Origin of the sequence: Candidatus Kapaibacterium sp., assembly GCA_023957315.1 — a bacterium.
GTDB lineage: Bacteria > Bacteroidota > Ignavibacteria > Kapaibacteriales > UBA2268 > PGYU01.
Genome location: JAMLHE010000001.1, coordinates 1 through 57,671 on the forward strand (window position 1 = coordinate 1; position 57,671 = coordinate 57,671).

At 38.2% G+C, this 57,671-nt stretch carries 50 protein-coding genes (1 of these 50 running past the window's edge); 20 read left to right on the forward strand and 30 right to left on the reverse strand.

The window, feature by feature from the left end:
• The first annotated feature begins 154 nt into the window (after window positions 1–154).
• The 9 genes from ssb to M9949_00045 all read left to right on the forward strand — a co-directional run bounded on the left by ssb (window position 155) and on the right by M9949_00045 (window position 7,328).
• The gene (gene ssb, locus M9949_00005) at window positions 155–634 is read left to right on the forward strand and encodes a single-stranded DNA-binding protein (GenBank protein MCO5249787.1); all 480 of its coding nucleotides are present in this window, start codon (window positions 155–157) and stop codon (window positions 632–634) included.
• A 32-nt stretch (window positions 635–666) separates the two neighbouring features.
• Window positions 667–1,614, forward strand: coding sequence for an MlaD family protein (locus tag M9949_00010; GenBank protein MCO5249788.1), 948 nt, complete (start codon window positions 667–669; stop codon window positions 1,612–1,614).
• A 31-nt stretch (window positions 1,615–1,645) separates the two neighbouring features.
• Window positions 1,646–2,308, forward strand: coding sequence for an O-methyltransferase (locus tag M9949_00015; protein MCO5249789.1), 663 nt, complete (start codon window positions 1,646–1,648; stop codon window positions 2,306–2,308).
• On the forward strand, window positions 2,308–3,762 hold the full coding sequence (locus M9949_00020; protein ID MCO5249790.1) for an OmpA family protein: 1,455 nt from the start codon (window positions 2,308–2,310) through the stop codon (window positions 3,760–3,762). The genes M9949_00015 and M9949_00020 overlap by 1 nt, the downstream gene beginning before the upstream one ends.
• Window positions 3,763–3,767: 5 nt before the next feature.
• Window positions 3,768–5,153, forward strand: a complete 1,386-nt coding sequence (locus M9949_00025) for a M20/M25/M40 family metallo-hydrolase (GenBank protein ID MCO5249791.1) — start codon at window positions 3,768–3,770, stop codon at window positions 5,151–5,153.
• 11 nt (window positions 5,154–5,164) lie between these two features.
• On the forward strand, window positions 5,165–5,689 hold the full coding sequence (gene pyrE, locus M9949_00030) for an orotate phosphoribosyltransferase (GenBank protein ID MCO5249792.1): 525 nt from the start codon (window positions 5,165–5,167) through the stop codon (window positions 5,687–5,689).
• A gap of 106 nt (window positions 5,690–5,795) precedes the next feature.
• A complete protein-coding gene (locus tag M9949_00035; protein ID MCO5249793.1) occupies window positions 5,796–6,200 on the forward strand; it encodes a hypothetical protein in 405 nt (134 codons plus the stop codon).
• 105 nt (window positions 6,201–6,305) lie between these two features.
• On the forward strand, window positions 6,306–6,542 hold the full coding sequence (locus tag M9949_00040; GenBank protein ID MCO5249794.1) for a hypothetical protein: 237 nt from the start codon (window positions 6,306–6,308) through the stop codon (window positions 6,540–6,542).
• 81 nt (window positions 6,543–6,623) lie between these two features.
• Window positions 6,624–7,328, forward strand: a complete 705-nt coding sequence (locus tag M9949_00045; protein ID MCO5249795.1) for a hypothetical protein — start codon at window positions 6,624–6,626, stop codon at window positions 7,326–7,328.
• A gap of 431 nt (window positions 7,329–7,759) precedes the next feature.
• Here M9949_00045 and M9949_00050 read toward each other — a convergent pair whose 3' ends face one another.
• The 7 genes from M9949_00050 to M9949_00080 all read right to left on the reverse strand — a co-directional run bounded on the left by M9949_00050 (window position 7,760) and on the right by M9949_00080 (window position 20,070).
• Window positions 7,760–9,106, reverse strand: coding sequence for an OmpA family protein (locus M9949_00050; protein ID MCO5249796.1), 1,347 nt, complete (start codon window positions 9,104–9,106; stop codon window positions 7,760–7,762).
• 98 nt (window positions 9,107–9,204) lie between these two features.
• A complete protein-coding gene (locus tag M9949_00055; GenBank protein MCO5249797.1) occupies window positions 9,205–10,656 on the reverse strand; it encodes a hypothetical protein in 1,452 nt (483 codons plus the stop codon).
• A gap of 32 nt (window positions 10,657–10,688) precedes the next feature.
• On the reverse strand, window positions 10,689–10,904 hold the full coding sequence (locus M9949_00060) for a hypothetical protein (protein ID MCO5249798.1): 216 nt from the start codon (window positions 10,902–10,904) through the stop codon (window positions 10,689–10,691).
• Window positions 10,905–11,014: 110 nt separating this feature from the next.
• Window positions 11,015–12,415 carry a hypothetical protein gene (locus M9949_00065; GenBank protein MCO5249799.1) on the reverse strand — a complete coding sequence of 467 codons (1,401 nt, stop codon included), beginning with the start codon at window positions 12,413–12,415 and terminating at the stop codon, window positions 11,015–11,017.
• Window positions 12,416–12,499: 84 nt separating this feature from the next.
• Window positions 12,500–14,797 carry a hypothetical protein gene (locus M9949_00070; GenBank protein ID MCO5249800.1) on the reverse strand — a complete coding sequence of 766 codons (2,298 nt, stop codon included), beginning with the start codon at window positions 14,795–14,797 and terminating at the stop codon, window positions 12,500–12,502.
• 733 nt (window positions 14,798–15,530) lie between these two features.
• Window positions 15,531–18,518 (reverse strand): ChaN family lipoprotein, encoded by a 2,988-nt coding sequence (locus M9949_00075; protein MCO5249801.1) that lies wholly within the window; start codon window positions 18,516–18,518, stop codon window positions 15,531–15,533.
• A 25-nt stretch (window positions 18,519–18,543) separates the two neighbouring features.
• Window positions 18,544–20,070 carry an AbgT family transporter gene (locus M9949_00080; GenBank protein MCO5249802.1) on the reverse strand — a complete coding sequence of 509 codons (1,527 nt, stop codon included), beginning with the start codon at window positions 20,068–20,070 and terminating at the stop codon, window positions 18,544–18,546.
• 222 nt (window positions 20,071–20,292) lie between these two features.
• On the opposite strand from M9949_00080, the gene paaZ reads away from it, so the two are divergent.
• Window positions 20,293–22,335, forward strand: coding sequence for a phenylacetic acid degradation bifunctional protein PaaZ (gene paaZ, locus M9949_00085; protein ID MCO5249803.1), 2,043 nt, complete (start codon window positions 20,293–20,295; stop codon window positions 22,333–22,335).
• On the opposite strand, the gene M9949_00090 is transcribed toward paaZ, so the two are convergent.
• The 4 genes from M9949_00090 to M9949_00105 all read right to left on the reverse strand — a co-directional run bounded on the left by M9949_00090 (window position 22,336) and on the right by M9949_00105 (window position 29,534).
• The gene (locus M9949_00090) at window positions 22,336–25,212 is read right to left on the reverse strand and encodes a PKD domain-containing protein (GenBank protein MCO5249804.1); all 2,877 of its coding nucleotides are present in this window, start codon (window positions 25,210–25,212) and stop codon (window positions 22,336–22,338) included.
• Window positions 25,213–25,315: 103 nt separating this feature from the next.
• Window positions 25,316–26,005, reverse strand: coding sequence for a T9SS type A sorting domain-containing protein (locus M9949_00095; GenBank protein MCO5249805.1), 690 nt, complete (start codon window positions 26,003–26,005; stop codon window positions 25,316–25,318).
• Between the two features lie 46 nt (window positions 26,006–26,051).
• On the reverse strand, window positions 26,052–28,178 hold the full coding sequence (locus M9949_00100) for a PKD domain-containing protein (GenBank protein ID MCO5249806.1): 2,127 nt from the start codon (window positions 28,176–28,178) through the stop codon (window positions 26,052–26,054).
• Window positions 28,179–28,289: 111 nt separating this feature from the next.
• On the reverse strand, window positions 28,290–29,534 hold the full coding sequence (locus M9949_00105) for a DUF2130 domain-containing protein (GenBank protein ID MCO5249807.1): 1,245 nt from the start codon (window positions 29,532–29,534) through the stop codon (window positions 28,290–28,292).
• Window positions 29,535–29,752: 218 nt separating this feature from the next.
• Between M9949_00105 and M9949_00110 the strand changes: the two genes are divergently transcribed.
• From M9949_00110 to M9949_00125, 4 genes are all read left to right on the forward strand, one after another.
• On the forward strand, window positions 29,753–32,392 hold the full coding sequence (locus M9949_00110; protein MCO5249808.1) for a T9SS type A sorting domain-containing protein: 2,640 nt from the start codon (window positions 29,753–29,755) through the stop codon (window positions 32,390–32,392).
• Window positions 32,393–32,590: 198 nt separating this feature from the next.
• Window positions 32,591–33,841: a T9SS type A sorting domain-containing protein gene (locus M9949_00115; GenBank protein MCO5249809.1), complete on the forward strand. Its 1,251-nt coding sequence runs from the start codon at window positions 32,591–32,593 to the stop codon at window positions 33,839–33,841.
• Window positions 33,842–34,036: 195 nt separating this feature from the next.
• The gene (locus tag M9949_00120) at window positions 34,037–34,486 is read left to right on the forward strand and encodes a septal ring lytic transglycosylase RlpA family protein (protein ID MCO5249810.1); all 450 of its coding nucleotides are present in this window, start codon (window positions 34,037–34,039) and stop codon (window positions 34,484–34,486) included.
• Between the two features lie 3 nt (window positions 34,487–34,489).
• The gene (locus M9949_00125; GenBank protein MCO5249811.1) at window positions 34,490–34,846 is read left to right on the forward strand and encodes an MmcQ/YjbR family DNA-binding protein; all 357 of its coding nucleotides are present in this window, start codon (window positions 34,490–34,492) and stop codon (window positions 34,844–34,846) included.
• On the opposite strand, the gene M9949_00130 is transcribed toward M9949_00125, so the two are convergent.
• Genes M9949_00130 through M9949_00145 form a run of 4 tightly spaced genes read right to left on the reverse strand, consistent with a single transcriptional unit; the run spans window position 34,843 to window position 38,299 of the window.
• A complete protein-coding gene (locus M9949_00130; GenBank protein MCO5249812.1) occupies window positions 34,843–35,436 on the reverse strand; it encodes a M15 family metallopeptidase in 594 nt (197 codons plus the stop codon). The genes M9949_00125 and M9949_00130 overlap by 4 nt on opposite strands.
• Window positions 35,433–36,404 carry an MlaD family protein gene (locus M9949_00135; protein ID MCO5249813.1) on the reverse strand — a complete coding sequence of 324 codons (972 nt, stop codon included), beginning with the start codon at window positions 36,402–36,404 and terminating at the stop codon, window positions 35,433–35,435. Before M9949_00135 ends, M9949_00130 begins: the two co-directional genes overlap by 4 nt.
• A gap of 4 nt (window positions 36,405–36,408) precedes the next feature.
• Window positions 36,409–37,167 carry an ATP-binding cassette domain-containing protein gene (locus M9949_00140; GenBank protein MCO5249814.1) on the reverse strand — a complete coding sequence of 253 codons (759 nt, stop codon included), beginning with the start codon at window positions 37,165–37,167 and terminating at the stop codon, window positions 36,409–36,411.
• A 1-nt stretch (window position 37,168) separates the two neighbouring features.
• Window positions 37,169–38,299, reverse strand: a complete 1,131-nt coding sequence (locus tag M9949_00145; protein MCO5249815.1) for an ABC transporter permease — start codon at window positions 38,297–38,299, stop codon at window positions 37,169–37,171.
• Window positions 38,300–38,481: 182 nt separating this feature from the next.
• Between M9949_00145 and nusB the strand changes: the two genes are divergently transcribed.
• On the forward strand, window positions 38,482–39,078 hold the full coding sequence (gene nusB, locus M9949_00150; GenBank protein ID MCO5249816.1) for a transcription antitermination factor NusB: 597 nt from the start codon (window positions 38,482–38,484) through the stop codon (window positions 39,076–39,078).
• Between the two features lie 5 nt (window positions 39,079–39,083).
• Here nusB and metG read toward each other — a convergent pair whose 3' ends face one another.
• Window positions 39,084–41,243: a methionine--tRNA ligase gene (gene metG, locus M9949_00155; protein ID MCO5249817.1), complete on the reverse strand. Its 2,160-nt coding sequence runs from the start codon at window positions 41,241–41,243 to the stop codon at window positions 39,084–39,086.
• A gap of 169 nt (window positions 41,244–41,412) precedes the next feature.
• Between metG and M9949_00160 the strand changes: the two genes are divergently transcribed.
• Entirely contained in the window at window positions 41,413–41,889 is a 477-nt protein-coding gene (locus tag M9949_00160; GenBank protein MCO5249818.1) for a DNA starvation/stationary phase protection protein, read from the forward strand.
• 888 nt (window positions 41,890–42,777) lie between these two features.
• Here M9949_00160 and M9949_00165 read toward each other — a convergent pair.
• Window positions 42,778–43,071 (reverse strand): 4a-hydroxytetrahydrobiopterin dehydratase, encoded by a 294-nt coding sequence (locus M9949_00165; protein ID MCO5249819.1) that lies wholly within the window; start codon window positions 43,069–43,071, stop codon window positions 42,778–42,780.
• A 12-nt stretch (window positions 43,072–43,083) separates the two neighbouring features.
• Complete coding sequence (gene trxA, locus M9949_00170) at window positions 43,084–43,407, reverse strand: thioredoxin (protein MCO5249820.1); 324 nt, start codon at window positions 43,405–43,407, stop codon at window positions 43,084–43,086.
• A gap of 144 nt (window positions 43,408–43,551) precedes the next feature.
• Between trxA and M9949_00175 the strand changes: the two genes are divergently transcribed.
• Window positions 43,552–44,226 (forward strand): metal-dependent hydrolase, encoded by a 675-nt coding sequence (locus M9949_00175; protein MCO5249821.1) that lies wholly within the window; start codon window positions 43,552–43,554, stop codon window positions 44,224–44,226.
• On the opposite strand, the gene M9949_00180 is transcribed toward M9949_00175, so the two are convergent.
• From M9949_00180 to M9949_00205, 6 genes are all read right to left on the reverse strand, one after another.
• Window positions 44,223–44,810, reverse strand: a complete 588-nt coding sequence (locus M9949_00180; GenBank protein ID MCO5249822.1) for a hypothetical protein — start codon at window positions 44,808–44,810, stop codon at window positions 44,223–44,225. The two genes, M9949_00175 and M9949_00180, sit on opposite strands and share 4 nt — an antisense overlap.
• Complete coding sequence (locus M9949_00185; GenBank protein MCO5249823.1) at window positions 44,807–45,274, reverse strand: hypothetical protein; 468 nt, start codon at window positions 45,272–45,274, stop codon at window positions 44,807–44,809. Before M9949_00185 ends, M9949_00180 begins: the two co-directional genes overlap by 4 nt.
• Window positions 45,271–46,353, reverse strand: a complete 1,083-nt coding sequence (gene murG, locus M9949_00190) for an undecaprenyldiphospho-muramoylpentapeptide beta-N-acetylglucosaminyltransferase (GenBank protein MCO5249824.1) — start codon at window positions 46,351–46,353, stop codon at window positions 45,271–45,273. Before murG ends, M9949_00185 begins: the two co-directional genes overlap by 4 nt.
• Before the next feature lie 12 nt (window positions 46,354–46,365).
• Window positions 46,366–48,435, reverse strand: a complete 2,070-nt coding sequence (locus M9949_00195; protein ID MCO5249825.1) for a thioredoxin domain-containing protein — start codon at window positions 48,433–48,435, stop codon at window positions 46,366–46,368.
• An 83-nt stretch (window positions 48,436–48,518) separates the two neighbouring features.
• Window positions 48,519–49,013: a 5-(carboxyamino)imidazole ribonucleotide mutase gene (gene purE / locus M9949_00200; GenBank protein MCO5249826.1), complete on the reverse strand. Its 495-nt coding sequence runs from the start codon at window positions 49,011–49,013 to the stop codon at window positions 48,519–48,521.
• A 10-nt stretch (window positions 49,014–49,023) separates the two neighbouring features.
• Window positions 49,024–50,391, reverse strand: coding sequence for a PAS domain-containing protein (locus M9949_00205; GenBank protein MCO5249827.1), 1,368 nt, complete (start codon window positions 50,389–50,391; stop codon window positions 49,024–49,026).
• 130 nt (window positions 50,392–50,521) lie between these two features.
• Between M9949_00205 and M9949_00210 the strand changes: the two genes are divergently transcribed.
• Window positions 50,522–50,944, forward strand: coding sequence for an OsmC family protein (locus M9949_00210; protein ID MCO5249828.1), 423 nt, complete (start codon window positions 50,522–50,524; stop codon window positions 50,942–50,944).
• Window positions 50,945–51,019: 75 nt separating this feature from the next.
• Here the strand turns inward: M9949_00210 and M9949_00215 are convergent, their stop codons facing one another.
• Both M9949_00215 and deoC read right to left on the reverse strand, forming a co-directional pair.
• Entirely contained in the window at window positions 51,020–52,393 is a 1,374-nt protein-coding gene (locus tag M9949_00215) for a tryptophanase (GenBank protein ID MCO5249829.1), read from the reverse strand.
• 102 nt (window positions 52,394–52,495) lie between these two features.
• On the reverse strand, window positions 52,496–53,173 hold the full coding sequence (gene deoC, locus M9949_00220) for a deoxyribose-phosphate aldolase (GenBank protein MCO5249830.1): 678 nt from the start codon (window positions 53,171–53,173) through the stop codon (window positions 52,496–52,498).
• Between the two features lie 84 nt (window positions 53,174–53,257).
• Here deoC and M9949_00225 point away from each other — a divergent pair, with 84 nt between their 5' ends.
• Together M9949_00225 and M9949_00230 are read left to right on the forward strand one after the other, a co-directional pair.
• Window positions 53,258–53,755, forward strand: coding sequence for a helix-hairpin-helix domain-containing protein (locus tag M9949_00225; protein MCO5249831.1), 498 nt, complete (start codon window positions 53,258–53,260; stop codon window positions 53,753–53,755).
• Window positions 53,752–54,708, forward strand: coding sequence for a hypothetical protein (locus M9949_00230; GenBank protein MCO5249832.1), 957 nt, complete (start codon window positions 53,752–53,754; stop codon window positions 54,706–54,708). Before M9949_00225 ends, M9949_00230 begins: the two co-directional genes overlap by 4 nt.
• Window positions 54,709–54,713: 5 nt before the next feature.
• On the opposite strand, the gene M9949_00235 is transcribed toward M9949_00230, so the two are convergent.
• The 4 genes from M9949_00235 to M9949_00250 form a co-directional block, all read right to left on the reverse strand.
• Window positions 54,714–56,390, reverse strand: coding sequence for a lamin tail domain-containing protein (locus M9949_00235; protein MCO5249833.1), 1,677 nt, complete (start codon window positions 56,388–56,390; stop codon window positions 54,714–54,716).
• Window positions 56,383–56,871, reverse strand: a complete 489-nt coding sequence (locus M9949_00240; protein ID MCO5249834.1) for a GAF domain-containing protein — start codon at window positions 56,869–56,871, stop codon at window positions 56,383–56,385. The genes M9949_00235 and M9949_00240 overlap by 8 nt, the downstream gene beginning before the upstream one ends.
• A gap of 99 nt (window positions 56,872–56,970) precedes the next feature.
• Window positions 56,971–57,531, reverse strand: coding sequence for an elongation factor P (gene efp, locus M9949_00245; GenBank protein MCO5249835.1), 561 nt, complete (start codon window positions 57,529–57,531; stop codon window positions 56,971–56,973).
• Window positions 57,532–57,657: 126 nt separating this feature from the next.
• Window positions 57,658–57,671 carry the end of a hypothetical protein gene (locus tag M9949_00250; protein ID MCO5249836.1) on the reverse strand. 280 nt of this gene lie beyond the right edge of the window, so only the last 14 of its 294 coding nucleotides appear in the window; the start codon falls outside the window, past its right edge; its stop codon occupies window positions 57,658–57,660.

The following is a 57,671-nucleotide window of genomic DNA, read 5'->3' on the forward strand; positions in this document are numbered from 1 at the left end:
ATAATTGATAAAATTTTCGCAAAATGATAATTTTCCGATGTAATGTTGGAAAATTATTTTTTTTGTATTGGCTGTAATTTTTATATTTGGAATTGGAAAAAACGGCAATTGACAAAAGACATTGAAAATTGTAATAAAAGCGAAGGAGTAAAATATGTCGAGAACACTTAATAAAGTAATGATAATCGGGAATGTGGGCAGAGACCCCGAATTGAAGCACACCCCGAGCGGCATTCCGGTGACATCATTCAGAATAGCAACTTCTGAAACTTGGAAAGACCGAGAAGGCACGATGAAAGAACATACCGATTGGCATACTGTTGTGGCATGGAGAGGGCTTGCAGAGGTAATTAACAGACTAGTAAAAAAGGGGTCAAGAATATATATTGAGGGCAGATTGCAAACTCGGACAATCGACGACAAAGGTTTGCAAAAAAAGCATGTTGTGGAAATTCTTGCCGAAAGCATGTTGCTTTTGGATACCAAGCGGGACAAATACGACGGTCGAGACTATACGAACAATGACGGATTTAATGGAGAAGAATCAGGCACTTCATTTGATGACAGCGATTATTCAGATTCATTTGAAGACGACAACTTTTTTTCGGGTAAAAGCCAAGATATACCCTTTTAATTCAAATTCCGCTTTATGAGCGCTCACAAAAAATGAAAAACAATCGTTCAAAAGAAATACAAGTTGGTGCAGTAACGATACTTGCAGTAATTCTCTTAGTTTTGGGTTTTACATTCGGCAAAAATTTATCAATTACACCCAAATCCCAACTGATTAAAATTCGATTCCCAAATTCTGCGGGTATTCAAATAGCCGAACCTGTAGTAGTAAACGGTGTCAAACGCGGCACAGTTCGCGAAGTACGCAATGACGAAGGCTCCGTGTTGATTTCGGTTGAACTCGGCAATTCAAAAGATATAATGAGTGACGCTACGGCAAAAATCACTCTGCTCGAAATCACAGGCGGTAAGAAAATTGAAATAAGCCCGGGAAGTTCGGGAACTGCATTCAATATTGCAAATGAAATGCCCGGCAGAACGCCGCCAGACCTATCCGAACTCGTTTCGATTATTGGCGAAGTAAGTAGCGATGCAATCAATTTGATTCGGAATTTGGACACAATTTCATCGAATATTTCAACGATTACTTCCGATGAAAAATTCATCTCCGGCGTCAAGAAAACCATTAGCAATGCTGAGGAATTAAGCACCAATCTGAATGATTTTTTCGCTGATAATCGTGCATCACTCCAAAAATCTTTGAATGATATAAATTATCTGACATCGGAATTGAAAAGAGCAGTCGAAACAAATAGCCCCAAAATCAACAATATAGTTGACGATTTGCAAAGAACAATCACCGATGCGCGCGGCTTCATAGGCTCCGCAGACTCGGTAATGACTGATGCAAGAGGTTTGATTGACAATTTGAATATGGTGGTGACAGAAATCAAAAGTGGCGATGGATTTGTGAATAAGATTATTTACGACAAGGAACTTGCCATGCAGTTGGATTCCACAGTCAAAAACCTTGGAATCTTTTTGGAAATGGTCAAAGACCACGGTGTCAATGTGAATTTGCGATTAGGCACGAGACCATAATTTTGAAAAATTACAGGAATAGTTAAAATTTATGTCAAACAGAGCAACAATAGTTGACGACAGACTTTTCGCGTATCTGAAGAAAAATTTTTCGTCGGAAGACGAATTTTTGGCAGAATTACAAATTAAAGCACAAGAAGCCGGACTGCCCCCTATCTCGATTTCTCCGGAGCAGGGGAAATTCATGCAGTTTTTGCTACATTCGATTAATGCAAAGCATGTTCTGGAAATCGGTACTCTGGGAGCTTATTCAGCGATTACTATGGCAAGGGCTTTGCCTGATGATGGCAAAATTATCACAGTAGAAAATGAGCCCAAGCATTATGAATTTGCCTGCAAAATGGTGTCTGAATCAGGTTTGGCAAACAAAATCGATGTAGTTTTGGCAGACGGCAAAACTTTTGTTAAAGAATTTCGTACCCAAAATCAATTTGATTTCGTCTTTGTTGATGCAGATAAGCCGTCATATTTATATTATTTGAATAATATAACACCAAAAATTAAAATAGGTGGCATCTTTGCGGCTGATAATGCTTTTGCATTTGGATTTATTTTGGATACGAAGCCTGAACGAAACCCAGACGATGTGAAATCACTCAGAAGTTTCAACGAATATTTCAGGACTCGAGATAATTATTTCACTTGTATTGTACCCGTAGGCGACGGAATAATCATGGGATATAAAAAATATTGATGAACCATAAAATAACAATAAACACACCGTTTTTGCTGATAGCAGTTTTTGTGCTTATTGCACTATCTGTGTATTCTTGCTCGACACCCCGAAAAACCGGATTTGCCTTGCAACAGGAAATTTGGGAAATGGATGTGGAGTACGGGCTAATTGACACCACAAAAAAAGAAATCTACCTGAAAGGCACATTGCCAATTGATTCTGCCGACCCGAACAAATTAATTTATGACATTTACCGTGTCGAACCTGAAGATTACCCTAAGGAAATTAGGCTAATCGCGCGAGTGTTCGATTCGTCGGGTTATTTTATTACAAATATGGGCGACCCATACCGAAAAGACCCGAATATAACGTACTTTACTTCGCTACGTGAAGAATTGGGTAAGCATTACAACATTCGCCAGGAAACAATTCCCGAATTCACAGTTCGTGAATATGGGGCAGGTGACTCAATAGCTTATAATTTAGTTTTATCGGTTGATTATAGCGGCTCGATGGATGCAATTCTCGATGCGATTTTTACCGCAACAGAGCTATTTGTATCAATGAAATTTGACGTTGACAATATTGCCTTGGCAACTTTCAACAAGGACCTTGACATAAAAGTACCTTTGATGAAGGATACTGCCGAAATTTTGAAACGCTATCGCTCGACTTATCGCCGCGGAATTGGGCTATTTAGTGCAATGCGTGACGCTGTTTGGTCGAGTTATGATATTTTGGATGGCACTCCGATTGAAGACCCGCGTGTGGTTGTGGTGCTTTCTGATGGCGATGATAACTACTCCAAAGCAAGTATAGATTCGCTAATCAAAAGAGCAAATCGTGAGAAAATCCACGTTTTCTGTGTTGCTTTCGGTTATTCGAAAGATGAAAGCATGAAGCAATTAGCCCAATATACAGGTGGCAAATATTACAAAGCTTACTCCAAAGAGCAATTGATTGACATTTTCCGTGACATTTATTTGAGTTTGCGCTATCATTATCGCATTACATACACTCCGCCGGTTTACTGGGGATATCATCATGTGTATTCGGGTTTGAATGTGCCCGGAAGAGCGGATTCACTTATTGCTGATGGATTCTATGATACCTCCGGCTGGCTATCGCTATCTGATACAATCATCCGACCTGTGCTTTTTGATTTCGATAGTGCCGTGATTAAACCCGAATCTTATCCGACTTTGGATGAATTAGTTGACTTGATGTACACATGGCCCAAACTCCGATTCGATATTCACGGGCATACAGACAACGTTGGCACTCAAGAATATAACCAAGATTTGTCCGAGCGTCGTGCCCAAGCGGTTTACGATGCCTTGATATTTAGAGGAATCGAAGAACGCAGATTACGCTATCGTGGATTCGGAATGTCAAAGCCGGTAATTTCCAATGATACACCCGAAGGACGAGCCAAAAATCGAAGAACAGAATTTATAATCATAGCTAAATAAAATATATGATAAATTTTTACAGATTTGCCTTTCTCACTGTCTTCATTTCAATCATAGCGCATTCCAAAGTTTATACCCAAACTTCGGATTATAATCCTGTGGAAAAATACGCTGCGGTTGTCGATAAAATCATAAGTGCAGCCCTGAAAGACAGCTCATCTTGGGATAGATTAGCATATTTTTGCGATGTATTCGGACCTCGATTGAGCGGCTCGAAAAATCTCGAACTCGCAATTGATTGGTTTGAAAATGAATTTAAAAAAGATGGATTCGTAGATGTCCGCAAAGATGAAGTTATGGTGCCACATTGGGTGCGTGGGTATGAATATTGCACATTGCTGCACCCCCGCGAGGCAAACATACCAATATTTGGGCTTGGTGGCAGTATCGGAACTCCAAAAGAGGGAATTACTGCTGAAGTCATCGTGCTGAGCGACTTTGACGATTTGGAAAAACGCAAAGATGAAATTAGCGGAAAAATTGTAGTTTTCAACCAAGCATTCAATAGCTACGGACAATCAGTCCAATATCGCTTTTATGGTGCCATACGTGCCGCTCAATACGGTGCATTAGCTTCACTCATCCGTTCAGTCAGCCCGGCAACGACACGCAACCTACACACAGGAATGATGGGTTATGTAGATTCGGTCAAAAAAATCCCCCACGCTGCGATAAGTCCCGAAGATGCAGAATTGCTTATGCGTTTGCAAAATCGGGATATAAAACCGCGTATCAAGCTATATATGGAAGCTGAAACTTTGCCCGATATAATGTCCTACAATGTGATGGGCGAAGTCAAAGGAAGCGAATTTCCTGACCAAATTTTGGCAATTGGCGGTCACTCGGACTCGTGGGATGCAGGCACCGGAGCACATGACAATGCAAGCGGTTGCATCGCCACTTGGGAAGCCGTAAAATTGCTCAAAGAGCTGAATTTGATTCCAAAACGGACTTTACGCGTTGTGATGTGGACTAATGAAGAAAACGGTGTCAAAGGTGGCAATGCTTATCGTGATGCACGCAAACATGAAAATCACGTCTTAATGTTCGAGATGGACGGCGGTGCTTTCAGACCTTCTGCAATTAGGCTTACAGCACCGGACAAAATTTTCAATGAATTCAAGAAAATTGAGCCATTGCTCAAAAAAGTAGATGATACAGCCGTTTTGCCTTCAGGTGGTGGTGTGGATATTCGCCCGATGATGGAAACAGGAGTCCCGGGAATGAGCCTCTCCACTGACGATGCGGGCAAATATTTCTGGTATCACCATGCCCATAGCGACACTGTGGACAAAATCGATAAGCGGGTTTTCAATCAATGTGTGGCTGCAATAGCAATCGCAATTTACATCTATGCTGATATGCCCACGGAAATTTTAAATGATAAATAAAGATGCAAAAAATGAATAAAGCAGAATTAGCAAAAGCAGTATATAACAGCGCCTATATTAGAGGTGAATTCCTCCTGCGTTCGGGCAAAATCAGCAACGAATATTTCGATAAATATCAATTTGAAGCTGACCCGACTTTGTTGAACGAAATCGCAGAGCAAATGGCAGCAATCGTTGGCGATGATTTTGATTATTTGGGTGCATTGGAGATGGGTGGAATTCCCATAGCGACAGCATTAGCTATGAAGTTGAATAAGAAAATCGTGTTTGTCCGAAAACATGCGAAAGAATACGGTACGAGTAAATTAGCCGAAGGTCCGGATATTCAGGGAAAGAAAATCCTAATAATCGAGGATGTCGTCACAAGTGGCGGGCAAATCATTCTTAGTGTGGATGAACTCCGCACACGTGGAGCTGTCATTGATACAGCGTTGTGCGTTATTGACCGAGAATCCGGCGGAACTGAAGCACTTAGCGCAAATGGGATTCAACTCAAGCCATTGTTTACGATGTCTTATATCAAGTCGCAGATTTAAAAGATTAGTCAAATTTTATTGATGATTCCGATAAACATTTGGAATTCGCTTTTGTTTTATTATATTTGTTATTCTAAGAATAGTTTAACATTAAAAGGTGTGGATTATGGAACAAAAGGAAATTAACCTTCAAAAAATCATCAAGGTCTTGTTTTTCATCATCATGACATTCAGTTGTGCATTTGGCATTTTGTCAACAATTTATTTTGAGGTATATTTTTCATTACTCTTTTTTCTACCGCCGCTCATATCTGCCGCTTATTTGTTCTATGCATACAAAAAATATGATTTGACATATATTTCATATGGTGAAAAAATTGTTTTCAAAAAATATTTCAGCTTAATCTTAATATTTGAATTCATATTAGGTTTTTCAATTTTGCCTATTAGCAATTGGTTATTTGGCGACCCAATAACTGCCAAAACATTGTATTTATCGGTAATCTTAGGTTTGATATTTATAACAATACCATTCATAGTAAAAAGGAAACCAGAAGAAGCTAAAAGCTGAGTTTAAGAGCCGAGAAAATGAAGCATATGAAAAGCATTTGAAATTTGCTTTTGTTTTATTATTTTTGTTATTTAAGAATAGTTTTACATTTAAAAGGTGTGGATTATGGAACAAAAGGGTTTAAAGCTTCAAAAAATCATCGGATGGGTTGAAAGTAGAAAGACTTTAGTTTTAGACTATGTTAAAACGTTCATATTCAGTTTTGCATGTTTTTTCATTGTTACTTTGTTGTTTAGCGAACCAATAACTACAAAAACATTTTTTTTATCGACTATCATGGGAATTGTAAGTATGCTCATGCCAACTTCCGGTAAAAGGAAAGTTGCAAAAGTCAAAAGCTGATTTTAAGAGCATAGCTAAGAAGCATATGAATAGCATTTGAAATTTGGTGTTGAATAGTTTAACATTTAAAAGGTGTGGATTATGGAACAAAAGGGTTTAAAGCTTCAAAAAAACGTCATTGGTTTGTTTTTCATCGTGACATTCAGCTGTGTACTAATCTCTTCTTGCCAGAGTCTTGTTTATAGCCCCTCAATTAATTTACCCGATGAAATAAAAAAAGACAATACTAACCTTATCGCAGCTTATGAAAGATTGCCCCTGACAAGCAGCGATGAGGAAAAAAATGATATGAATAATGGATTTATGGCGGCTTTACAACATTCTTTTACAAATAGTTTTATGCTTCAGGCAAAGTATTGGGCTGATGTTAATTCGATGAATGATGGTCTAAAATTCAAGCATGGCTTATCCCTTAATGCATTTATACGGCTGAATGATTCCAATTCTCCCTATAAATTTTACTTATCTCCTTTGGTGGCGGCAGCATTCGAAGAAAATGTAACATTGATGGGTGTATTTGGTGCTTCGGCATCAGTACAAACTCCTAAATTTTATGTTTTCGAACCATTTCTTTCAGTTGGAATGTTCTACGGCAGCTCATATAATAAATATTATCATGGTAATTATGATGGAATAGCAATAATTCCAAATGCAGGCGCCTATATTCCGCTTTATGGAAATTTAAAACTCTACTTGGAATTGTCCTTCCCTGCGGTTTATTATTCAGACTTTGCAACATGGGAAACTTTTCTTGTTCCCACAATTGGTTTCAAATATGGTTTTTGATAGGACGATAACTTGAGGGGAGGATATCATTTCCCACGGTTTTAACCGTGGGAAATAGGAATGATAAGGAATTTAAAACCATTTTAATGGTTACTCGCTCATGGTTAGAAATGAAAATAAAATTCCTCACCCACGAATGAATTCGTGGGCTATGTTGTCATTTGGACAGAACTGTCAAGCTAGAACAAAACTCGAATGAGGATAACATAGCCCACGGTTTTAACCGTGGGAAATAGGAATGATAAGGAATTTATAACCATTTTAATGGTTGCAAAAGAATGAAAGCACTCACGGTTAAAATGAAAATGAAATTCCTCACCCACGAATGAATTCGTGGGCTATGTTGTCATTTGGACTGAACTGTTTTGTACTAAAAAACAGGCTGCTCTAATGAACAGCCTTGAGTTTCAACTTATATATTCTGCATTTGCCTACGTAGAAATTATCACAATCTCAACTCTACGATTGAGTCTTCTGCCGAATTCGGTATCATTGGTGGCAAGTGGTCTGCGTTTTCCGAGCCCTTTTATTTCAATTCGTTTGGGAGAGATACCCTTTTGAATCAAATAATTTCGGACACTATTGGCTCTTGCTTCGGACAATTTGTCGTTCAAATGATGAGAACCAATGTCGTCGGTATGCCCTTCTACTAAGATATTGATATTCTTCTTATTTTCCATGAACTCGGCTAAAATGTCAAGTTCGCGAACGATTTCAGGCAAATCGGCACGATTAGTCTGGAAAAGCAAATTTTCTATGATTAATTTTCTACCAAGTTCGACAATAGGGATTGTTTTTCTAATCAATTGTTTACTGTCACTGCTGAACAAGGCAATTTCGATAGAATCGGGTATCGTTTCTTCGGTTGATTCAAACGTCAAATAGTAAAGATTTGTCAACTGGCTTGAGAAGTTATCCAAAATAGTCGAAAAGGGATAATCAATATCATAAAAGGTTCCGCGTGTTTTACTCGAAATCACCTTGTAATTTGTGAGTTTTGGAGGAACAATCGTAAAGACACGAATATCATTTTTTTGCATCATTTCTATTATACTTGAAGTAGTTTGGTCTGTCACGCCATGCCCATCTTCGCCCTTTTGGTGATATGGAGCATCGGTAATCATAACACAAACACGATTTGATTCCTCTCTCCAATCTATCATCTTAGCTGCCGCTTCTAATGCTTCGAGAGCATTTTCTTTTTCATCACCGCCACCACGTGCTTTCACGGGATTTAACCATTTCAAGAAGTCTGATACATTTGAAGTCGGGTTATAAACTTTCTCAATATCATCGCTAAACAAAATTAAACCCAATCTATAATCAATACCACGTTTGACAAGAGTTTGGGTGAAAAAGGAAATATTTGATTTGATTGAGTTGATGATTGGTTGCATTGAGCCTGTTATATCAACGGCAAAAACGAAATCAACAGGCACATTTTCAGCGACCGGAATTTTCTCTACCTTAAGAATATCACGTCTTCTCCCCTTTTCAAAGACGAATAAGTTTTCGGCAGTAAGTGTATCAAGTGGCTCACCAAGTCGATTATAGGCTTCAATCATGATTTTAATCATAGGGAACGTTGTGATGTCAACACTACGGACGGTAATTTCTATTTCTTGGCGGGCAGATTGAACTCTGGCGTCTTCGAGTATTTCCCGAGCCTTGTCATCAGATTCCTGATTTTCAGACTGCGAGAATATATCCGTTGCCATTAATATGAACAAAATCAGAATCGCATGAACAATTTTTATATGCAACAAATTGGTTAACATTTTAAGCTTTTAGGTACTTTTTAAAATAAATCGGTTTAGTCAAAATACAAAACCCCGCAACCAATATAAAAATATCATTACGGGGTTTCATAACGAAATTATATAGTCAATCTTATAACGGGCGATATCATGAAGAAATTCTGTATTTCAAAAGGTCTTGCATCTCTCATAGTTGTTGAGTATTTGCCTTCAAGATAGAACCAATCACCAAATAATGGCATAAAGACTCTGGCAAGAAATACTTGGTTTGAAATTTGAACACTTGCTCCGAATGGGAAAGCTGCTTGGCTTCTGTAGGATACTTTGAAAAACATCCAATCAGCAACTTCATTTGGCTTGTATGTCTTCAAACCGTCAACGTTTTCATCAGTAATTCTATGTATAGGACCAAAACCTTCAATCGGTTCTTCGTATAATGCCGCTTCGCTTACTTCGGTATAATTGATACCAAAATCAAATCTGAAATAATTTTCCGGATTTCTCTTATCTAACCACCAATGATAGAAAGCAGTAAATTGTCCGGTAGCTCTTAAGAGAGGAACTGTATGAGTAATATCATAAGGTCTTGAGTCGTTGAATTGAACATTTCTATCCTCGTTTTCAAACTTACCATAAGTTTTAAAATCAATTGTTTGAGTTCCGACTTTTTGCATAGGCAACTCAACATTCAATCCTAAACCGAATGCAGGGTGGAACCAAGCATGAACATCAGTACCAAAAATCAATTTACCACCGGGTCCGGCATTAAGAGTACGGTCGGCAACCCAACTAAGCAATGAGTTGTTATTAGCCAAACCACTCGAAAGACGATAGCCACCACCTAAGTAAGCATTTATCAAATAAGGAATACCTTTATTTGTTTCTAAATCATTATTAATATAGAGTGGTCTTTGGAGCAAAAGTTTCGCTTCGCCTGCAGACCAGAAATGGTAACCAACTTGGTCAGTACCCATAATGGAACGTAACCAGAAACCTGTTTCACCGATTTTCATAGCTTGCTCGAAAAGCGACAATGTAAAAGCATGGTCAACATTTGTAGGTCGGTCTAAATAATCGGTGATGATTTCGGCTTGCGAAGGAGTGATAGGAGCTTGGGTTGGCAAATCGGTATAGCAATAATCGCGACGTGCATAATCATTAGGTTCACCGCGTAGCATACCTGAATAGAACAAATTACCAGCCAGAAAACCAACCAAAACGTCGCTGAAAGTAGCCTCGATTTCTGTGGCATTCATATCTTCACTGCCACAAGTAATCATCAATATTTCAAATGGGTCATAATCAAACTCCCGCGGTGCGGCAAGTATTTGAATATCTTCTCTACTCAAGCTACTTTCGGGGTAACCATGATACAGAAAAGACTGATATATTTGGACTAACAAATCCGGTTCGCATACTTTCCAACGTGGAAAATACTGAACAATTTGCGGATCCATTGTCGTAAGCGAATCAATGACTCCTTGTCTGTCTAATATCTGAGTTTTGGCTTCAGAATTGGTTAACATAACCAATACAGCCGAAAAAATAATAAAGTTTACAATCTTTTTCATAATCACTTTCGTTATAAGTTTACAAAATTCGATTAAAAATTAACAATGAATCGAGCCATCGGTAAAAACACGCTTTTCTTTTCCCACATACGAGGGTCTTCTGTAAATGCTTTGAAAAAGCCTTTAGCATCCAATCTCAATGAGAATGTATTATCAACTATCGGAACTTGAAGCCATACATTAGTATATAATCCTTCGTCAAAATATTGCATTGTAACACCAAATGGAGTTGACAATCCACGAGCCATAAAATCTATTCGTCCGGAAATTCCACCAATTGATTCGTCGCCGAGTCTTTCGTAGGTAATCTCATTTCGACGAGTTTCGGGATTTTCTTCACTATTATGATACCATTTTTCTAACCATAAATTGTACCACCTAATCCAAATCTGAGTAGATAGTCTCTATCAATTGCGACGGCGAAGGTATAATGCAATTGGGCATTGTAGCGAATTAAATAGTCCAAATCAAAAGGGTTGGTTACATAAGTATCGGGTGAAAGATTTCTTTCGCGAGGACCTTCGACTGCATCTCCAAATACATAACCCAATGCAGCGTTGAATATACCACTTTTAGGGATAACTGCAAATGGGAAATCAAATTCACCCGCTACACCTACACCGGCATGGGTCAATGTTCTTTCGAGGTTGTAAACATCAGTTGAAAGATTTGACCAACCGCTTGTAGGAAGGATTACACCCAATTTGACAGCTTCCCAAATAGCACTAACTGTCATTCTTTCACTCCAGAAAGAAGGGTAATTTATGCTTTCGATACCATACTTTAGTTCTACACCAAATTTTGGCAAAGCAAGATTGGGGCGTCTGTCCAAAGTATCAGTATATCCATCAGGATAAACTAACATCGGGTAGTCATATTGTCTCCAACTGATTAAATCACCGCTTACGATAATTTCATTGAATTTATCAGTTATATCAAGAGCTTGACCTTCAGAAATTCTTTTGAAAGACTGAATATCGAAACTTTGAACTTGAGATTCGTTGCTGATAAGAGATTTGGTCACGCCTGCTTGAGGTGCAAAGAATTTGATATAAGTACCAATTCCTTGTGCTTCGAGAGTTTTATCTTCTACCATGCCTTGCATGAATGCATTCATCAGCAAATCGTAAAGATTGTCTGCACGGTAATCTTTAGGGTCGAGTGTATGCTCTTTCAATTCCGGATAAGTATATACATTTGTCGGAGAGGGTCTGTTTATATTTCTTGACAAATTACGTTCATCAGAATACGATACAATCATCGCAATAATAGTATTGGGAGTGAGTTGTTCGCGACCCTTACGAGTAGTTACAATATATACATTACGGACTTGTGCAATTACGCCTCTGTCTTTACTTTTGTAGTAATTGAAAATACAATCGAAAGATTCGGGTATCGGCAATGACCTACCAAATAAAGTACGTTGAATAGCACCTGCATTGTCACCATTGTTTACACCGGTTTCAATCATTTGCAAAACAGCAATATCTACACCTTTCAAACATTCTTCATCAGCAGTTACTCCCATTTCTCCCAGAGTTGCTGCTTCGTCTCTATCCTTGATAATCCTACGGATATCCTTTTGGTCTTTGAGACTATATACAGAGATGTTGGAAAATCTGTAATTTTTAAAATTGAAAAGAATACTCTCAAGTTTCATTCTGAAAGACTCGTCGCCAACTTGAGCTTCGGAGCGTTCAGGTAAAGTCAGGAACAGCGTCGCAATCAACACGACAATGAATGTTGTTTTCTTAAACATTTTATAGCCCTTGCAATTCAAACATTTTATTTTCATTTAATTAATTTACTATTTATCAAAATATATATACTTCAAAATTTCTTGTTAGCGAAGCCCACCACCACCACCGGGACGTCTTTGTCCTTCGCGTGCGGGTTCGTAATTAATTGGTATTCTTAAACTAGTAGTAGTCGGTGCCGAGCGAATTCCGTTAACAGGGTTAGTAGCAACCGCTGATAAAGGTACAACTATTTCGCCTACAACTTTCGTTTCGCCTCTTTCGAGTTTACCGGATATTTCAAATTCCATTCTATAGTTACCGTCAGCGTCACCGTCCAACATTGGTTCGGTAATCGCAGTGAATCCTTTCAAACCGTCAGTATTTATAGCACCTGCAACTTGAAGAGCAACATTTGCATATTGGTCACGTGATGCTTGAGGTTTGGATACACTAATACCGGTAATTACGATTCTTATTTTCGCCGGTGGTCCGTTCGGGTCAACGTTCATCCTGACTGAGCGGATACTTGGTTCTTCTTGACGAATCGGGAAAGTAGCTTCAGGGAATAAATCAACTTCACGGTTAGTAAGAGGTTGTATCCACGCAATTCTCAAAGTCACTTCTTTTGCATCAGGAGTGAAATAGAAGCCATAATCACTACCGATACCAAGCCCATAAGTTTCAGGATATTGATTATTTGCATCAGTTTTCACAGTAATACGGAAGTCCTTAGCCGGAATCTTACCACCTGAAGTAGGTTCAACATTGAATATCAATGGATAACCGTAGAAGGCAAATGAACTCATTCTTGTTTTCAAATTCGATTCTGATTGTTCTGTCAGACTCGTTGAGAATATTTCAAGCTCCATTGTCTTATCTTCTGATTTCGTAGACAATTGATGAGTAATTTCAACATCATATTTACCTGGAGATAGTACTTTATCTACTACACCACGATATAGCCTGCTTTCTCCGGATGGAGGTTCAGCTATTCCAAGTCCTGCAATTTGGTCAAGGGGTTGGAAGTTAAGTCTTGCAATAGTATTGCCATTCTTGTCCTTGACAATACCGGTTAAATTGTTTTGGTTTGGCTGGTAAGGTGAAATATTGAATTCAAATACAGCTTCAACCTCATCAAATGAAGGCAAATAAGTTGGCATAGTTATAGTCGGAGAGGCAATTGTAGGCGTAGGAGTGACAACACGAATGTTAAATTCGATACTACCTCTGTTTTGTTCAAAATTCACAGATTGTCCCGGAGCTAAAAGCTTCACAATGTAACCATAAAGATTGATGTTTCCGATTACTTCTTCAGCGTCATCCTCAGTAGATGCTTCCATTTTTGCTTCGTTTAATTTTTTGTTGAAATCAACAATATTATCCGATTCGCTTAAAGATTCAAGCGATGGCAAACTATATTTATCAAGACGCAAAGTCAATTCTTTCATAACCTTTCTCAAATCGCGAACAGTTAATTGGACAGTACCAATATTGACTGTAGCTTCGTCACTTACAGCATCCACTTTTTGGTCGGCTTTGACACCAAGGATTCTGTTAGTTCTCGATTCAAATCGTAGTTTATACCAGCCTGATTGATTTGGTGGTTGGAAATGAACAACAAAGGCGCGTCTGTGCATATCAGTTGCACCACTATATTGGTCTGCACTTGATTCCGCCGAATAATAAAATATACTATCTTCAGGCATATTCGGTGGACCGAAAGAAGGACCAATCATTCTAAATATTTCAGCAGGGTAAAAAGGTGCAATTTCTTTCATATTGATTTGTGAGAGGTCAATATTATTGAAAGTAGCTTCTTTGTCAAGATTTAATTCTCTAACACCCAAAAACTCCCACTGAACATCAGGGAATTCTCCACTAATCTTATCACCGGGGACAAGATTGAGGAAGTCAACTCCTTGACTCTTGAGATAATTTTCCGTTGGGAATGGGGGTGCATTTGAGGGGTTATCGTCGTTTGAATAGAAAATTTGATATTGCAACTGCTCAACATTAGCCAATTCGACTAACTTTTGAAGACGTTGCACATATTCTTTTTCGGTTTCAAACTCTCGTTTATTTAGTGAAGCACTGACATCAGTCACACCTACTTCAACGATATATTTACGGTACGATTTGATATCTGTACCAAAAATAGCTTTGATATCAACACCGGGAGGAGGCAATGTGATTTCATCCTGTGGCCTGGTGTTAATACCTTCGGTACCTGCGCCCGATTGAAGTTGTGAGAGAATACTTTCGACTATTCTCATAGCTTCTTGCGTCTTCTTATGAAGATGTTCTTCGGCTTCATCACGCTCTACAATGATGATGAGAAGCTCTAATACAACCGCAAGATACAATACGAAATAAACCTTACCGGCTCCGCCGCCTTTTGACATGTTATTACCTCCAAAAGTGATTTCTTCACTTTAAAAAATATTTATCTTTACTTCAAACTAATAAACTTTTTTTTACTATCATTAATTTATTTACGTAATTTATGAATTTTTCTTTAAAATCCACAATAAAAGTTCAATTAAAAAATCTTGTTAGAAAATTTCAAAGATTCAGACAACTAATTTATAGTAATTAGTTGATAAATGCAAATAAAATTTAACATAAGAGCAAATTTATTTATGAACATTTTTTCAGTCTTGACTTCTTTTTAATTAAAATTTGGTCATACATAATCTATACTAATACTGTATTCATAGAGTAAACAACTTCGTTTATGAACAAATATTCATTTTTTTATCAGCTAATTAGAATTTGCCAATAAAAATTTCTGTCTGATGTTCTCAATCAGTCTTTTCTATAAATCTGCTTTTCTAACATGTAATCAAAGAACGAATGTACATAGATGCCCAAATTTCAACCAAAAATCGTCGCTAATAGAATAGCTAAGACAAGGGGGAGCAAATTTTTCTTTCACCCAAATCAAAATGATTTGCACTTGGCATACCCAAATCATTTTTAACCATTGTCAAATAACTTAACGAATTCTTAATTTCTATTTTCAAAAAGATTCTTAATTATTTGTAATATAATATTAATTTTCGATTCATAAGCTACTTTTTTAAATTTTTTTTCATTTTTCTTTCATTTTTTTCAATAATTCTTCTTCCAAATCTTTTATTGTTTGATGAAAACTGTTTCGTCTTGATCGAATCCGGAAGGGAAAATTTCTTGTTGAGCAGCGGGTCTACCGCTCATTTTATTGTTTAGCATCACCAAGGAATAACTCATGTAATGAAAAAGACGGCTAAAGGGACGAATTGATGCAAGTTGTTCAAAATATATTACTGTACATAATTTTGAATTGCTCGTAGGGTGGTCTATATTCATCATTAAGATATGGTCATTAACCGGGAAAGTTTGCTCATTGGATTGAAAATTCTCTTTAGTCAACTTCATTCCGTCCGGTAATTTTTGTGCTAATGAAGCTATTGTGCTATTATTTTCAATATTACCGAGCAAAATCAATGAGTTTTCGTTGACCATCTCGGCAGTTACGACATCTTGAGTATAATGTTTGAAATTATAGCCGCTTTCGTGCAGCATTTCCACAAATTTCAACGCCATATTATAATCGTGCGAATCGCTCGACGGAATGACCACAATCGGATTATCGTTGACTGTGCGATTCAAACTATAGGGCATCTCCCATTTGTAAAGCTTACGCAAAACCTCGTAATTCGGGTCAACATGAATTCTTTTGACTTCAAATCCTGCGTCGTAGGAGATTAGTTCCACGCTATCTTTGACAATGAAATACTCTTTGCGGCTTTGATTGTCGCCTTCGAATAGCACCGGCACCGAAAGATAATAATCCAAATCTTGAGCAATCTCGATAGATACCAAATTTGAATCTATCATTACGCTTTTCAACCTCAGTTCAGGGATTTCTTTTGCTTTGAGCCATTGGTCGAAAACTTTTCGTGTCGGAATATCGAGTTTTGCGGTTTTAGCTTCCGAATTGAATAGTCCGGTTAGGTGGAACCAATAAGCCCTTTTGCCGGAATTGCGATCTGCAAATTTCTTCAAAACATCGAAAAACATTTCTTTACCAAACAGCTTATAAACTTCATACAGTGCAAAAGCTCCTTTGGAGTAGCCAACTACGGCATCATAAGTATCTTTTTGATACTTGAAATCATACACAGGATAATTTCGGTCTTCGGGAAGGGAGGCGATTGCAATCAAGGCTTTTTTCCTCCAATCTTCTGCGCCTGCAGTGTTTCCTGTCAGCTCGTTATAATAATAATTGGTCGAAAAAGTTGTGAGAGCTTCGCACCAATTGCCGGATTCATAGTCCACAAAGACGCTGTTGCCCCACCAATTATGAACGAACTCATGTGCTAAAGAGCCGGGCGAAAGCGTTACCCATGGCATCGCCATAAGTCTGCCTGAAAGCAATGTGTAACCCGGCATTCCAAATCCTGATGCGAAAAAGTTCTCAACTACATGGAATGATTTATATGGATAAGGTCCAAACAAATCTGTGTAAAAGTCGTAATATTCCTTCATCGCTGTGAGGTAATCCTCGCTTTTGACCTTTTCGTCAAGTTTGTAAACCGAAAATTCAACATCCTTATATATAATGGAATCTTTCTTATACTTCCCTCCTACCAGAATCATACCGTCAATCGGCTTTTCGCTTGTGATGGTATATATAGAATTGGTACCGGATTTTGTGACTTCAATTTCGCCACTTGTTACAATTGTATATTCAGCCGGAATTGTGATTTTGACATCAAATTTGGCGATGTCTTTGTCAGTTTGCGGGTAGAATGAGCCACCGGGCAAATATATCCCCTCGTTTTGTTTTGCTGAGATTATACCTGCAGTACGTGAATGTCGCTGAATTAGGTTCGTTTCATCGGGCGGATTATAAACTGTGCCCTTGTATGTGATGGTAACATCATTTGCTTCTTTGATTCCATTGCCACCGTACTTTTGATTTTTGATTGTCGGGTTGTCGAATACAATTTCTGTATAATTTGGGTCATCATTATTAATAGTATAATTTAGTTTGCCTGTGTGATTACTGACACTTAAAACTTCAAGTGAATTCAGCAATTTGACACTTGAGCGTTTAAGTACCGGATTTTTGAATTTGAGTTTTGCTATGCCTACGAGCGATGAACTTTCAGGAATGATTACGACTTCGATTTCAAATTTTTCGACGCTGTTTTCGCCAAAGTGCGAGCCTCCGCCCATCATAGGAAACGGTTCACGCTTGGGTTCTTTCGAATAAATCACAAAATCGCCCTCTTTTTTCATGCTTTTATCAAATTTGGGGGCGCTCTCATCATCGCCAAAATACTTTACTGTAATAACGCCGAGTTTGAGTTTGCTGTTGCGTTCTGCAACTTTTTGGACAGTTCCCAAGTATCTGTTTGAATGGAAATCACCGTTGAAATGTATGATTTTGCGGTTGGGATTGTCATTGCGATGCATTACGATGCTTTCAGCCATAGTCTCGTCTTTGATAAGTTGAGCACCATAGTAGAGAAACATCGTGTTTTCTTGATTTGGAGTAAGCGAATCAAACTTTGTTTCGGAATTGAGCATAGTTTTGAAGAATTTTAATGCGTAATCATCTTCCTTCAGCAGCATTTCTCTTGCTACGAATGCTTTTTCCTCATCGGGCAAATCATTGATTTTCGTCATGCCACCTTGGACATACATCGCTGCATATTTTCGCGGAATGTTGGCTGCAATCACCGAAGCCTCGTTTTCCTTTGCCAAATCAACGAGTGCTTTGTAGAATTTCTTATAATCTCCCCAAGGGCGAGAATTTTTGAGAAATTCCTCTTCATCAATTATACCGGTACGGAAATCATCGAGATGTTTTTGGACATCGCGTTCGAACATTTCAAGCGAAATGTCAACTTTTTTGTCCAATTTATACACACTCTTCAAATATTCGTATTGAATAACATGAATCAAACTGTCGTCATGGAATTCACCAAAGAAAATTACATCGAAATCCGCAGTTCTTTTTGCCATATCTTCTACCGTGACAGCTTTCCCGCTTTTGGTATCGTAGATGACATATTCTTGAGCATGCAACATAGTGGCAAAAAATCCTAACAATATATATATACATAATTTCATATCAAAAACCTTTAAATTTATAATATCAATCCAAATAAAGTGGACCGTCAGGTCCGACCGGAATTCCGAACAACATCCATACAATTAATAATATTGTCCAAAATATTGTGAACAGAATTGAATACGGTAACATTGTAGAAATAATTGTACCGATGCCGTATTTTTCGTCATATCGTTGAGCAAAAGCCACAATCAGAGCAAAGTAACTCATCATCGGAGTGATGAGGTTAGTAACTGAATCGCCGATTCGGAAAGCTGCTTGTGTGAGTGCGGGGTGATAGCCCAAAAGCATGAACATCGGGATAAACACAGGAGCCATAATCGCCCACTTTGCAGATGCACTGCCCATAAACATATTTATAAACGCTGAAAGCAACACGAATGCTACAATCAACGGAATGCCTGTCATGCCGACGTTTCTGAGAAATTCGGCACCGTTAATTGCAACGATTAAGCCTAAATTGCTGTATTTGAAAAAGTAAACAAATTGTGCTGCAAAAAATACCAACACGATATATGTGGACAGAGTGCCCATCGAAGTTATAATGTGCTTCATCATTTGTTTGTCGTTTCTGATTGTACCGACAATCCATCCGTAAACTATGCCCGGAACCAAGAAAAACAACAAAATCCCAGTGATAATGCCTTCAAAAAATGGAGAATGAAGCACGCCGCCATCTACAGGATTACGCAAAATACCATTTTCGGGAACAATTGTAAATATGAATCCGATAACAATAATAAGCAAGCTAACCCCTGCCCAACGTAATGCTTTCTTTTCGACATCGTTCATTTTGTCAACAGGTACTCTTTCGGCGTCCCCTGTATATTCTTTTAGTCGCGGTTCGACAATTTTTTCAGTTATTACAGTACCCAGAACGACGATAACAAACGCCGATGCAAACATGAAATAGAAATTCACGGCAGGGTTGATAGTCATTGCCGGGTCAACAATTTGGGCTGCAGATTGCGAAAGTCCGGCGAGGATCGGGTCCACAGAGCCAATTAAAAAGTTTGCACCGAAACCACCACTAACGCCGCAAAAAGCTGCGGCAAGCCCTGCCATCGGGTGGCGACCTAAGGCATGGAAAATAATCATACCGAGCGGAATCAGGATGACGTAACCGGCTTCGGATGCAAGATGCGATAAAATTCCCGCGAGAACGATGGAGCCTGTAATCAATCTTGGTGGTGCATTTGTCACAAGAGCACGAATCATAGCAGTGAACAAACCCGAACCTTCGGCAACGCCGATACCAATCATTACAGCCAGAACGTAGCCCAAAGGTGGGAAATTCACAAAATTCGCAGTCACATTAGTATATATCCAGCGAATCCCATCGCCACTCAGGAGGCTCTTTACTCCTATTATTGAGCCGTCTGCCGGATGAATCACCTGCCACTCGAGCAGACCGCCAATCCACGACAATATAGCTACAAGGACTGCAAGGAGTGCGAAAAGGGTTGCGGGGTGCGGCAATTTATTACCAATGATTTCAATATAGTCTAACGATTTGTTAAATAACTTAGAGGCACTTTCTTTAATATTCATTTTCATCCTTTGTGTTCTATACAAAAGTTCAAATTTACCGATATTTTGCGAAGTGAAAAGAAAAAATATGAATGTTAGAGATTTTAGCGTTTAAGTCTATCGAAAAAGCCAAAAAATTCGTAAAAAGCAGATAGTTTTTTAGTCCTGCCAAAATTTTAAACAACACTTTTTAGCATTTATCGTTGTTTGATACAATCGAAAATCAAACAAAGAGAATTGCAAATGAAATTGAAAAGTTACGCCGAAGGGCATTGGGTAGAAGGCACAGAAGCCGGACAAAATTTGTACAACGCAGTGACAGGCGAGAAAGTTGCCGAAATCAGCAGCAAAGGATTAGACTTTGGCGGAATGTTGGAATATGCCCGCAAACACGGCAACCCGGCTTTGCGAAAAATGACATTCCACGAAAGAGCAAGGCTATTGAAGGCTTTGGCAAACCACCTGATGAGCAAAAAAGAAATTTTCTACGATTTATCGTGGGCTACGGGCGCCACCAAAACCGATTCGTGGATTGACATCGAAGGCGGAATCGGCACTTTGTTCACATACGCAAGCAAAGGTCGCCGCGAACTACCTGACACACCATTCTACCTTGACGGCAATCTCGAGCCACTTTCCAAAAACGGCACTTTCGTGGGTCACCACATTTGTGTGCCCTTAGAAGGAGCTGCAATCCATATCAATGCGTTCAATTTCCCATGCTGGGGTATGTTAGAAAAAATGGCACCCTCAATTTTAGCAGGTCTGCCAACAATCATCAAACCCGCGTCGCTCACAGCATACCTAACTGAAGCAATGGTTCGTGAAATAATTGATTCGAAAATTTTGCCCGAAGGAGCTTTGCAATTGATTTGCGGTAGCGCCGGAGATTTGCTCGAGCATGTAAATTATCAAGATGTCATCACATTTACCGGCTCCGCTACAACGGGAATGAAATTGAAATCGAGCAAAAACATACTCCAAAACTCGGTTCGATTCAACATGGAAGCCGATTCGCTGAATTGCTCGATATTAGGTCCCGACGTCACACCCGACATGGAGGAATTCGATTTATATGTGAAGGAAATCGTTCGGGAAATGACCGTCAAAGCGGGACAAAAATGTACTTCAATCCGCCGCGCCATCGTTCCCGAAAATTTGATTGAAGAAGTTGGGAAAGCAATCAACAGCCGTTTGAAGAAAAATATCATCGGCAATCCGCAAACTGATGGCGTAAGAATGGGACCCTTGGCAGGTTTCGACCAAGTCGTCGAAGTCCGCGAAAGAGTTGCGGATTTGCTCCGTTCAGGCAAAATAATATCGAGTTCGCTCGAAGAACTCGAAGTGGTGGGCGCCGACAGAAGCAAGGGAGCATTTTTTGCACCAACATTATTGCAATGCGATAATCCCTTTGATTGCACCGAAATCCACGACATCGAAGCATTTGGTCCCGTCAGCACGCTTATTCCGTACAAAAATATTGATGAAGCCGTCCAATTGGCAAATTTGGGCAAGGGCAGCCTCGTTGGTTCGATTTTCACTGCAGATGATGAAGTCGCACGAGAGCTATTTTTCGGCACAGCGACAAATCACGGACGAATAATGATTATAAACAAAGATTGTGCAAAAGAGTCCACCGGACACGGTTCGCCGATGCCTCATCTTGTGCATGGCGGTCCCGGCAGAGCAGGTGGCGGCGAAGAATTGGGTGGCATCCGAGCAGTAATGCACTATATGCAACGCACGGCAATCCAAGGCAGCCCAACAACGATTAGCCATATATCGCAACAGTGGATGAAGGGCGCCAAACGACATGAAGATTTGATACATCCATTCCGTAAGCATTTCGAAGATTTGCAAATCGGCGAATCGTACGAAACTCGCGGACGCACAGTCACCGAAACCGACATAGTCAATTTCACCAACGTTAGTTGGGACACTTTTTACGCTCATACCGACATTACTGCATTAGACGGCACTCTTTTCGAAGGCAGAGTGGTTCACGGCTATTTCGTGCTTGCTGCTGCGGCAGGTCTCTTTGTTGACGGGCGCCGCGGTCCGGTCATGGCGAATTACGGAATAGACGAGTTGCGTTTCATCAAGCCGGTCTATGTCAACGATACGATTCATGTGTTCCTGACGGTGAAAGAAAAAACCATCAAAGAGCCCAAGGAAGACATTGCTGACCATGGCGTAGTGAAATGGGACGTCGAAGTGCTGAATCAGCACGACGAAGTAGTCGCAAATGCAACTATTTTGACACTTGTTGCCCAAAAAGCCAAATAGCTAATATTTTATAAATTTTGTTCGCAAGATGCCCGAATTCGTAGTCACAGTCACGTGGTACATGCCGGTGCTGAGGGCATGCAGTGGCAATTGAACTTCGTAAACCGGTGATTGCGGCAGCGTGAATTGCATCACCTCAATCCCCGAATAGTCATAAACTTGCACCTTTCGCACAATCTGCGATTCCGCAAATTGCAGCGTCACCAAATTTTCCGCGGGGTTGGGGACTGGGAGGATGGAGTGGGATCTACTAATGGTGAAACTATTTTCTACACTAACTGGAGCTTGGGGTAAAGGTTTGTAGCGAACTTTTGATAAATGTAATTCATTCGAAATATAATAGGTTAAAATCACTACACTATCGGATAATATATCTAATCCTGCAATATTCATAAAAGCATTTGATAAACGATTATCAATATAATCTGAGCCATATTGGTCTATCTCAACAAAACCGATATCTCTATCAAAATTCTGCCCTGTAGCAAAGAAGTTGTTTCTGTTCAAGTATAATTTATTAAAATTTCGCCAATCTGGAAATGTTTTGTGCCACAAGAGATTTCCCTTTAAATCAATCACGCCCAAAAAGCCGATGGTTTGATTCCCAATTGTACCACCTATTGCTAACTTATTCTCAGGTAACAATAACATTGAATTAATCACCATCTCGTTAGGTAAACTCAATGGATAAATCTCTTTTATTTCCAAATTCAAATCATAATAGATAAGACTGTAGATTGAATTTACTGTGTCTTTTGTAAGCATTAGAAAATGGTTTTTATCATAATTTACTGCATCAATCATGAATTCTTGGATTGAATCTTGATTAAATAATTCAAAATCTGAATCGAATTTGTAAATATTAGTTTGACCAAGTCTACTTGTACCGCATACAATTAATTTATCATTATCGAAGCTTAGTACTTTCTTGCCATATCGCATTGGAAAATGGATAATTTTAGTATTTAGTTCAATTTTATTTTCAACTTTTGAGATTTTATTAAATGCAGTGAAATTTTTGTCTGAACTCGGATAACTTTCACCAACACCATGCGCGCAATAAAAAAAGTTGTTATTATTGAAAGAAAGATTAGAAACCGAACTGTTGTACATCGATATTCTAAGAGTTGTTTCCCAACCGGATAAATTATAATAAGACAAATCATCCGGATTAACTTGTAGAAAGCCGTCAAAACAAAAAGAAGCACTTCCATTATCCCACGACACATGAGAAAAAAGACTCAAAACAATATTCAATGTATCATCTTGTTTAATGGTTTGAACTAAACCAATATGATCCTCGTGTTCAACATGACCATTTGGGTTCCAAAATGGTATTGCTCTGCCCATTAATACCTCCAAAAATTCGATATTTTCTCTATCTACTTGGATAAAATAAGGTTTAGTTATAACTTTGGTTGTAAGTCTATCCCTGACAGTTAAACTAATATTAAACCTTCCCGATTTAGTGAAAACATATTGAGGATTTTTTTCATTCGAGAAAACTTCATCATTAACTTTCCAAACGTATTCGTCAACGATTCCGCTTGACTTATCTTCAAATTGAACTGTAAGTGGTGACTTGCCATACTTGATATCCGAATCGAAATCAACTTCAAGAACCGGATAAACCTCAATACAGTTTTTCTTTGTGATTTTAAATTCTTTCCCATCTTTGACTAATTTCAATGTCACATCGTAGAATCCTACTGAATCAAAAACCAAAGTTGGGTTAGGATGCAAGGTTGTGCGTCCATCCGAAAGCTCCCATTCAATTGCATCATAATCGAAATTACTGAGATTGTGCAATGTGGCACTATTTCCGGTATAGATTAGAGAAGAATCAGGAGCGAATTGAATGATATCTTGGTCGCCCAGAATATCAAAATTCACAAGTCCAAATTTATTATTTGTTATAAAAACAAAACCGAGGTGGCTTTTACGAATCAGAAATCGAAATTTTTCAAAATCATTTTGCTCTGTTGAGTCTATGGCTACTCCGGTAATCATGTCAATAAGGTAGAATCTGTTATTTGCATTAGCAGCCAGAAATTTGTCATCATCCGAAAAGCAATAACTAATTAATTTAAATAGCTTTAAAGGGGTTTTACTAATCATTTTTTGGGAATTTACATCCCAAATTGTTAAATTATTTCCCGCATCTTGGGTTGAAACATAATCAGGATTTGATGTAAACAACATCCTTGTTATTCTGAGATTTGTCTTTCCAATTTCTGCATACTTTTGATTAACGATATCATATATGGAAATAATATATTCTTCTCTTGGAAATGCCATTCTTGTAAAATCATGATTCAACGTAAAGCCAATTTCTATAGGAAAAGTATGGAGAAATTCAAGACTTTCAGATAATCTGTAAATATGCATACCTTTTATCTCTTCGTAATAAGGGTCTTGAACAAAAATATAAGAAAAAGCAACATGCAGTAATTTGCGATTTGAGTCATAATGACAACTAGCACTCGGTGATATATGACCAATTTTAAAAGATTTATAATTCAACAACAATGAATCTGATTTCAAATCATAAAGTTTAAAATCAGTAGGATGATTGTTGTGATAGGTTTGGAAATCTGCAGATATGAAATACCTTGCACTAAGTGTTTTCTCATACACCATCATGCCCGACTTCAATTCCCAAATTCTGAAATAGTAGCCGTCGTCGTCAGAGAATGTCCAAATGCTGTCACCCGTTGTGGATAGACCAGCTTGAAGAATTGTACCAATTTCATGCTTATTGAGCAATATATTATTCCCCGTCTGCACCCAGCCGCTTGTGTCTTGTTGGGAAAAAAGGTTGAGGTTCGCCGCAAAGATGAATGCGGCGATAGCGACGAGTCTAAGCATAAACAACATTTTTCGACTCCCAAAATAGAAAATAAATTCGGCAAATTTGAACTGCCCTCTATTTACTATGACACTTCAAAGTGCTCAGCGTTGCAAAAAATTTTGAAAAAATCTAATATTTTATAAATTTTGTTCGTAAGATGCCCGAATCGGTAGTCACAGTAACGTGGTACATGCCGACACTGAGCGCATGCAACGGCAATTGAATTTCGTAAACCGGCGATTGCGGAAGCGTGAATTGCATCACCTCGATACCCGAATAGTCATAAACTTGCACCTTTTGCACAAGTTGCGCCTCAGCAAATTGCAGCGTCACAGAATTTTCTGCGGGGTTTGGGACGGGGAGGAGTGAGTGGGAACCATTGATTGTTGTTGTTGTATCAACTGAATCAATCGTTTGACCTAAAGGAGTGTAGCGAACTTGCGTTATATACAATCTAAAAGAATCATTAAAGTAGTAAGTTAAAATTAAAACACTATCTGATAGTATATCCAAGCCTGAAATATTTGTATAAACATTAAATAAACGATTATCAATGTAATCTGAACCATATTGGTTTATTTCAACAAAACCAATGTCTTTATCATAATTTAGACCTGATGCAAAGAAATTGTTTCTGTTCAAATGTAATTTATTAAAATTTTGCCAATCAGGAAAAGATTTGTGCCACAAGAGATTACCTTTTGCATCAATCACGCCCAAAAAGCCGATTGCAGGAGTGCCAATTGAGCCACCTATTGCAATTTTTTTCCCGGGTAACAATAGCATTGAATTAATGACAATTTCGTTAGGTAAACTCAAAGAATAAATCTCTTTAATTTCTAAATTTAAATCATAAAAAATTAGGTTATAAATCGAAACTACTGTGTCTTTTGTAAGCATTGTAAAAATGGTTTTTTATCATAAAATTTACGGCATCAATCATGAATTCTTGGATTGAATCTTGATTAAATAATTCAAAAACTGAATTAAACATGTAAATATTTGTTTGACCAAGCCTACTTGTACCGCATACCACTAATTTATCATCATCAAAACTTAAGACTTTCTTGCCATTTCGCATAGGGAAATTGATATATTTTGATTCCATTTGATGTTTATTGTCAATAGTCGAAATTCTACTAAGAAATGAAGGATTATCGGCAGACCGTCCATGTTTAGAATAAAAAAAGGAATTGTTATGATAAATTAAATTAGAATATGAAGAAACTGTCATACCCCAATAAATATAATTCCAAGAGCTACTTCTTACTAAGTTTAAATCTTTAGAATTTAATTGAAGAAAATTGTCAAATGTAGCATGATGAAATCCATCATCCCACGTAACATATGAAGATAGGCTCAAAATAATATTCAATGTATCTTCTTGTTTTACAGTTTGGACTACACTAATAAAATCCTCGTGTTTTGGTGGAGATTCCGTGTTCCAAAATAATTCAGACCTGCTAATCAATACCTCTAAAAATTCGATATTTTCTCTATCTACTTGAATAAAATATGGTTTAGTTATAACTTTGGTTGAAAGTCTGTCCCTGACAGTTAAACTGATATTAAATCTGCCCGATGTAGTAAAAACATATTTAGGGTTCTTTTCCTTTGAGAAAACTTCATCATTAACTTTCCAAATATATTCGTCAACTATTCCGCTTGATTTATCTTCAAATTGAACAGTAAGCGGCGACTTACCATATTTTACGTCCGAATCGAAATCAACTTCCATAACGGGATAAACCTCAATAATGTTTTTCTTTGTTAAAGTAAATAATTCACCATCTTTAGTCAATCTCAGTGTAACATCAAACAAACCGGGTGTGTTAAAATCAAAACTTGGTGTTTCTTGATTTGATTTGCGTCCGTCTGATAATTCCCATTCAATTGAATCATATTCGAAATTACTGAGATTGTGCAATGTGGCACTATTTCCCGCATAGATTAGAGAAGAATCAGGGGCGAATTGAATAATATCCTTATCGCCCAAAATATCAAAATTTACAAGTCCAAATTTGTTATCCGATATAAAAACAAATCCGTGAGGACTATTACCTAGAATATATCTAATATTTACCAAGTAATGTTCTGTTGACTCTATGAGTGCGCCGGTAATAATATCAATCAGGACAAAACAGAAATTGACTTCACCAACAATAAATTTGTCATTATCTGCAAAGCTATAAGTAAAAAATTTTTGTTTTAAATTAGTTTTACTAATCATTTGTTTTGTATTAACATTCCAAATTGATAAAATATTCCCGGCATATCTAGCTGAAACATGTTTAGGATTTGAGGTAAACAATACTGAAGTTATCATTTGTCCGGTATAACCGAGTTCTGTAAACTTTTGATTGACGATATCATAAGTTGCGATAGAATTGTTTTCTCTTGGAAATGCCATTCTCGTATAATCATGATTCAACTTAAAACCAATTTCAATACTATTATGATTAATTAACTCTGGAACATCGGACAGTTTATACACCTTCATCCCTCTTTTTGGTATAGGTCCTCGGCTATTGTATTCCCAATTATAGTATGCCATATGCAGCAATGTGCGTTTGGAATCGTAGTGAAATGAAGCTGCTTGCACATCATCATATACGGAAGTAAAGAAATTATGACTTAACAACAATGAATCAGTTTTAATATCATAAAGTTTAAACTCAGTTGCATGATTGTTGTGATAAGTTTGGAAATCCGCAGATATGAAATATCTATCACTTAGTGTCTTCTCATGTACCATAATTCCTGACTTCAACTCCCAAATCCTGAAATAGTAGCCGTCGTCGTCAGAGAATGTCCAAATGCTGTCCCCCGTTGAGGATAGACCGGCTTGTAGTATTGTACCAATATCATGCTTGTTGAGCAATATATTATCCCCCGACTGCACCCAGCCGCTTGTATCTTGTTGGGAAAATAGATTGAGGTTCGCCGCAAAGATGAATGCGGCAATAGCGATGAGTCTGAGCGTAAACAACATTTTTCGACTCCCAAAATAGAAAATAATTCGGCAAATTTTATCTGCCCTCTATTTACTATGACACATCAAAGTGCTCTGCGTTGCAAAAAATTTGAAAATAGCAATATTTAATTATTCATCTTCTCCATCGTTAGATTCGAGCATCATGAAATCTGTTTCTTCGATTGCCTGCAAGCCATAGCCTTTGATTGAACCAAACATTTCGGACATACCAAGCACTATGGATTCGATTTGTTTTTCGCGCATCGCCCAGATTTTGGTCATTTGGGTTCGCTCTTTGTTGATTCCGTCGCGGATTTTGTTGAATGTGTCAACGATTTGGGTAACGCGTTGGTTAAATTCGTTGCTTGTAAGGTAGTTATATATCATTTCTTTGGCATCGCTTTTGTTTGTCTCTTGGAGTTTGACTTGGTTGACTGAAAGTAGCATCTCACGCAAAACTGCTACGACGCTTTCAAATTCGCCAAAGCTGCAAACCCAAATTCCGTCAATATTGCAAAATGATTTGACGCCTTGTGGCATAGTTTGGGTCACCAACACCCCGATATCGGCTTTGATAGCAATCATATCGTCTTTGAGCTTGGCAATCCATTCCTTGTTGAAATTCAATGTACGTTTGCTCTCGTAAGCGATTTTGCCACATTCGGCATTCATTGGATTGCGAACTGTGTGTATAATGTCTGCTCCACTTTTGCCTTTTGGCACTTCGGAAATCAAATCTCGCGGATATTTAGCGGAAAGGAATTCCTCCAGAATCAGTTCCTGAACTTCGCCTTGCATTTGCATCGAGCCTTGTTCGGCTTTGCGACGCATTTCCTCAGCTAATTTTCTTTGGTCGTCCAATTTTTTCTCGAGTTCTCTCTTCTGAAGTTCAAATTGTTGGCTCAAATTGCTTTCGATTTCATTGCGTAAGGAAAGGCGTTGCTCCAAAAGTTTTGTTTCGAGCTCCAACTCATGATTTTGTTTCATTTTGTTTAGCTCTTCTTGAGTTTTGAGCAATTCGTTTTGTTTGCGTCTGAGGTTGAGATTTTCTTCTTTGGCTGATTGTGCATCGTGTTCGAGCATTTTCAGCTTTTCTTCGTAATCAGTTGCAAACTTCCTGCCGATTTGCTCACGCTCGGAATTGAGCCGGAGTTTCAATTCGCTCTGAATCATTGCTTCGATTTCTTGTCGCTGTTTGCCAATTTCACTTTTTTGTTTTTCGAGCATTGCTCTTTCTGTGTCAACAATTTGCTTGTAATCGCTGATTTTCTTATCGTAATCGTGTTTGACTGTGTTTTCGATTTGCGATTTGATAACTTCTTCGACACCAAATCTATTGTGGCACTTGGGACATTCGACGATAATTTCGGTCATGGGTAATTCTCCAAAACAATAATTAACAAGTTTGCTGTAAAAGATGCAATATAAGAAATTTTGTAGCAAATTTCGACTTTAGAAGTCATCAATTCAATCTTTTGGCACGGTAATTCGTCTTAGAATTTTAAGCTCTTTTGTAACAAAAGGGTGTACTTTGACGTTATTAAGTATATTTGTAAAGATGAAAAAAAATTTTAAATTTTATGGTGATAAAAATGAAAACATTCAAACCTCTTGTATTGGCGTTACTATTTATTGTGATGCAACATTACGCTTACTCTCAAGTGCCTCCGACCTTATTGCTTCCCACAAACAACAACAATTGCCAGTCATTGACAATTGATTTGAAGTGGGAACCGACAAACTTGGCACAAAGCTATACTGTCCAAATCTCAGAAGACCCCGATTTTGAAGATTTTGTACTTAATCAACCAAACTTGACTACAACTGAATTAACAGTCAGTTTGAACGATTGGGGCAAACGCTACTGGTGGCGAGTTACTGCTGTTTATTCGGGCGGTGAAATGGGAACTTCAAGCCCATTCTCCTTTTATACAAAAGCGGCTCCTGTCGATTTGGTCAGTCCCAATAATGGAATTCTTTGTACTGATTTGAATGTAGAATTCAATTGGACAAAAAATGGTGCAGAATTTTACAATATCAGGATTGCCTCTGATACTAATTTTGCAAATATTGTTTACAGCAAAAGTAATATTACCGACAGTACAATTACAATCAAGTTGCCAAATTACAACACAAAATACTTTTGGCAAGTGTCATCACTCAAGGGCACTTGTATTAGCGAATGGTCGTTAATTAGAACATTTACTACTAAAACAGCTTTGGCTATTCAATCTTTGCCCGAAAATCTATCTTATGGAACTGCACTATTCCCGGAACTTCCTTTCGGGGCAACATTGGAATGGCAGGCAGTGGAAAATGCCGATAGCTATCTACTTCAGATTTCGACCGACCCAACTTTTGCGGAAACAGAAGTTGACACTGTTGACTTAGCTGATACAACTTTTACTTTTGTAATCGGTGAAGTTTACAATACTACTTATTATTGGAGAATAGCTGTAGTCGTGGACGGATGCTTGAGTGATTGGACAAATAATTTCTCATTCAAAACTCCGTATAGAAGCACTAATTTGATTTCACCATTGGATAATGAAATATGTGTTTCGATGGTAGATAATTTATTCAAATGGACAGCAGTCGAATCTGCTACAAAATATAGAATTCAAATTGCTGATTCGGCAAATTTCAATAATATTTTGTTCGATATTGATAATATTACCGAAACCGAAGTTTCGGTGCTTTTGGAATTGCCAATGACTGAACACTATTGGAGAATAAAAGCTCAAGACGCAAACAATAACGGTTTGTGGTCGGCAGCTCGTAAATTCAGAACTACCCAAATCCAACCGAATTTTGTATCTCCTGTTGATGGCGCAGTTGGATTGCCAATGGAAGTAACATTAGAATGGGAAGAACTCTCCGCATTGGATTTATTCGACGTTCGAGTATCTGCAGACCCAACATTTGCGACTACAATCGTAGATACAGCATTATTGGCATCAACCAGTTTAACTATAAATCTTCCTGAGAACAATACTGTTTACTATTGGCAAGTAAGAGCTCGTTTGGGAAGTTGTGTTGGAGATTGGTCAAATTCGTATATGTTTAAAACTCTCATCCAACCTCCTGTATTGCTCAAACCGGACAATTTTAGTTCGAGTGTTTCAATCTATCCGATTTTCACTTGGGAAGCAGTAGATGAAGCTTTAAGTTATCAAATAAGAGTATCTAAGGACAGCTTGTTCAGTGTTATCTACAAAACATCTAATAATATTAACTCCACAAGTTTCACTTTTGCTGGTGAAGAGTTCGAGGAAGAAACAACCTATTATTGGCAAGTCAGAGCAATAAATAGCGACGGAATAAGCCTGTGGTCAGAAATTTTCAGATTCAGCACCGGAACTAAACCGGCAAATGCACCTTTACTATTGTCGCCTCTCAATGGTGCAATCAAAGTCCCATTTAGCGAGGATTTAATCTGGAGAATAGAGGACGAAGCAGAATTATACCGCGTACAATTAGCATTAGATTTTGATTTTATTTCGATTGTAATTGATAGTATTTTGATTGATACAAAAATGAACATTGCAGCCTTTGTCGAACGTTACACCAATTATCATTGGAGAGTGGCTTCGATTAATAAAGGCGGTCAAGGTGAATGGTCGAATGAATTCAGATTCAGAACTAAAGACATTGCACCGGAAGACCAAGTCCAATTGGTATCGCCGTCAAATAATGCAACTGAATTGCCGAATTTCTTCACATTCAATTGGGCAGAAGTTGATAGAGCATTCGGATATGAATTGCAAATTGCCACTACGAATAACTTTGCAGAAGGCACCGTATTTTATAGCAGTTCAAGCATTTGGCAAAATTCTAAACTTGTTTATGATATGCCGTACGATTCGCAATTATGGTGGAGAGTTAGAGCTTGGAACGAAGATGGCGAAGCACCATGGTCAAATACTTGGACATTCAGCACTTTAAACCCGGCTTCGGTTGAAGATTTTACTTCCGAAACTGAAACCTTTGCATATCCTAATCCGGCAATTGATGCGACTTACATCGTATTCGATATGGACAAATCTGTAAATACGAATATCAAGATTGTTAATATGCTTGGGCGTGAAATTCAAAAAATAGACAATTATGCGACCCAATCAGGCGAGAACCGATTACAGCTCAACACTGCGAATTTAGTACCGGGTATATATATATTCATGATTGAATATAATGGCGGACGCATAAACGGCAAATTCGTAGTAAATAAATAAGTCGCATAAGATTAACTTTTTAAAAGCTGTCCTAATGGGCAGCTTTTTTTTTTGTTTAAAAATTTGGTTAATCTGAAAAAATTATTTATGTTTATAAAAACAGGACTATCCTCAAATAGAATTGTGTTTAGTATTCGACACCTCAGAAATTCCGTTTGAAATAGTATGCCACTTTTTTAATTTTTGTATGGAGGTTTTATGCAAAGTAAATTTATTATATTTCTGTACCTATTGGTACATACAATCATATTTCTCAAACCACCTGGTACGCACGCCGAAAATCCTGAGTGGATGTATTTTCATGATATACAATCGCCTTGGGACATTACAGCAATTGACAATAGTATTTATTTAACTGGCAATGAAAGTATTTTACGAATCAATTTAGAAAATTTAGAAATTGATACTTTAGCAAAAGATCCTTTTGTAAGTAGTTTTGCGCAAGATAAAGGAAAAAATATTTGGTATTCAACCAGATTCAATGGGATTTACAAATACTCTAATGGCAATTTCGAAAATTTTACATCAAGCAATTCGGGGCTTCCTGATAACAGAGTGTATGATTTAGCCGTTGATAGCGAAAATAATATTTGGTGTGCTACAAAACAAGGACTCGCAAAATTTGACGGTACTGATTGGGAGGTTTTCCATTTCGAACATCTTGAAACCAACGGTTATATAGTTTATTTGGCGATTGATAAGGATGGCGCAATCTGGGTAACAAATGACTATTCCCCATACAGAATTGCGAAGTTTAACGATGGTGAATTTATTCCTTATAATGGCGAGAATACAGGTATAACAAGTATCAATTGGTCATGGGATATTGATTTTGATTCCAAAGGAAACAAGTGGTTTGTTGCAGGACATCTATACTCCGATTCATTAGGTGGATTGATTAAGTATGATGGGAATACGTGGTCTATATATGATAAACATAATTCAGCAATTGCAGACCACCAATTTGGAGCAATAGCCATTGACAGTAATGATATAATATGGACAGGAAGTTATTACAGCGGTTTGTATAGATTTGATGGTGAAAATTGGACAAACTTGAATAGTTCAAATTCGGGCTTAACAGCTGATGATGTTCGATTCATTTCAGTTGATAAATATAATAACAAATGGATACATTGCAGAAGTGACGTAAAAGACAAATACGTTCTTGAAGTTTACAATGAAGGTGGAGTGCTATTGCCATCAAATGTAGAAGAATTACTCAGAAAAAAAAGTGAAATAGCCCCTCGCATCTATCCAAATCCTGCTAGTGAAATTATACAAGTGACTGATTTAATCAAAAGAGAAAGAAAGTTCAAAATAACAAATTTGTACGGACAAACAGTTCTTGATGGGACTTTTTATCTTGAAATTGATATTTCAGGCTTGATTTCCGGGTTTTATTTTTTAAATGTAGATGAATTTAATTTAAAATTTATTAAAAAGTAAAAATGGAGTTGAAAATGAAAAAGGGCAAGGAAACTCTTGGTGAATTTAAATTAGATAATTTATACAATTCTAAAAAAATAGCCCGGCAAAATAGTCGGGCTTTTTTTTGTGTAAAGATTTCATTATCCCGAATATAAGAGACACCTCTTTTAAACAAAATTTTTTTTGGCATGATAAATGAGCTAATAAAGCATTATGAACTATAAACAAAATGATGTGAAAATGCTCAACTGTAACAGGAATTTTAAATTAATATTATTGATAATCTCGTGTGCTTTTGTTGTTAGCTGTTCGTCATCGGTCAGATTTTCGGATAGCGGCGATGCAGGATATGAAGAAAATTTGAGCAAAGGTGAAGTATTTTACGGCAAAGCTTCTTATTATGCGGATGCTTTTCATGGGAAACGAACTGCAAGCGGCGAAGTTTTTGATATGAACAAACTTACTGCCGCCCATAAAACTCTACCTTTCGGGACAATTTTAGACGTGAAAAATCTGAAAAATGGTAGGAGTGTAATGGTGAAAATTAACGACAGAGGACCATTTTCCGGCTCTCGAGTAATAGATTTGTCTAAAGCTGCCGCTCAAGCATTGGATATGATTAGAGACGGCGTAATTGAAGTTGAAATCACAATAATGGAGTAAAATATGGATATTGCAGAATTGAGAGAATATTGCCTTGCCAAAAAAGGTGCAACTGAGGATTACCCATTTGACGAAACTACTTTATGTTTGAGAGTCGGAGGAAAAATATTCGCAATTACCGATGTCGTAAAAATTCCTTTTACAGTAAACTTGAAATGCGACCCTGAGCGTGCAATCGAGCTCAGGGAACGATATAGCAATATCATTCCGGGTTATCACATGAATAAAAAGCTATGGAATACTGTCGAACCCGGCGGCGAAGTAGATGACACCTTGATGTGTGAACTCATTGACCATTCATACGAATTGATATTCGCGAGCTTGAAAAAGAAACAACGGGACGAACTACTCAGCAATTAGGGTTTGTCGAAATGGTGGTAATCCTTGAAAGAAGTCCAATCTCCACCCCATCGCCAACCGCGAGATTTTAAGAATATCACTATATCGGAATCGGCTGTAAATGTGCCCGGAACTTTGGGATTATACTTGGCGCCCCTTGGTGATATTTTGCCATCAGCGTAAATTACCGGATTTTGAATAGGGTTAATATCAATTGCCCTACCTGTTGCATGATGGGAAAGCCTCTCTGTGCCGGCGATGAATCTGTAATTGAAAGCGGAACTATTATTTGCTTTCATCGAAGCATTATCATCCCAAGCAAATTCTACAATAGGAATGACCTTAGCAACGGGGAATTTCGTCTTTTTAAGTATCTCAAAAGCTTCTTTCACATCTTGAGCTACCGCAATATTCAGCACAAATTGTCCCGAGCGTAATTTGCCGTTGGCATCATAGTATTCGACGGTGATGATTTCAAGCGAATCAATGATGCTTTTAGGTGCTTTAGTTCCTTCAATAGATTGCTCGAAAGACATCGAACTATCTTTAATTGGCGTAGTATTCATTCCGGTAAGGAATAAAACAGAGAGTAACAGAGTAATAATTTTCATCGTTCCTTTGGAGGTGGTTCAGTTAAAAATATTGAAGATGGGTCGTCCGAAAGCCCCCTTAGAACATTCTGCAAATCTTTATTTGAGCGGCGGAATTCGTTCATAGTCTCCTGCAAAGTCAAAATTGAGGTTTGTGCACGATACCCAAGTACTCCAATAATTTCATTTGCATGTTGCATAGTTGAATCGAAACTCAAAGACATACCCTCGATGTGATATGGAATCCTTGCGTCGGTAATTTGATTGTTCAGATTGTCAACCACATCACTAAGTTGCAAAGAAGTTTCATAAAATACTTCAGTAGTTTTTGTGAGATTGTCAATTGCCGCTGATTCATCAAGCTCTTGCAAAATATTATCAAATCGTGATGAAGCTTGAGCAAAATTTTTCATCATAAGTTTCATGTCATCAGACCCAAAAAAATCAGATGTAACTTGCAAAAATTTAATCGTATTCAGGGAAATGCCCTCAACGTCGAGCTTACTAAGGTTATTCATGACTTCCCGAGCTGCCAGCGACATCTCTTCCAAACTCGAAGGAGCCGACCTGATATATTCGTACGGAGGCTCGAAATTAATTTCGGGGAAAATCGTAGCGATTTTTTCATCTGTAGGATAATGCAATTGCAAGAAACTGCCACCTGCAATTCCTGACATAGCCGGTTGGACACGTAAAGCATCGTTGATTTCGATATTTTCGTTAATTTGCATTATAACCTCTACTAATCTCCCGTCGGGAGCCACAGCGATATTAACGATTCGACCGGCAGGCACACCCTGATATTTAACTGCAGAACCTACATCGAGTCCTTCAACTGAAGTTTCAAAATATGTCACAAAGTATATCTGTTTTTTCAGAAACTTACCGGCGCCAAGCCAAATAATAGCACCAGCCATCAGTATTGTTCCGAAAATTACGAAAAGTCCAATAAGAAATGCAGAGGACGTTTTTTTTCTTTTTTTTGTCATGATACTACCCTACTATCGGAATTCTATTAAAGAAATTATAAACTAATTCATTCTCTTTCATATTGAGTAATTCCTCAGGTTTACCTTCGGTAATTACCCCTTTGACGCTTTTATCAAGCATCAAAACTCTGTGTGAGATATTCAAAATACTTGCCAAGTCATGTGTAATGATAACCATAGTTGTGTTTAGTCCTGCGTTCAGTTCGATTATCAACTTATCTAATGCCGAAGCTGTCAGAGGGTCTAATCCCGACGAAGGTTCGTCAAAAAACAGAATATCGGGGTCCAATGCCATAGCTCTGGCTAAAGCTGCTCTTTTTTGCATACCGCCACTTATTTCTGATGGATAAAAATTCTTATAATTAAGTAAGCCAACGGAATTCAACTTAATATCAATGATTCTGTCCGCAGTTTCATCATCAAGTGAAGTATTGCTGTCAAGTGCCAATTTTACATTTTCACCAATAGTCATAGAAGCAAATAATCCATTGGATTGGAAAAGAATCCCAAATTTCTTCATAATTGATGATGAATCTTCTACTGAAGCATCACTCAGATTTTCGCCCTCAATTAGAATTTGCCCTTCGGTGGGAACTTCCAACCCGATTAATTGCCTCAGTAAAGTTGATTTGCCACAACCGCTCCCTCCTACTATAACAAAAATTTCGCCTCTGCGAATTTTGAAATTCACATCTTCCAATACTGTGAGCTCACCATACCTGACAGTTATATTCTGAGCTTCTATGATAAAATCGTCTTCCAATTTAAATCCCTATTGCTTGAAAAATGAATGTAAAAATAGCATCTGACAAAATAATCATGAAAACGGCTGCAACTACCGATGATGTTGTCATTCTACCGACTGAATCCGCACCGCCTTCAACTTTCAAACCTTTGTAGCAACCTATTGAAGCGATAACAAACCCGAAAAATAAACTTTTTATCAAACCCGAAGCAATATCACCATAAGTCAACGACATTTCCAAACGATTTACATAGCTTATTACAGTTACATCTAATGTTGAAATAGCCGCAATAAGACCACCAAACAGACCAACTACGTTGCAAATCATAACAATAAATGGCATAGACAATACAACAGCTAAGACTCGTGGTAAGACTAAAAACTCATACTTGTCATATCCCATTGAAGTCATGGCATTGATTTCGTCTGTGACTTTCATCGAGCCGATTTCAGCTGCAAATGCAGAGCCCGACCTTCCTGCTACGAGAATGGCAACCATCAGCGGCGATAATTCTCGAGTGATTGAAATACCTATCAAATCCGCAATAAACATATCGGCACCAAAACGTTTGAGCTGAGTAGCACCTTGATAGCCTGTTATAAGTCCTATTAAAAACACAATCAGCATAGTAATCGGCAGAGCCATCACTCCGGAACGGAACACCTGAGATGGAAAATCTTCCCATCTCATTGAAAGTGGTTTGACAAACAATTTCAACATTTTTGTAGTCAAGATTCCAAAGTATTCTACAAATCCATGTATGTCGGTTAAATTGGTTTTGATTTTATTGCCAAAATTTTCGACCTTTGAAACAAATTTTGAGCCTTTCTCTTCTTTTTCAGGTTCGGCTTCATCTTTTGGCATGAGCAAGTCAAGATAGCTTTGCATGTCAGTATCTACACCAATCATCTCAAATTCGATTTCTTTTTCCTTGCACACTGTTTCGACTCTGTAAATGAAAGCGAGCATGAATGTATCGTAACGGGATACATTTTCCATATCCAATGTAATTTTTTTTGTATCTTTGGTAATTGGCATTTGCTTCAAATCATAATTATCAGCATTTGTCATAACAAGCTCGCCCGAAAGTTTCAAAGTTATTGAATCACCTTCGGTTTCAAATTCAATTAGTTCGTTTTTCTCGCTCATAACAATCCAATTTTCACTATATTTTTGGGCTATTTCTACAATTGATAAATTATAGAAAATAATTTGTAACACTCTCTTATTATGATTGAAGGAAATGAATATAAGAAATTGTATTTATTTTTTTCTCATACATTCAAAAAAAAGTGTTATTTTTGAAGATTGATTATTTTGTATTATGATAAATGCCATTTGAAAACCCAGATTCTTTCCCTCTAAGCAGGGTAACCACCTTACGAGGCAATCGCAGATTAGCACGTGAGAAGGTTCTTCAATTATTAATGGTCAAAATTGTATCCGACACGCCCATTGATAAAATTTATTCCCATATCTTCTACCGCCGATTCAACTTTGGTGATAATGAAGAGCATTTGGTAGAAAATAAAATTCTCAAACCGGACGAGGTCTATGAGTTGGAAGCCGATATTCCGATTATTTGGACTGAAAGTGACGAAGAATTTGCTAAAAAGCTTCTACTTCACTGTGTCGAAAATATGGAAAGATTCAACAAGACCATCAAGGATAATTCTTCAAATTGGAATTTTGACAGAATCACCTTGACTGATAAAATTTTGATTCATATGGCAACTAACGAATTCATCTATTTCGATGATGTGCCGCCATTTGTGACTTTGAACGAAGCATTGTCCATTGCCAAGCGATATTCCACCGACAAAAGTTACGTATTTATCAACGGAATACTTGATAAAATACTCAAAGAGCTTAACGAAAGCGGCGATATCCACAAAACAGGCAGAGGACTGATTGGCTGGGATAAATAGTCGAGCTATCTGACCTCGGCACCTTCACCAATCTCTTTTTCCGGCGTTACGAACAGCAATTTCCCGTCTTTAGACGCAGCCAACATCATTCCTTCGGACATTTCGCCCATTAATTTTGCAGGCTTAAGATTTGCTACCACGACTATGATTTTCCCAATAAGATAATCAGCTTCGTAGAATTCGGCTACTCCAGCCAGAATTTGACGTTTTTCCGTGCCTGTATCAATCTGCAATTTAAGCAATTTTTTCGATTTGGGCAATTTCTCTGCACTTATGATTTTCGCAGTTACGAGTTTGACTTTCGAGAAATAATCTATATCAATCAATTCTTGCTCCGGCTCGGCATTTTTCGCTTCTTTATCGCCCAACTTCGCCATTTGTGCTTCAACTACATCATTTTCGATATGCGTAAACAAAATTTCCGGCTTGAGTATTGGGCTACCCGCTTTCAAAGTTGGATAAGATGCTCCTTTCCATAGATTTGTCGCAATTGGATTGGCATTTTGAGATTGCCCGGTATAGTTATTTTGTGAAAGAAGATTCAATATTGTAGCCGATGTATTGGGCGTAATCGGTGCGAATAGCACGCCGAGAGTACGAACAAATTGGCAGCATACGAACAATGTTTTGGCGCATTTTTCGGTGTCTGATTTGCCGGATTTCCAAGGCTCTTCGTCATTGAAATATTTGTTGGCAGCTCTTGCGACGTTCATAATATCGGTGATACCGTCACGGAAGCGATATTTTCTGAAATTTTTGTCGGATTTGGCGATTCCTTCGATTAAAGCTCTGACAGCGTTGGCATCATTTTCGGAATATTTGCTCGCAAACAAGTCATAGGCATCAGCATTATCGGACTCTGCCCATTTTTGCCAATCTTGAGCCAAATTGGCGTATTTACCGGAAAGTTCGGGAACATTTCCTTCGTAATTTTTATGCAAAAACTGAAGTGTACGATTGACGAAATTACCGAATATGGAAGCTAATTCGCTATTGTTTCGAGTCTGGAAATCTTTCCATGTGAAATCGGAATCTCTCGTTTCGGGGAAATTCATCGCCAATGAGTAACGAAGCACGTCCACATGAATTGGCGATGGGAAATCTGCGAGAAAATCGCGCAAATCAATAGACCAATTCCTCGATTTGGAGAATTTCTGTCCTTCGAGATTCAAAAATTCATTTGCGGGAACGTTATGCGGCAAAATGTAATCACCATAGCCGTGCAAATAAGCCGGGAAAATCAATGTATGAAACACGATATTGTCCTTGCCGATGAATGCGATATAGTCCGTATCAGGATTTTTCCACCATTTAGTCCAATCCGCTTTATTCTCGTGAGCCCAAATTTTTGTAGCCGAAATATAGCCAAGCACCGCATCAAACCAAACGTAGAGCCGCTTGCCGAAAGCTTTTTCGTCGGAAATTCCTTCTATGCCCTCAATTTTTACGCCCCAATCCAAATCCCTTGTTATAGCGCGCTCTGCCATACCGACTTTGAGCCAACTACGGGTTTGTGCAACCACATTTTCTTTCCATTCATGTTCGTGTGATTGGAGAAAGCCCTCCAAGAAAGTTTGAAATTTGTCAAAAGCAAAATACCAATGAGTGGTTTTGCGAACTTCGGGGGTTTTGCCCGAAACGATTGAAATGGGAGATTTGAGTTCAGTCTGATTATAATAAGCGCCGCAGCTATCGCATTGGTCGCCGCGAGCTTTGTCATAGCCGCAATTCGGGCAAACACCTTCTACGTACCTATCTGGAAGGAAAATTCCTGCAACTTTGTCAAAAAATTGTTCCTCTTCTTTTTCAGTCAGATAGCCCTTTTTCAGGAAATCAGCGAAAAATTCACGGGCAGTTTCGTGATGCAGGGGTTCAGAAGTACGGGAATAAATATCGAAAGTCATGCCGAATTTGTCGAAGGCTTCTTTGTTTGCGAAGTGATATTTATCAACGATTTGCTGAGGAGTAACTTTCTCCTTTTCAGCAGAAATCGTGATAGCTACGCCGTGCTCGTCGGAGCCACATACATATAAGATTTCCTCACCGCTCAATCGCATAAAGCGAGCAAAAATATCTGCGGGCAAGTATGCTCCGGCAGCGTGACCCAAGTGTAAATGTCCGTTAGCATAAGGCAAGGCTGACGTAATAAGAGTTCGTTTCTTCATTTTAATAAATCCGTATCAGGTATATTCCAAACTTACAAATATAGCAATTTGGAGCGACTTTATGCCGGAATTAATTACATTGTTACATATTGAGGACTTTAGTGAAATATTACAATATTTTCATAATAATTCGTTTTCATAGTATGTTTAAATATGAGGAAAAATAATCATGGGAAATTTAAATGCAATCGGTCTTGACACCGAAAAAACAATGAAACTCGCTACAAAATTGAATGAATTACTTGCTAACTATTCGTTCTTCTACCAAAACACTCGCGGCTATCACTGGAATATCAAAGGTGAAAAATTCTTCGAACTTCACGTAAAATTTGAAGAATTGTACAATGACCTCTTTTTGAAAATTGACGAAGTTGCCGAACGGATTTTGACACTTGGCTATACTCCAAACCATAACTACACAGATTATGCGAAACTATCGAAAATCGAAGAAAGCAAACATGTCCAAGATGGCAAAAAAGGCGTCGAAGAAGTACTGAATTCATTCAAATACATCATCACATTGCAAAGAGAAATTCTCGATTTAGCAGGTGATGCAGGCGACGAAGGCACAAACGCACTGATGAGCGATTATATTCGCGAACAAGAAAAATTAGTTTGGATGTATTCTGCTTATCTGAACAAATAAGAATTGCAAGCAAAAATTAGAGAAAGGGTTTGCCTCACAAGGGCAGACTCTTTTTTTTTGTGCGTTGAAGCAGTCTGAACTATGATTTTTGTGATTTTTGTGATTAAGATGATTGTTCCAAAGAGAGTCAACGTATTTCAGGAATAAAACCAAAGAACCTCATCCCGACCCTCTCCGAAGGAGAGGGAGAAAGACCCGAAACGTAGGGACAGAACAGCGTTCTGTCCATCTTGAACAGGATTATCAAGATTTCGTGATGGACAGGATTATATTATTGAAAACCACGAAGTGGTTGAATATGAATAACCCCGTATGAAATGCGGGGAAAAGAAATCGCGACATTTTCAACAAGCCCGAAGGGCTTGAATGTTTATAAAAAACATACAGCCTTCCGAAGGTTCGAAACCTTCGGAAGGTTTTTTCTTTGCACCCTTTGTGCCTTCACGTTTCCGGTCTTTGTTAATGTCCGGTCAATTGTTACAACTGACCGATAAAACATGCACTGCATTTCAAGCTGTCAGTTGTACCAACTTACAGAACGAGACTTAAAAGCAGCTTTCGGGCGGCATTTTTATTATCACTATACTTTCTTTGTAACAACTGACAGGACGAAAGTCTTTGTAACAACTGACAGGACTATAATTAGCCCCGTATGAAATGCGGGGAATCGAATCATTTTAAGCGAGTACGGTGCGACCTCTTCGAGGTTGGATATATAATATTAACAATTTTGCTATAAACATGTGACTCTTTCAGAGTCAATTATAGAAGAACGCTGTTCTGTCACTACAGGTTTGTATGTATTTTCGTCAGTTGTAACAACTGACGCAACAAAAAAAAAAGGCTGCCCATTTGGACAGCCCTGCTATTATTGAAAATTATCGCGACTTAAAATTTCAAGTCGTCAATTTTTTTCGCAAGTTCAAAATCAGCTTTTGTCAATCCGCCTTTATCGTGTGTGCTTAGCGAAATTCGGAGCTTGTTGTACCCGTAAATCAAAACGTCGGGGTGATGGTCGGCGACTTCGGCAAGCACAGCAATTGAATTAATCGCTCCCACTGCCGCTACAAAATTCGAGAACACAAGTTCTCGGACAATCAATTTGTCGTCACGCTCCCAAAGTGGTAAATTACTGAGGTAAAGCTCTATTTCTTGCTCATCGCATAAAGTTGGTCTTGGCATAAAAAATCTCCATTAAATGTGAGTTTGGATTCTATCAACTATTTTTTGTTTAGGCACTGCTCCAAGAATCGAATCCACAACTTCACCATTCTTGAAAATGAGAACTGTAGGAATTGAACGAATTCCATATTGGAACGCAGTCTTTTGGTTGTTATCAACATCAAGTTTGCAAATTTTGAATTTTCCGGCATATTCTCCGGCTAGTTCCTCGACAATTGGAGCGATAAGTTTGCAAGGACCGCACCAAGCCGCCCAAAAATCAATCAAAACCGGAATATCGGACTTCAAAACTACAGCATCAAAATCAGCATCTGTTACATGAATTGCGTTAGACATTTCAAAAACTCCTTGTACTTTATAAAATTTTTTCGTAAAATTGACTTCGTTTAAAGTAGCAAACTTTAAAATCATTTTAAGTTTTTGTTATAAACGTTTTATAAACAATTTGATTGATTGATAACAACTATAGGAGGCAAAATGTTGAAAATCACTTACATAGGGCATTCGTGCTTTATACTCGACGACGGGACTTACAAACTAATCATTGACCCGTTCATAACGCATAATACTCACGCAACTGTTGACGCAGACGATATTCACGTTGATTTCATAGCTTTGACACATGCTCACGGCGACCATATCGGAGATACATTTGAATTAGCCAAGCGATGCAATGCGACGGTTATTTGTATTAACGAAATTGGGCATTATTTGGACGACAAAGCTATAAAGAACCACAAAATGCACATTGGCGGCGGATTCAACTTCCCCTTTGGGCGATTGAAATTCACAATTGCTCATCATGGCTCGTGGACTGCAGATAGTGGCGAATTGGGCAATCCTGCCGGTTGCGTAATCAAAATGGGTGGCAAAACTGTTTACCATTGCGGCGATACGGGATTATTTCTGGATATGAAATTAATTGGCGAATTGGACAAAATTGATGTTATGATGCTGCCAATTGGCGATAATTTCACGATGGGAATTGACGACGCAGTCATAGCGGTGGATTTCGTCAATCCGGCGCTTGCAATTCCGATGCATTATAATACTTTCGAGGTGATTGAGGCTGACCCACATGAATTCGCGGGGAAAGTTAGTGCAATCAATAAAAAAGCACGTGTAATGGAATTCGGCGAAACGATAGAATTTTAGTTTGAACGTACCGTAAAGAGCAACAACACGGTAATAGCGGCTGTAGTAATATACACGACCGGTTTGATGAGTTTGTCGAAAAGTGATAAATTCCGGTCGGGTACATCAGCAATTGTAAATGGAAATGAGAAATTTTGGATGGCAGCGACTTCGTCTCTGCCAATTATATCGCTGTAGCTTTTATCGAACTTTGAAAGCATTGTAGTTGAATTACCTGTATTCAAAATGCTCGAACAGTTGTAAAAAATCATCCGCTTTAAGCTGTCTGAATCTTCATGTGGCAAGTATCGGACTATGACTTCCCCCAAATTCACTTCCAAAGCCGCAACTCCGGCTTCATCCGAAATTTTGATGTCACTATCAGACAAATGCTCAATGAAATGTAATTCAGAAAACTTAGCAAGTTGATGAGAAGATATTTTCAAATTTACACCGCTCAAACCCTGAGTCTTCACTTCCGAAGCTATTTGCCGAGCATATTCAGATGCCAAAGAGTCAATGATTTGATAATTTGTTGCTCTGAAGTCGGCATTGGCGACGCCAAATGAAAAAAGCAACAGAAATATTGAAATCAAGAATTTCATTTCTTGCCCTTGAGCATTGATTTGAGTCTTTTAAGGTCTTCTATCAATCCGCTTTCTTCGTCGAAAGCAGAGGGGCGAATCCTAATGGGCATAATTTTGTTCGCAACTTTTATTTTAATTACGCTATATCGCCTTCGCGAACGAAAAATACGTTCTCGCGCAAATTCAATGCCTTCAATTTGGCTAAGTGAGTAGAATTTTTCGCGGAATCTGTTACTGAATTGGATACCTTCATCGGTAACGGTTATTGCTCTTTCGCCGTAATAGCGTGAGAGCATAGATATTGCAGATGCCACAATGATGATGGTCAACAATATTACGAAAGGGTCAGCAAGTTTGAGCGAAAGAGTGCCTTCGGCAATTGAGCCTGCCATCAAACTGTACAAAATCAACACAATTGAATAAAAGGAAATTGATTTCCAGTAAAAATCAATTGTTTGCGAATATTTTCTGACTTCACTCATTTTTGAACCAATTTGTAAATGATAGATGCAATCTCTTCACCGGCTTTGGGTTTGCCAAGAATTCGGGCATTTTCTGCCATTTTTCCCAATTTTTCAAAATCAAATATAACATCTTTTACTACATGAAACAAGCGATTTGAAATTTCTTTGTCATGAATCACTATCGAAGCACCTTTTTCTTCCATCAATCGAGCATTTTTTGCCTGTTCGCCGGTAGATGAAGTCGGCAGCGGAACGAGAACAGACGCTTTGCCTGTAATAGTCAATTCAGCTACTGTGGTTGCACCTGAGCGAGATATGATTAAATCTGAGACTGCAAAAGCCGATGCCATGTCGTCAATATATTTCATAACTTGCACATTCGGGTAATCATCAGAATTTGCGATGAGCGAATTTCCGGTTTGCCAGATAATATTTATATCGAGGCTTTGTAATTGTTCGAGATTATTCAAAACGGCTCGATTTATAGATTCCGCACCGAGACTGCCACCAAAAATTAGCAGAGTTCGTTTTTCGGGATTAATATTGAAACGCTTTTGTGATTCGGCAATATCAACAGATTTGATAAAAGTTTCGCGGACTGGATTGCCAAGATGATTGATTTTGCTATGAATTTTATAATTGAAGTAGTCTTGAGTTCCCTCGAAAGCTGTAAAAATGAGGTCTGCCCTATTTGCCAAATATTTGACAGCTTTGCCCGGATTGAGATTCGATTCCATCAACGCGAGTTTTGCCCCGGAAAGCTTGGAGGCAATTCCGGGAGGAATGCTGATATATGCACCTGCACAGACCACCATATTGACTTTTTCCGATTTTATAAAGGACCGGATTTTCCTGATTGCTCTAACCATTTTGACCGGAAATAGAAAAGTATTCAAATTGGCTTTTAATATCGGTGGCTGTATATCCATTGTGATAAATTCATAACCGTATTGAGGCACTACACGGGCTTCAATTTTATCCGCTCGCCCGGCGAAAGTGATTCGAATGTCCGGGTTGATTTTTTTCAATTCATCGGCAACCGACAGCGCCGGATACAGATGCCCACCGGTTCCACCGGCTCCAAATAATATGTGCATTTTTTCAGCCAATTAAAGTTCCCGTATTTTGGCAAGAATTTCTTCTTCACCTCTAATCGGTTCCGAACAAGTGAAATTGTTGCAAATATAAGCAGTGATTTTGCCGTCAATTGCTACATTGTTTTTCAAATGCTCTCCCAATAAAAGCGAATTTTCCGGTGTTTTCACAATGACTATATAAGTAGATTTCAATTCGGCAAAAAGTGCTTTCATGAAATCACTGCGTGGCTCGGTGCCGACAATCACTATTTCACCGTTTTGCAAAATTAGGGAATCAAACCCAATCAAAAATGATGTATAAGCCGAAGGTGCGGAAGTCACAGAACCGGCGAATGCTTTAGTAGCTTTATCGGCAATGTCAATATAAGTGGTATTACCTGTAATTTTTGATAATTTCACCAAATTTGCGAGCATAATTGAATTGCCCGATGGAATTGCGCCATCGTAGATTTCTTTTTTCCTGACGATAAGTTTTTCAGCTAAATCGGATGTGAAATAGAATCCGCCTTTGGGGTCTTGGAAATGCTCTATCAAATAATCTGTCAATTTTACAGCATCAGCGAGATAATCGGATTTTGCAGTTGCCGAAAATAGCTCTAACAAAGCCGAAATCGTATAAGCATAATCGTCAATCATGCCGTCAATTCCTGCAATTCCGTCACGAAAACGATGATGCAAACCACCATCTGGCGTGAACATCTGAGATTTGATAAATGAATAAGTTCGTTCAGCATATCCGATAAATTCTTCATCGGCAAAGATTTTTCCGGCATTTGCAAGTGCAGCCGTAATCAATCCGTTCCAATCAGTCAAAATCTTATCATCGAGATGTGGACGAATGCGTTTGGAACGTTCAGCGAGAAGAATCTGTCTAATATTTTCGAGCTTGCTGTTTAATTCAACTAAGTTCAAATCTCTGGATTTAGCAAAATGCGCTATCGTATCTTTTAGAGAAAGAATATTTTTGCCGTTTTTCTCTCTCGTCGCTTCCTCCAAGAAATTTCCGCTTTCTTCGATTCCAAATATGTCAGAAATCAGTTCCACATTGCCGATGAGATGTTCGCGAATTTCCTCGATGTCCCAAACATAGAATTTTCCTTCTTCACCTTCGCTATCCGCATCTTCGGCGGAAAAATACGCACCTTCGGGCGAGAGCAAATCGCGATTGATATATTCGATTATTTCATAAGCTGTCTTGCGGAATAATTCATTTTTGGTTTGCAAATATGCTTCGGAATAGGCATTAAGCAACATCGCTTGGTCATAAAGCATTTTCTCGAAATGTGGCAAAAACCATTTAGCATCGGTTGAATATCGGTGAAATCCAAATCCGACATGGTCATAAATTCCTCCGAGCCTCATTCGAGTCAAAGTGTTGACTACCATTTGTAAAGCCTCTTCATTATTGCTTCTGCGGTAATGCTTCATTAAAAACAGCAAATTATGCGGCACGGGAAACTTAGGGCGAGTGCCGAATCCGCCATAGAATTCGTCATAAGTGCCTGCTAATTCGTGAAATGCCTTACGGAAAATATTCTCCGAAATGACGGCACCATCAGTAGTTGGGAGCATATTTTGTAATTGTTGGGATATATCATTGGCAGTTTCTGAGAGTTCAGCTTGATGTGTCTGCCAAACTTCCTTAGTGCGATTGATTAAATCAATGATTCCCGGGCGTTCCCCGCGAGAATATTTCGGGAAATATGTTCCTGCATAAAACGGCTTACCTTCGGGTGTCATCAAAATTGTGAGGGGCCAGCCTCCTGCTCCGGTCATCATTTGGCAAACAGTCATGTAGATATGGTCAACATCGGGTCTCTCCTCGCGGTCAACCTTGATATTCACAAAAGTATCATTCATCAATTTTGCAACCTCAGCATCCTCGAATGATTCCCTTTCCATAACGTGACACCAATGACAAGTTGAATAGCCGATGGAAAGAAAAATCGGCTTATTTTCGGATTTTGCTTTATCGAATGCTTCTTCAGACCAAGGATACCAATCAACAGGATTGTGTTTGTGTTGGAGCAAATAAGGGCTTAGTTCTGCGGCTAATTTATTGCTTCTATAATTTTCGTTCATAAGTTTACTCTTTCGTATAAAATAACATGTTCAGAAACGAATTTGAAACGAATAACTTATATTTTATTTAGCGAACTACTTAATCAGCTGAAATGTGGTGCATTATTTTTTTGTCTCGATTCATCAGCAATGCGGTTTTTATATTCAACAATTTTATTTCGTAAATCGTTATCCGCAACAGCAAGTATTTCGATTGCCAATAAACCCGCATTGAAGGCATTGCCGATAGCAACAGTGGCTACAGGAACTCCTGACGGCATTTGGACAATTGACAAGAGCGAATCCATGCCGCTGAGGGCTTTGGATTGAACCGGCACCCCAATCACAGGCAAAGGGCTATTCGCTGCGATCATACCGGGCAAATGTGCTGCTCCTCCGGCTCCTGCAATTATTACACGGATGCCACGCAAATGAGCTTTTTGACCATATTCGGTCATATCGAGCGGCGTTCTGTGAGCACTAATCACTTTTATTTCGTATGCAACACCGAATTCATCGCATACCGAAGCAGCGGCTTGCATTGTCGGGTAATCACTATCGCTACCCATTATTATTCCAACTACAGGGTTTAATGCCATTTTCATTCCATCAATAAATTAATCGAATCATTCTCGTGGGCAAATTCTTTTCATTCGAAAATGCCATTTGTAAAATCGTATATTCTTTATAGCTAATCTTTATCGGTTGCATAGTTTTAATCGTTTCTTTGAAAATTTCGTTCAAAGCGATAATCAAATCCTTTTCCAACAGTTCTTCATCGCGTTTGCCGACCACGTCAGTTTTCTTGGTATTCATCCATTGGTGCATCTTAGTGTTTACGAATTCGTACTTTAAAGTCGGCAAATCAATAATACAAATCGGAATAGGCAAGTTCTCGAGATAATTATATAGTTGCTTAAGAGATTTGTGCAGCAATTTGATGTTTTGATTGGATTCCTCCATCTTTTTCATCATCCATTGCTGATTATAGTCTAATTCTTTAATTCGTTCATCAGCATAAGTTTTTTCGCTTTGCATTTTTTGAACTGCAGTGCTCAAACGCTTGACTTTTTGTTCCAATTCATTTGAAATCATTGTTGGCTTGAGCGAAGTCACAATGACTATACCTTGAACATCACCGAATTCGTTATGGTCAGGAAATACACTAAAATGAATATCGCCATCAGGGCTTTTTTTGATGAAGCTCTCAGCCTGATTTGTAGTGAATACTCTCTTGTTTATGTCAAGCTTTCGGTTGATTTCTTCAATACTGTCATTAACAAATATTTCACGATATAATCTACCCCTAACGTCAGCATCCATAAGCCTTTTGACATTTTGAGCCATCAAAGTTTTTCGTGCATTCCGGCTAATAAAAGTGATTTTGCCAACTTTGTCCAAAATAATGAAACCATCGCTTGAATATTCTACCAAATTTTCAATCCTTCTTGTCAAAACTTCGATTTCATGTTCGTGTTTCTCACTTATTTTGTCGAGAATTATATTTGCAGAAATTGAAGTAAAGAAAGACCTGAAATAGCGACCAAAACGCTTCATATTCCAAATTAAGATGAAAGTTTCGCCTTTAGTCGTTTCTCCCACAACTTTGAGCAAAATATCATTTCGTTTGCTTTGCATGAATTCAATGATTTTTTGCTCCAAATTTTTGGCTTCGTTAGTGTTTGAATGTTGTTTCAGCTCGTCTTGGTCAATAATATTTTTTGTAGTTGCATAGACAATTTTCATCAAATTGCCACCGTGCTTGAATTTATCACGATGTTCGTGAAACACTTGGTCATAAGGTCCGAGAACAGCATTAATTCTGAAATCTTCGGTACAATCAACAATGACAGTATCGGAATGCTGAAGCGTTTCATCTAATAATTCCACATGAGCATCAAGTTTGGATTTGAGCTCCTCTTTATCTTTAGTCAAAATTTCTAATTTTGATTTTAGTTCTTCTATCGAATCAGCCATTTTTTAAAATTGTATCTGTAATATTTTTAAAATTACGAAAAAAGTATAAAATAACATTCATCTTATCATTTACTTGACGGCGAATCGTCTTTTATCTTATGTTTTTTTTTAGATATGGACAAATACAGCGATGAACGTACATTTAAAACTTGACCACAATATGAGACTGATAGCCACGAACGCTCTCGGTCAGGAAACGCCATTTGATGCAAACCCGGAAATCGGCGGTGAAAATTCCTCACCAACGCCGATGCAAGTGCTATTACAATCAATGGTAGCGTGCACCACGATGGATATATTATCAATACTCCGAAAAAGACGCAAACAAATTGACGAGCTCCAAGTGGATGTTTCGAGCACACGAGCAGAAAGCCACCCAAAAGTATTCACGCACGTAACGATGAATTTCCGCCTCATCAGCCCCGATGCGGAATTAGCAGACTTAAACCGTGCATTAGAACTGTCCCACAAAAACTATTGCAGCGCCTCTGCAATGTTCCAACGTTCCGGCTGCACAGTAGAATGGACAGGAGTGGTGGAGAAGAAGGGGTGATATTCGGACATTGGTAATAAAAAATAGCCCACAAATTTCTTCGTGGGCTATGATAAATATTTTCAATCGCAAATCTTAATCAATGTATTCCAATTTGGCTGTGAAATGGCGAAGGAATTTGGTTTCGTATAGCAAACGCATTTTTTTCAATTTGGTGCGATTCTTATAAACTTCTTCGCAAGCTTCGGCAACGTAATCGGTGTGTGCTTGTGTGTAAACACGTCTCGGGATTGCAAGTCTGACAAGTTCCATTGGTGGTCCGATATGGTTGCCGTTCTGGTCGCTTCTGCCAAACATCAGCGAGCCAATTTCGACGGAACGAATGCCGCCAACTAAGTACAATTCGCATAGGATAGCTTGAGCAGGGAAAAATTCGGGCGCAATATGTGGAGTAAAGCGTTTGGCATCCAAATAGACGGCATGACCGCCTGTGGGCACCAAAATCGGCACACCCGATTCGATTAGCTTGTTGCCCAAATACTTAATTTGCCCGATTCTATATTCCAAATAATGTTCGTCCATCACTTCTACGAACCCTTGAGCTAATGCTTCGAGGTCGCGGCGAGTCATACCACCGTATGTGATGAATCCTTCAGTGATTATCAACAATGATTGGGCTTGTTCGGCTAAGGCATCATCGTTTGTAGCCAAAAATCCGCCGGTATTGGATAGTCCGTCTTTTTTGGCAGACATTGTTGCGCCATCAGCGTAGGAAAACATTTCGTTGCAAATTTCTTTGATTGGTTTGTCGGCATATCCCGCTTCACGAGTTTTGATGAAATAAGCATTTTCGGCAAAACGACAGCAATCGAGGTAGAATGGAATGCCATTTTCGCGACAAAGTTGACTTACTTCTCTTATATTTTGCATCGAAACAGGCTGTCCACCGCCACTATTGTTAGTGATTGTGAGCATACAAACGGGAATATTTTCTTTCCCGCGTTGTTGGATGTAAGCTTTCAATCTATCAACGTCCATGTTGCCTTTGAAAGGTGCTTCCAATTCCGGAATTAAACCATTTTCGACCGGAAAATCAAGAGCTTCGATACCATTATATTCAATATTTCCACGTGTGGTATCGAAATGTGTGTTGTTTGGTATTGACTTGTTATCGCCTTTTAAAATCGTGAACAAAATTCTCTCGGCTGCTCTACCTTGGTGAGTGGGTATGATGTGCTTAAAATTTGTAATCTCTTTGACTATGCTCTCGAATTTATAATAGCTGCGGCTTCCGGCATATGCTTCATCGCCATCCATCAAACCTGCCCATTGCTTGGCACTCATAGCGGTTGTTCCGCTATCTGTCAGCAAATCTATAGTGATGTGTTCGGACCTGAGAAAAAACGGATTATTGAATGCATCTTTTAAAAATATTTCTCTATCTTCACGTTTTGTGATTGGAATCTCTTCAATTGTTTTGATTTTGAAGGGCTCTATTAAAGTTTTCATCTTGTTCCCTTATTTCGTTAATTCATAATATTATTCAAAAATAAGCAAAAATTCATAATGAAAGAATTTTCATTGAAAGATTGTTGACAAATTGGGGTTGAATCAAGCGTTCATCGAATTGAGTTCTTGGATGATTTTCACACCTGAACTTGTGCCAATTCTATCGGCTCCGGCATTGATTAATTCAATTGCGAATTGTGCCGTTTTGATGCCGCCTGAGGCTTTGATTTTTAATTCATCCTTAGAGTATTTCCTGAGCAATTCTATATCATGAAGAGTAGCGCCACCGTGAGAAAATCCGGTTGATGTTTTGATGTAATCGGCTCCGTTGTCGCTTACGATTTTGCACACATCAATTTTTTGTTGCTCGTTCAACAAACAAGTTTCAACGATGACTTTGACTTTTGCCAAAGTGTTGTGAGCTATATCAGCAACTGATGATATTTCAGTCGCAACAGTTCTATAATCGTGAGCCAACAATGCAGCAATATTGATTACCATATCAATTTCACCGGCACCATTTTTTAGAGCATGAACACATTCGTCCATCTTTGAAAATACAAATGAAGCCCCTAAAGGAAATCCGATTACTGTGCAGACTTTCTCCCTTTTGACCAAGATACTTCGGCTGTATCCTACGAAATAGGGTAAAACACAAACGCATGCAAAATTGAAATCCTGAACTTCTTTACATAGCTTTTCTACTTCCAGATAATTTGTATCCGGCTTTAGTATCGTATGTTCGATACGAGAAGCAACATCAACGACATTCAATTCCATTTGCAATTTCAAAAATATAATAATCAAAATATCATTACTTTCGTTTACAATTTCGTACAAAAAATCAAAATAAAAAAATTATTTATGAAAGATAAAGTTATAGAGATACTAAACAATATTGCAAAGTTGCTCGAAATCAAAGGCGAGATGTTTTTCAAATTCAATGCCTATGTTGCAGCAGCCGATAAATTAAAATCCTTAGATATAGATATAGAGAGCATGGCAAGGGAAAATAAATTGTCCGAAATTGACGGAATCGGTAAAGCACTCAATACAAAAATCAGCGAATTCGTGCTCACAGGCAAAATGAGCTATTATGAAAAGTTGACAGAGGAATACCCCGAATCTCTGCTTGAGTTACTCAAAATTGATGGTCTTGGAGCAAAAAAAATCAAGCAAATATATAGCGAACTTGGGATTATAGACATTGACGGTCTTGAATCGTCTTGTATAAATGGTGATGTTGCAAAATTGAAGGGATTTTCAGAGGTTTCGCAGACTAAAATTTTAGAGTCAATTCAGCACATCAGGAGCAATCCTAATTACAAAGTTACTAACATACATTTCAGGGACATTCAATGAAGCAAATAATAATTTTGACTATAATTTTTCTACTTTTTACATATTTTTCCAAGTCCGAATCATATTTGCCGGCAAGGATTATAAATCCCGAAGCGGGACATGCGATATCGGAAACAAAAATTGATATGGCACTTTCATTTGCATTTGCCATACTTGATAAAAAATATGTCAGTGCCAAAGAACGAGATTCAGTATCATCACATTTATATGAAATGAATGAAAACCCTGAATTGATGAAAGTTGCACATTTGACGAATGCAGATAATCTACTTTTTGTAAAAGTGAATGTGTTGGAAAATATCATCCGTGCGGATATTGATATTATCAATGTTGCCGATACTACCAAACGTAGTCGTGGCTATGGTTATGCATTGGTCAGATTCTTTGACAACGAAACAGGTGATTTGATTTATGACCCGGCATTATTGACATCAATTCAACGCGCCCTGGCTGTTGCTATGAATGATTCTTTACTTTTTGTTGATTCAATCAAAGGTTTCAATGTCCGCCCACTACCAACGCTGGTGATTGGCAGTATTTACTACGTTGACTACGATTTATTCAAGGATTGGGAAATCATTCGTAACCATGTTGTTTCATCATATTCGGCGGTCGAATCAATTTTCGAAGCCGCAAATAGGAGCGAAAAATATATTGTTTATGACCTCGCAACACGGGATTCGGTCTATGCGAAGTTTAAACTATACGGTATTGAAAATTATGCGGCTCCTTCTGAGCATGAATTTGACGCCTTGTATCAGGTTGGGATTGATTATTTCATTACGGGTTCATTGGAACGAAATGATGAAGGAGCGAAAATTATGATGAGTTTGTTCGGAATCCGTCAGCGGGGATTATTATTAATAGAGCAAGTGGAAGGCATACTCGAAAATGATGATTTGAAAGAGTTTCAGGAGCTTGTGAGAAAACTAACCCGAGAGCTAATCGAATAGTGCGGCTACTCTGCAATTACAATCATCACTTTGTCCAAATACGCTTCGCCCGAGGGGCTTTCGATTGCTTCAAAGTAAAGTATATACGGTCCGACGGGTAATTTGAGACCTGTATCGTCTCTGCCGTCCCATGCAAAGAAGCCTTCGTTTGATGTCCAATGCTCAGATAAAATAGTCCTGACCGGATTTGCAGCCAAATCGTAAATTTTGGCAGTTATCTTGGCTTTTTCGTAAATCAAGCTGTAGGAAATCAGGCAGTGACTGCCTTCATTTGTAATATTTGGTGAGAATGGGTTTGGAGCTACGTTTAACATCCCATCGCGAACAAGCTCCACATAAGTTGAATTCTGCAACCCAGGAGTGCCACCTGAAGGTTGCAAACAAGTAGTCCAGGACATTTTCTCCGATGACGGCATTTCGATATTGATTTTTTCTAAGCTTCTGTTTCTGGTGTTAATATCGTCTTTGATATGCCAATTTTTAAAATATGTAAGCGAATCCAAAATACTATTATCGGGCATCGCCAGCACGAGTAAATCATCGCTATTGTTCAAATTTAGCTTGCTGTTTGGAATGAAAGTGTTATTCATATTTTTCAAATAATCGAAATTCTCGAAAATCGTGCTGTCATAAGCAATTACGAAATATTCCTTTGGAGGAATAATTAAATTATTAATTATATATTTCGCAGACCAAAGTTCCGCTCTGTCATAAAGTCCGAATCCATTCAAATTTACTGCTTTAGACTCATGATTATATATTTCAATATATTCTGCATATCCTGCATCAGTTTCAAACATTATTTCATTAATCGTAATTTTGGGAGTTTTTCCCTTCATAAATGCAGGAAATCTTGAGATATTATTCTCGGGATTGTCGTCATTAATGGCGATTACTTCAATTTGCAAGTTGAAAATAGAGGAAAATATTTCATTATTATTCAGTGCATTGTCAAGTTCAACAATCGCAATATTGTCATTCATTTCAATTTGCGAATCGTAAATAGCTTCACTTTCATCAAAAATATTATCGAAATTCAAATCAGCGTATAGCACAAGCCGAAAGGAATTGATTGATTTGATGCCAATGCTTTCAATCAAAACCGAAATTGTGTAATCATCAGTATTTTGAGCGGCACTTGTTATCGAAATATCGTAATCCACAGGGAATACACTGTTGCGTCTGCCGGGAGTAGCACCGCTTATATCGGCTGAAGGCTTGAGATTGCTCGGCGTTGTAGCCGGCAAATCAGGATGGACTCGCTCTAAGGACACACCTTTGATTCCGTGCTTCATGTCATAAAATACACCATCGAGCAAGACAGTATCTTTGTTAAAAACTTTAAGCGAATCAAATGTATTATTCAATGTCGGGACGTTAAATTGATAAAGTCGGACATTCTCGCTGATTGTGCGATGTGTTTTGAATGCGGCAGTATCTTTTGTTATGATACAATAAGAATTCCGCTCAAGATAAAAATTCTTTAAGGTACGGCACGTTGCCAAGTCGCAAATGATTAAATAATCTTGCGAGTAATCAATGTCCGTAGTGTTGAAAATTTCAATCCATTCCGGTTCGCTTCCGGTCGGCACAGGCATCAATTCATTCACAATTATTTGCGAATGTGATTCGAAACTCAGACAAATTATCATCAATAAAAAGAGCGAAAAGAAGCTATTCATTGTAATATTTTGCAATCTTAGACATATCGGAATTATCTAATAAGACATTAAGCAATATCTGATACAATTCTAAATCATTTTCATCAAAACGTGAAAACTCGGGACTATCAATATCAAGCACACCATACAAAACATCGTCAACAATCATTGGAATTACAATTTCCGAATTTGAGGCATAATCGCAAGCAATGTGACCCGGGAATTCATGAACATTGTCCACAATTATCGCCTTCTTTTCGAGAGCAGCCGTGCCACAGACTCCGCGTCCCAGTTCAATTCTGATGCAAGCGGGTTTACCCTGAAAAGGACCGAGAATCAGTTCATCACCGCTCAAAAGGTAAAATCCGACCCAGTTAATGGCTCTAAAAGCGTTGAAAAACCATGCCACAAAGTTAGATGAATTAGCAATAAAATCCGGTTCACCGTAAGTCAGAGACTTGATTTGCTCTACAAAATCTTTATTTTCATCAATAGTATTCATTTTTATTATTAAAATTAAGCAAAGATGATGAAATGAACAAAAAAAAAGTGAAATTGTTGTGCAAACAATTTCACTTCATAGAAAAAAATTAGCTAATTTTTACTTAACGCGTTCCATATAATTGCCTGTAGCAGTATCAATTTTGACAACATCGCCTTCGTTTATAAAAAGCGGAACATTAACTTGTGCCCCTGTTTCGACAGTAGCAGGTTTTAATGAATTTGTAGCAGTATCGCCTTTCATGCCCGGTTCGGTATGAATAATTTCAAGCGTTACATTTGGTGGCAAATCAACTCCAAGTATGATTGAGCCTTCGAAGTTGACTGATACTTCCTGATTTTCTTTCAAAAATCTGATGCTATCGCCAATTACTTCCTGCATCACGGGGATTTGTTCGTAATTTTCTTGGTCCATAAAAACTAAAGAATCGCCGTCTCTATATAAATATTGGTAAGATTTTTTATCAACACGCACAAACTCAATTGATTCGCCTGCACGGAATCGGTTTTCGGACAGTTTACCTGTACGAACGTTTCGCATTTTTACTTGAAAAAATGCACGAAGATTGCCCGGAGTTCTGTGCTGTGATTCAAGCACTTGGCATAACTCGCCATTATATTTGACATAAGCACCGGGTCTCAGATCTGAAGTAGTTCCCATTTTTCGATTACATATTATTTACAAAAATTATATCTATAGCAAGAAGTTTGAATATCCGTTTTATTTTGGAGACACAAACGGAATCTTCTTACCACTGTAGAATTCATTTATAGTAATGAAAGTAAACTATTTACCGAAAA

What these genes read in the sequence shown, in the direction of transcription:
- M9949_00050 (MCO5249796.1), bottom strand. Translation starts at nt 9,106, where the DNA reads ATGTTAACCAATTTGTTGCATATAAAAATTGTTCATGCGATTCTGATT.
- M9949_00195 (MCO5249825.1), bottom strand. Translation starts at nt 48,435, where the DNA reads ATGAACGAAAATTATAGAAGCAATAAATTAGCCGCAGAACTAAGCCCT.
- M9949_00145 (MCO5249815.1), bottom strand. Translation starts at nt 38,299, where the DNA reads ATGAGCGAGAAAAACGAACTAATTGAATTTGAAACCGAAGGTGATTCA.
- M9949_00070 (MCO5249800.1), bottom strand. Translation starts at nt 14,797, where the DNA reads ATGTCAAAAGGCGGCGGAGCCGGTAAGGTTTATTTCGTATTGTATCTT.
- nusB (MCO5249816.1), top strand. Translation starts at nt 38,482, where the DNA reads ATGCCATTTGAAAACCCAGATTCTTTCCCTCTAAGCAGGGTAACCACC.
- deoC (MCO5249830.1), bottom strand. Translation starts at nt 53,173, where the DNA reads ATGGAATTGAATGTCGTTGATGTTGCTTCTCGTATCGAACATACGATA.
- M9949_00205 (MCO5249827.1), bottom strand. Translation starts at nt 50,391, where the DNA reads ATGGCTGATTCGATAGAAGAACTAAAATCAAAATTAGAAATTTTGACT.
- M9949_00135 (MCO5249813.1), bottom strand. Translation starts at nt 36,404, where the DNA reads ATGACAAAAAAAAGAAAAAAAACGTCCTCTGCATTTCTTATTGGACTT.
- efp (MCO5249835.1), bottom strand. Translation starts at nt 57,531, where the DNA reads ATGGGAACTACTTCAGATCTGAGACCCGGTGCTTATGTCAAATATAAT.
- murG (MCO5249824.1), bottom strand. Translation starts at nt 46,353, where the DNA reads ATGCACATATTATTTGGAGCCGGTGGAACCGGTGGGCATCTGTATCCG.
- M9949_00040 (MCO5249794.1), top strand. Translation starts at nt 6,306, where the DNA reads ATGGAACAAAAGGGTTTAAAGCTTCAAAAAATCATCGGATGGGTTGAA.
- ssb (MCO5249787.1), top strand. Translation starts at nt 155, where the DNA reads ATGTCGAGAACACTTAATAAAGTAATGATAATCGGGAATGTGGGCAGA.
- M9949_00090 (MCO5249804.1), bottom strand. Translation starts at nt 25,212, where the DNA reads ATGTTGTTTATGCTTAGACTCGTCGCTATCGCCGCATTCATCTTTGCG.
- paaZ (MCO5249803.1), top strand. Translation starts at nt 20,293, where the DNA reads ATGAAATTGAAAAGTTACGCCGAAGGGCATTGGGTAGAAGGCACAGAA.
- M9949_00230 (MCO5249832.1), top strand. Translation starts at nt 53,752, where the DNA reads ATGAAGCAAATAATAATTTTGACTATAATTTTTCTACTTTTTACATAT.
- metG (MCO5249817.1), bottom strand. Translation starts at nt 41,243, where the DNA reads ATGAAGAAACGAACTCTTATTACGTCAGCCTTGCCTTATGCTAACGGA.
- M9949_00045 (MCO5249795.1), top strand. Translation starts at nt 6,624, where the DNA reads ATGGAACAAAAGGGTTTAAAGCTTCAAAAAAACGTCATTGGTTTGTTT.
- M9949_00125 (MCO5249811.1), top strand. Translation starts at nt 34,490, where the DNA reads ATGGATATTGCAGAATTGAGAGAATATTGCCTTGCCAAAAAAGGTGCA.
- M9949_00235 (MCO5249833.1), bottom strand. Translation starts at nt 56,390, where the DNA reads ATGAATAGCTTCTTTTCGCTCTTTTTATTGATGATAATTTGTCTGAGT.
- M9949_00215 (MCO5249829.1), bottom strand. Translation starts at nt 52,393, where the DNA reads ATGAAAACTTTAATAGAGCCCTTCAAAATCAAAACAATTGAAGAGATT.
- M9949_00105 (MCO5249807.1), bottom strand. Translation starts at nt 29,534, where the DNA reads ATGACCGAAATTATCGTCGAATGTCCCAAGTGCCACAATAGATTTGGT.
- M9949_00110 (MCO5249808.1), top strand. Translation starts at nt 29,753, where the DNA reads ATGAAAACATTCAAACCTCTTGTATTGGCGTTACTATTTATTGTGATG.
- M9949_00115 (MCO5249809.1), top strand. Translation starts at nt 32,591, where the DNA reads ATGCAAAGTAAATTTATTATATTTCTGTACCTATTGGTACATACAATC.
- M9949_00035 (MCO5249793.1), top strand. Translation starts at nt 5,796, where the DNA reads ATGGAACAAAAGGAAATTAACCTTCAAAAAATCATCAAGGTCTTGTTT.
- purE (MCO5249826.1), bottom strand. Translation starts at nt 49,013, where the DNA reads ATGGCATTAAACCCTGTAGTTGGAATAATAATGGGTAGCGATAGTGAT.
- M9949_00185 (MCO5249823.1), bottom strand. Translation starts at nt 45,274, where the DNA reads ATGAGTGAAGTCAGAAAATATTCGCAAACAATTGATTTTTACTGGAAA.
- M9949_00180 (MCO5249822.1), bottom strand. Translation starts at nt 44,810, where the DNA reads ATGAAATTCTTGATTTCAATATTTCTGTTGCTTTTTTCATTTGGCGTC.
- M9949_00020 (MCO5249790.1), top strand. Translation starts at nt 2,308, where the DNA reads ATGAACCATAAAATAACAATAAACACACCGTTTTTGCTGATAGCAGTT.
- trxA (MCO5249820.1), bottom strand. Translation starts at nt 43,407, where the DNA reads ATGTCTAACGCAATTCATGTAACAGATGCTGATTTTGATGCTGTAGTT.
- M9949_00060 (MCO5249798.1), bottom strand. Translation starts at nt 10,904, where the DNA reads ATGGCTCGTGGATTGTCAACTCCATTTGGTGTTACAATGCAATATTTT.
- M9949_00065 (MCO5249799.1), bottom strand. Translation starts at nt 12,415, where the DNA reads ATGTTTAAGAAAACAACATTCATTGTCGTGTTGATTGCGACGCTGTTC.
- M9949_00055 (MCO5249797.1), bottom strand. Translation starts at nt 10,656, where the DNA reads ATGAAAAAGATTGTAAACTTTATTATTTTTTCGGCTGTATTGGTTATG.
- M9949_00210 (MCO5249828.1), top strand. Translation starts at nt 50,522, where the DNA reads ATGAACGTACATTTAAAACTTGACCACAATATGAGACTGATAGCCACG.
- M9949_00165 (MCO5249819.1), bottom strand. Translation starts at nt 43,071, where the DNA reads ATGCCAAGACCAACTTTATGCGATGAGCAAGAAATAGAGCTTTACCTC.
- M9949_00240 (MCO5249834.1), bottom strand. Translation starts at nt 56,871, where the DNA reads ATGAATACTATTGATGAAAATAAAGATTTTGTAGAGCAAATCAAGTCT.
- M9949_00225 (MCO5249831.1), top strand. Translation starts at nt 53,258, where the DNA reads ATGAAAGATAAAGTTATAGAGATACTAAACAATATTGCAAAGTTGCTC.
- M9949_00025 (MCO5249791.1), top strand. Translation starts at nt 3,768, where the DNA reads ATGATAAATTTTTACAGATTTGCCTTTCTCACTGTCTTCATTTCAATC.
- M9949_00010 (MCO5249788.1), top strand. Translation starts at nt 667, where the DNA reads ATGAAAAACAATCGTTCAAAAGAAATACAAGTTGGTGCAGTAACGATA.
- M9949_00015 (MCO5249789.1), top strand. Translation starts at nt 1,646, where the DNA reads ATGTCAAACAGAGCAACAATAGTTGACGACAGACTTTTCGCGTATCTG.
- M9949_00075 (MCO5249801.1), bottom strand. Translation starts at nt 18,518, where the DNA reads ATGAAATTATGTATATATATATTGTTAGGATTTTTTGCCACTATGTTG.
- pyrE (MCO5249792.1), top strand. Translation starts at nt 5,165, where the DNA reads ATGAATAAAGCAGAATTAGCAAAAGCAGTATATAACAGCGCCTATATT.
- M9949_00120 (MCO5249810.1), top strand. Translation starts at nt 34,037, where the DNA reads ATGAACTATAAACAAAATGATGTGAAAATGCTCAACTGTAACAGGAAT.
- M9949_00080 (MCO5249802.1), bottom strand. Translation starts at nt 20,070, where the DNA reads ATGAATATTAAAGAAAGTGCCTCTAAGTTATTTAACAAATCGTTAGAC.
- M9949_00130 (MCO5249812.1), bottom strand. Translation starts at nt 35,436, where the DNA reads ATGAAAATTATTACTCTGTTACTCTCTGTTTTATTCCTTACCGGAATG.
- M9949_00160 (MCO5249818.1), top strand. Translation starts at nt 41,413, where the DNA reads ATGGGAAATTTAAATGCAATCGGTCTTGACACCGAAAAAACAATGAAA.
- M9949_00100 (MCO5249806.1), bottom strand. Translation starts at nt 28,178, where the DNA reads ATGTTGTTTACGCTCAGACTCATCGCTATTGCCGCATTCATCTTTGCG.